Origin of the sequence: Sphingomonas astaxanthinifaciens DSM 22298 (assembly GCF_000711715.1) — a bacterium.
GTDB lineage: Bacteria > Pseudomonadota > Alphaproteobacteria > Sphingomonadales > Sphingomonadaceae > Sphingomicrobium > Sphingomicrobium astaxanthinifaciens_A.
This window is the reverse complement of sequence record NZ_JONN01000002.1, coordinates 1-56,450: the sequence shown is the minus strand read 5'-3', so window position 1 is coordinate 56,450 and position 56,450 is coordinate 1. Positions and strand designations below refer to the sequence as shown.

General features: G+C 68.2%; 52 protein-coding genes and 1 tRNA gene (1 of these 53 running past the window's edge). 31 read left to right on the top strand and 22 right to left on the bottom strand.

Going from position 1 to position 56,450, the window contains the following annotated elements:
* Positions 1-434: the 3' portion of a hypothetical protein gene (locus tag BS69_RS0111295; RefSeq protein ID WP_029942058.1), read on the top strand. 184 nt of this gene lie to the left of the window's left edge; 434 of the gene's 618 nt are visible here — the last part of the coding sequence; the start codon falls outside the window, past its left edge; the stop codon is at positions 432-434.
* Between the two features lie 31 nt (positions 435-465).
* Positions 466-1,098 carry a hypothetical protein gene (locus BS69_RS0111290; RefSeq protein ID WP_029942057.1) on the top strand — a complete coding sequence of 211 codons (633 nt, stop codon included), beginning with the start codon at positions 466-468 and terminating at the stop codon, positions 1,096-1,098.
* A 4-nt stretch (positions 1,099-1,102) separates the two neighbouring features.
* On the opposite strand, the gene glmU is transcribed toward BS69_RS0111290, so the two are convergent.
* From glmU to phaR, 4 genes are all read right to left on the bottom strand, one after another.
* The gene (gene glmU, locus BS69_RS0111285; protein ID WP_029942056.1) at positions 1,103-2,464 is read right to left on the bottom strand and encodes a bifunctional UDP-N-acetylglucosamine diphosphorylase/glucosamine-1-phosphate N-acetyltransferase GlmU; all 1,362 of its coding nucleotides are present in this window, start codon (positions 2,462-2,464) and stop codon (positions 1,103-1,105) included.
* A 90-nt stretch (positions 2,465-2,554) separates the two neighbouring features.
* Positions 2,555-3,223, bottom strand: coding sequence for a hypothetical protein (locus tag BS69_RS13785; RefSeq protein WP_051676772.1), 669 nt, complete (start codon positions 3,221-3,223; stop codon positions 2,555-2,557).
* Between the two features lie 319 nt (positions 3,224-3,542).
* Positions 3,543-3,950: a hypothetical protein gene (locus BS69_RS0111270; RefSeq protein ID WP_051676771.1), complete on the bottom strand. Its 408-nt coding sequence runs from the start codon at positions 3,948-3,950 to the stop codon at positions 3,543-3,545.
* 13 nt (positions 3,951-3,963) lie between these two features.
* Positions 3,964-4,497, bottom strand: a complete 534-nt coding sequence (phaR, locus tag BS69_RS0111265; RefSeq protein ID WP_029942053.1) for a polyhydroxyalkanoate synthesis repressor PhaR — start codon at positions 4,495-4,497, stop codon at positions 3,964-3,966.
* Between the two features lie 113 nt (positions 4,498-4,610).
* On the opposite strand from phaR, the gene BS69_RS0111260 reads away from it, so the two are divergent.
* On the top strand, positions 4,611-5,546 hold the full coding sequence (locus tag BS69_RS0111260; protein ID WP_051676770.1) for an alpha/beta fold hydrolase: 936 nt from the start codon (positions 4,611-4,613) through the stop codon (positions 5,544-5,546).
* Positions 5,547-5,558: 12 nt separating this feature from the next.
* Positions 5,559-5,635: transfer RNA gene (locus BS69_RS0111255), tRNA-Arg, on the top strand.
* 628 nt (positions 5,636-6,263) lie between these two features.
* Here BS69_RS0111255 and BS69_RS0111250 read toward each other — a convergent pair.
* A complete protein-coding gene (locus BS69_RS0111250) occupies positions 6,264-7,277 on the bottom strand; it encodes a glycosyltransferase family 2 protein (RefSeq protein WP_084184604.1) in 1,014 nt (337 codons plus the stop codon).
* 312 nt (positions 7,278-7,589) lie between these two features.
* On the opposite strand from BS69_RS0111250, the gene BS69_RS0111245 reads away from it, so the two are divergent.
* From BS69_RS0111245 to BS69_RS0111225, 5 genes are all read left to right on the top strand, one after another.
* On the top strand, positions 7,590-7,919 hold the full coding sequence (locus BS69_RS0111245) for an NIPSNAP family protein (protein WP_029942050.1): 330 nt from the start codon (positions 7,590-7,592) through the stop codon (positions 7,917-7,919).
* Positions 7,916-8,269: an antibiotic biosynthesis monooxygenase family protein gene (locus BS69_RS0111240; RefSeq protein ID WP_029942049.1), complete on the top strand. Its 354-nt coding sequence runs from the start codon at positions 7,916-7,918 to the stop codon at positions 8,267-8,269. The genes BS69_RS0111245 and BS69_RS0111240 overlap by 4 nt, the downstream gene beginning before the upstream one ends.
* 97 nt (positions 8,270-8,366) lie before the next feature.
* Positions 8,367-10,049, top strand: a complete 1,683-nt coding sequence (locus BS69_RS0111235; RefSeq protein ID WP_037504839.1) for an MFS transporter — start codon at positions 8,367-8,369, stop codon at positions 10,047-10,049.
* Positions 10,049-11,257, top strand: a complete 1,209-nt coding sequence (locus tag BS69_RS0111230) for an HlyD family secretion protein (RefSeq protein WP_084184602.1) — start codon at positions 10,049-10,051, stop codon at positions 11,255-11,257. The genes BS69_RS0111235 and BS69_RS0111230 overlap by 1 nt, the downstream gene beginning before the upstream one ends.
* Entirely contained in the window at positions 11,254-12,630 is a 1,377-nt protein-coding gene (locus BS69_RS0111225; RefSeq protein WP_029942046.1) for an efflux transporter outer membrane subunit, read from the top strand. The genes BS69_RS0111230 and BS69_RS0111225 overlap by 4 nt, the downstream gene beginning before the upstream one ends.
* Here the strand turns inward: BS69_RS0111225 and BS69_RS0111220 are convergent.
* Positions 12,627-13,790, bottom strand: coding sequence for an alpha-hydroxy-acid oxidizing protein (locus BS69_RS0111220; protein WP_029942045.1), 1,164 nt, complete (start codon positions 13,788-13,790; stop codon positions 12,627-12,629). The two genes, BS69_RS0111225 and BS69_RS0111220, sit on opposite strands and share 4 nt — an antisense overlap.
* Positions 13,791-13,803: 13 nt before the next feature.
* Positions 13,804-15,732 carry a flavin-containing monooxygenase gene (locus tag BS69_RS0111215; RefSeq protein ID WP_037504886.1) on the bottom strand — a complete coding sequence of 643 codons (1,929 nt, stop codon included), beginning with the start codon at positions 15,730-15,732 and terminating at the stop codon, positions 13,804-13,806.
* 170 nt (positions 15,733-15,902) lie between these two features.
* Between BS69_RS0111215 and BS69_RS0111210 the strand changes: the two genes are divergently transcribed.
* The 7 genes from BS69_RS0111210 to BS69_RS0111180 are packed head-to-tail and all read left to right on the top strand — an operon-like array spanning position 15,903 to position 25,059.
* Positions 15,903-18,215 (top strand): TonB-dependent receptor, encoded by a 2,313-nt coding sequence (locus tag BS69_RS0111210; protein WP_029942043.1) that lies wholly within the window; start codon positions 15,903-15,905, stop codon positions 18,213-18,215.
* Positions 18,216-18,267: 52 nt separating this feature from the next.
* Positions 18,268-19,170, top strand: coding sequence for an MBL fold metallo-hydrolase (locus tag BS69_RS0111205; RefSeq protein ID WP_029942042.1), 903 nt, complete (start codon positions 18,268-18,270; stop codon positions 19,168-19,170).
* Positions 19,170-20,420: a cytochrome P450 gene (locus tag BS69_RS0111200; RefSeq protein ID WP_029942041.1), complete on the top strand. Its 1,251-nt coding sequence runs from the start codon at positions 19,170-19,172 to the stop codon at positions 20,418-20,420. Before BS69_RS0111205 ends, BS69_RS0111200 begins: the two co-directional genes overlap by 1 nt.
* Positions 20,417-21,565: a CaiB/BaiF CoA transferase family protein gene (locus tag BS69_RS0111195; protein ID WP_037504836.1), complete on the top strand. Its 1,149-nt coding sequence runs from the start codon at positions 20,417-20,419 to the stop codon at positions 21,563-21,565. Before BS69_RS0111200 ends, BS69_RS0111195 begins: the two co-directional genes overlap by 4 nt.
* A gap of 55 nt (positions 21,566-21,620) precedes the next feature.
* Positions 21,621-22,793 carry an iron-containing alcohol dehydrogenase gene (locus tag BS69_RS0111190; RefSeq protein WP_029942039.1) on the top strand — a complete coding sequence of 391 codons (1,173 nt, stop codon included), beginning with the start codon at positions 21,621-21,623 and terminating at the stop codon, positions 22,791-22,793.
* Positions 22,794-22,797: 4 nt separating this feature from the next.
* Positions 22,798-23,436 (top strand): TetR/AcrR family transcriptional regulator, encoded by a 639-nt coding sequence (locus BS69_RS0111185; protein WP_029942038.1) that lies wholly within the window; start codon positions 22,798-22,800, stop codon positions 23,434-23,436.
* A 3-nt stretch (positions 23,437-23,439) separates the two neighbouring features.
* Complete coding sequence (locus BS69_RS0111180; RefSeq protein WP_029942037.1) at positions 23,440-25,059, top strand: AMP-binding protein; 1,620 nt, start codon at positions 23,440-23,442, stop codon at positions 25,057-25,059.
* A gap of 11 nt (positions 25,060-25,070) precedes the next feature.
* Here BS69_RS0111180 and BS69_RS0111175 read toward each other — a convergent pair whose 3' ends face one another.
* The 9 genes from BS69_RS0111175 to paaA all read right to left on the bottom strand — a co-directional run bounded on the left by BS69_RS0111175 (position 25,071) and on the right by paaA (position 34,088).
* The gene (locus BS69_RS0111175) at positions 25,071-26,126 is read right to left on the bottom strand and encodes an AI-2E family transporter (protein ID WP_029942036.1); all 1,056 of its coding nucleotides are present in this window, start codon (positions 26,124-26,126) and stop codon (positions 25,071-25,073) included.
* Positions 26,127-26,196: 70 nt separating this feature from the next.
* Positions 26,197-27,408, bottom strand: coding sequence for a dihydrolipoamide acetyltransferase family protein (locus BS69_RS0111170; protein ID WP_029942035.1), 1,212 nt, complete (start codon positions 27,406-27,408; stop codon positions 26,197-26,199).
* Entirely contained in the window at positions 27,405-27,575 is a 171-nt protein-coding gene (locus tag BS69_RS14320; protein WP_156957016.1) for a hypothetical protein, read from the bottom strand. The genes BS69_RS0111170 and BS69_RS14320 overlap by 4 nt, the downstream gene beginning before the upstream one ends.
* A 1-nt stretch (position 27,576) precedes the next feature.
* Positions 27,577-29,625 (bottom strand): alpha-ketoacid dehydrogenase subunit alpha/beta, encoded by a 2,049-nt coding sequence (locus BS69_RS0111160; protein ID WP_029942034.1) that lies wholly within the window; start codon positions 29,623-29,625, stop codon positions 27,577-27,579.
* Positions 29,618-30,826 carry an amino acid aminotransferase gene (locus BS69_RS0111155; RefSeq protein WP_051676769.1) on the bottom strand — a complete coding sequence of 403 codons (1,209 nt, stop codon included), beginning with the start codon at positions 30,824-30,826 and terminating at the stop codon, positions 29,618-29,620. The genes BS69_RS0111160 and BS69_RS0111155 overlap by 8 nt, the downstream gene beginning before the upstream one ends.
* Positions 30,827-30,874: 48 nt before the next feature.
* The gene (locus tag BS69_RS0111150; protein WP_029942032.1) at positions 30,875-31,951 is read right to left on the bottom strand and encodes a ferredoxin--NADP reductase; all 1,077 of its coding nucleotides are present in this window, start codon (positions 31,949-31,951) and stop codon (positions 30,875-30,877) included.
* Positions 31,948-32,769, bottom strand: coding sequence for a 1,2-phenylacetyl-CoA epoxidase subunit PaaC (gene paaC / locus BS69_RS0111145; protein ID WP_084184600.1), 822 nt, complete (start codon positions 32,767-32,769; stop codon positions 31,948-31,950). The genes BS69_RS0111150 and paaC overlap by 4 nt, the downstream gene beginning before the upstream one ends.
* Positions 32,769-33,050 (bottom strand): 1,2-phenylacetyl-CoA epoxidase subunit PaaB, encoded by a 282-nt coding sequence (paaB, locus tag BS69_RS0111140; RefSeq protein WP_029942370.1) that lies wholly within the window; start codon positions 33,048-33,050, stop codon positions 32,769-32,771. Before paaB ends, paaC begins: the two co-directional genes overlap by 1 nt.
* Positions 33,051-33,095: 45 nt before the next feature.
* Positions 33,096-34,088, bottom strand: coding sequence for a 1,2-phenylacetyl-CoA epoxidase subunit PaaA (gene paaA, locus BS69_RS0111135; protein WP_029942030.1), 993 nt, complete (start codon positions 34,086-34,088; stop codon positions 33,096-33,098).
* A gap of 63 nt (positions 34,089-34,151) precedes the next feature.
* Here paaA and BS69_RS0111130 point away from each other — a divergent pair, with 63 nt between their 5' ends.
* Positions 34,152-36,320, top strand: a complete 2,169-nt coding sequence (locus tag BS69_RS0111130) for a primosomal protein N' (RefSeq protein WP_029942029.1) — start codon at positions 34,152-34,154, stop codon at positions 36,318-36,320.
* Here BS69_RS0111130 and BS69_RS0111125 read toward each other — a convergent pair.
* On the bottom strand, positions 36,317-37,225 hold the full coding sequence (locus BS69_RS0111125) for a CPBP family intramembrane glutamic endopeptidase (RefSeq protein WP_084184598.1): 909 nt from the start codon (positions 37,223-37,225) through the stop codon (positions 36,317-36,319). The two genes, BS69_RS0111130 and BS69_RS0111125, sit on opposite strands and share 4 nt — an antisense overlap.
* Before the next feature lie 62 nt (positions 37,226-37,287).
* Positions 37,288-37,788 (bottom strand): CAP domain-containing protein, encoded by a 501-nt coding sequence (locus tag BS69_RS0111120; RefSeq protein WP_051676767.1) that lies wholly within the window; start codon positions 37,786-37,788, stop codon positions 37,288-37,290.
* Positions 37,789-37,906: 118 nt separating this feature from the next.
* Here BS69_RS0111120 and BS69_RS0111115 point away from each other — a divergent pair, with 118 nt between their 5' ends.
* Both BS69_RS0111115 and BS69_RS0111110 read left to right on the top strand, forming a co-directional pair.
* A complete protein-coding gene (locus tag BS69_RS0111115; RefSeq protein ID WP_029942026.1) occupies positions 37,907-39,484 on the top strand; it encodes a cryptochrome/photolyase family protein in 1,578 nt (525 codons plus the stop codon).
* 38 nt (positions 39,485-39,522) lie between these two features.
* Entirely contained in the window at positions 39,523-41,037 is a 1,515-nt protein-coding gene (locus tag BS69_RS0111110) for a tetratricopeptide repeat protein (protein ID WP_029942025.1), read from the top strand.
* Between the two features lie 3 nt (positions 41,038-41,040).
* Here the strand turns inward: BS69_RS0111110 and BS69_RS0111105 are convergent, their stop codons facing one another.
* Both BS69_RS0111105 and BS69_RS0111100 read right to left on the bottom strand, forming a co-directional pair.
* The gene (locus BS69_RS0111105) at positions 41,041-42,081 is read right to left on the bottom strand and encodes a bifunctional transcriptional activator/DNA repair enzyme AdaA (RefSeq protein ID WP_037504881.1); all 1,041 of its coding nucleotides are present in this window, start codon (positions 42,079-42,081) and stop codon (positions 41,041-41,043) included.
* Positions 42,081-42,545: a DUF1203 domain-containing protein gene (locus tag BS69_RS0111100; RefSeq protein WP_029942023.1), complete on the bottom strand. Its 465-nt coding sequence runs from the start codon at positions 42,543-42,545 to the stop codon at positions 42,081-42,083. The genes BS69_RS0111105 and BS69_RS0111100 overlap by 1 nt, the downstream gene beginning before the upstream one ends.
* Positions 42,546-42,643: 98 nt before the next feature.
* Between BS69_RS0111100 and BS69_RS0111095 the strand changes: the two genes are divergently transcribed.
* Complete coding sequence (locus BS69_RS0111095) at positions 42,644-43,105, top strand: GNAT family N-acetyltransferase (RefSeq protein ID WP_029942022.1); 462 nt, start codon at positions 42,644-42,646, stop codon at positions 43,103-43,105.
* Here BS69_RS0111095 and BS69_RS14315 read toward each other — a convergent pair.
* A complete protein-coding gene (locus BS69_RS14315) occupies positions 43,102-43,410 on the bottom strand; it encodes a UrcA family protein (protein WP_029942021.1) in 309 nt (102 codons plus the stop codon). The genes BS69_RS0111095 and BS69_RS14315 overlap by 4 nt on opposite strands.
* 128 nt (positions 43,411-43,538) lie before the next feature.
* Positions 43,539-45,080 carry a winged helix-turn-helix domain-containing protein gene (locus tag BS69_RS0111085; protein ID WP_029942020.1) on the bottom strand — a complete coding sequence of 514 codons (1,542 nt, stop codon included), beginning with the start codon at positions 45,078-45,080 and terminating at the stop codon, positions 43,539-43,541.
* A gap of 130 nt (positions 45,081-45,210) precedes the next feature.
* Here BS69_RS0111085 and BS69_RS0111080 point away from each other — a divergent pair, with 130 nt between their 5' ends.
* The 11 genes from BS69_RS0111080 (at position 45,211) to BS69_RS0111030 (ending at position 56,339) form a co-directional block, all read left to right on the top strand.
* Positions 45,211-45,765, top strand: a complete 555-nt coding sequence (locus tag BS69_RS0111080; protein ID WP_029942019.1) for a F0F1 ATP synthase subunit delta — start codon at positions 45,211-45,213, stop codon at positions 45,763-45,765.
* Positions 45,766-45,768: 3 nt separating this feature from the next.
* Positions 45,769-47,298, top strand: coding sequence for a F0F1 ATP synthase subunit alpha (gene atpA / locus BS69_RS0111075; protein ID WP_029942018.1), 1,530 nt, complete (start codon positions 45,769-45,771; stop codon positions 47,296-47,298).
* 101 nt (positions 47,299-47,399) lie between these two features.
* On the top strand, positions 47,400-48,287 hold the full coding sequence (locus BS69_RS0111070; RefSeq protein WP_029942017.1) for a F0F1 ATP synthase subunit gamma: 888 nt from the start codon (positions 47,400-47,402) through the stop codon (positions 48,285-48,287).
* Between the two features lie 28 nt (positions 48,288-48,315).
* A complete protein-coding gene (gene atpD, locus BS69_RS0111065; protein WP_029942016.1) occupies positions 48,316-49,791 on the top strand; it encodes a F0F1 ATP synthase subunit beta in 1,476 nt (491 codons plus the stop codon).
* A 126-nt stretch (positions 49,792-49,917) separates the two neighbouring features.
* Complete coding sequence (locus tag BS69_RS0111060; RefSeq protein ID WP_029942015.1) at positions 49,918-50,178, top strand: ATP synthase F1 subunit epsilon; 261 nt, start codon at positions 49,918-49,920, stop codon at positions 50,176-50,178.
* Positions 50,179-50,187: 9 nt separating this feature from the next.
* On the top strand, positions 50,188-51,705 hold the full coding sequence (locus BS69_RS14675) for an ArnT family glycosyltransferase (protein WP_029942014.1): 1,518 nt from the start codon (positions 50,188-50,190) through the stop codon (positions 51,703-51,705).
* An 88-nt stretch (positions 51,706-51,793) separates the two neighbouring features.
* On the top strand, positions 51,794-53,281 hold the full coding sequence (locus BS69_RS0111050) for a TadA family conjugal transfer-associated ATPase (RefSeq protein ID WP_029942013.1): 1,488 nt from the start codon (positions 51,794-51,796) through the stop codon (positions 53,279-53,281).
* A 68-nt stretch (positions 53,282-53,349) separates the two neighbouring features.
* Positions 53,350-53,994: an imm11 family protein gene (locus BS69_RS0111045; protein WP_169738086.1), complete on the top strand. Its 645-nt coding sequence runs from the start codon at positions 53,350-53,352 to the stop codon at positions 53,992-53,994.
* Positions 53,969-54,484 carry a hypothetical protein gene (locus tag BS69_RS0111040; RefSeq protein ID WP_029942011.1) on the top strand — a complete coding sequence of 172 codons (516 nt, stop codon included), beginning with the start codon at positions 53,969-53,971 and terminating at the stop codon, positions 54,482-54,484. The genes BS69_RS0111045 and BS69_RS0111040 overlap by 26 nt, the downstream gene beginning before the upstream one ends.
* A 91-nt stretch (positions 54,485-54,575) precedes the next feature.
* Entirely contained in the window at positions 54,576-55,391 is an 816-nt protein-coding gene (locus tag BS69_RS0111035) for a helix-turn-helix transcriptional regulator (RefSeq protein ID WP_037504834.1), read from the top strand.
* Positions 55,392-55,421: 30 nt separating this feature from the next.
* Positions 55,422-56,339 (top strand): CPBP family intramembrane glutamic endopeptidase, encoded by a 918-nt coding sequence (locus tag BS69_RS0111030; RefSeq protein WP_029942009.1) that lies wholly within the window; start codon positions 55,422-55,424, stop codon positions 56,337-56,339.
* Positions 56,340-56,450 lie beyond the last annotated feature (111 nt).

Sequence of the window (56,450 nt, the reverse complement as noted above, 5' to 3'; positions counted from 1 at the left end):
CCGCGGCGGGCAAGCCGCTCGACTGGCTAACCCCGGAACGGCAGCTGGCGCTCATTCAGCAACTGCCGCTCGCCGCCTTGCTTCAGGTCAATGCGGGAACGATTTCCGCGGACCCCCAGCCGATCACCCGGCAGGAGGCGGTCGGCGCCCGCCCGCGGCCCGGCGATGGCTGCGCGGTGGAGGTTCTGATCCCGCAGGTCATCCTCGAGCGTGGCGGCCTTGCCCAGCGCTCGCTGCGGATTTTCGGCGTCGTCCGACGCTATCCGGCCGCAGGCGAGGAGAAGCGCTTCAGCGGCTTCACCGCCGCGCCGATGCCGGGCTTCAAGATGAAGGAGCCGGGCGACCTGCCGGCCGCGACCAGCCTGGTCGAAACGTCCTTCAAGCAGGCGGTCGAAAAGCTGCTCGCCAGCAGCAGCAGGCCGCCGAAGAAATAATCCGGAAGATAATTACCAACAGGGGGGGAATATGCGACTTCGATTTCTGCTGCCGTTCGCCGTGCTCGCGACGGCCACGCCGGCCATGGCCCAGGACTCGGCCCAGCCGGCCTGCGAACTCCACATCTGGCCCGCCGAGCGTTTCCAGGCGATGACGACCGGCTGGCTCGGCGGGGGCCTGCTCGACGCCGCCGGCCATGCCAACGGCGACAAGGCGCGCCGGTCGCATCTCGCCTCGGCGCTCGATCCGCAGGGCCAGCTCGACGCGCTGACCAAGCTCGACCTCGTCAAGCTGCTCAATCTTCCGCCGTCGAAGATCGTCACCCATGCCGAGGCGCTCGACCGCAAGACGATCAACAAGATCAAGACCCGTCGGTCGGACTCGGCCGCCACCTGCTATTCCGAGCTGATGGTGACCGACGTCTTCTACCAGAAGGCCGCGATGTGGGGCCGCTCGCTGCGGACCAGCTTCATGCTCCGCACCTTCCAGCCGGGCACGGCCGAGCCGACGATCCGCAAGACCATGGGCGGCAACGGCCTCAAGATCTTCCCGGTCAAGGAAGGCGAGGACACGACCGCCGCGGATGCCGAGCTGATCGACGTGTTCCAGCGCAACTTCAGCGAGGCGGCCGGCAACTTCGCCAAGCAGACCGCCTCGCGGTAACCGACTAGCGCTCTCCGGCTCCGGCCTTTTTCGCGCGCTGCCGTTCGCGGAAGCGGGTGGCCCAGCCGGAGAGCTGCTTCTGGTCCGCGCGGGTGACGCCGAGCGCGTCGGCCTCGACGTCGCGGGTGACGACCGAGCCCGCGCCGACGATAGCGCCCGCGCCGACCGAGACCGGCGCGACCAGCGAGCTGTTCGAGCCGATGAAGGCCCCTTCCCCGATCCGGGTCGGATATTTGAAGAAGCCGTCGTAATTGCAGGTGATGGTGCCGGCGCCGATATTGGCCTTCGCACCCACCTCGGCGTCGCCGATGTAGCTGAGGTGATTGACCTTGGCGCCGGCCCCGAGCTTCGCCTTCTTCACCTCGACGAAGTTGCCGACCTTGGCGCACTCGCCCACCATCGCGCCGGGGCGGAGCCGGGCGTAGGGGCCGACTTCGGCGCCGCGGCCGAGCGTCGCGCCCTCGAGGTGCGAGAAGGCGCGGACGACGACCGCGTCGCCGACGCTGACCTTGGGACCGAAGAAGACATTGGGCTCGATCAGCACGTCACGGCCGAGCGCCGTGTCGAAGCTGAACCAGACGGTCTCGGGATCGAGCAGGGTCGCCCCCTCGGCCATGGCGCGGGCGCGGCGCCGTTGCTGCCAGTCGCGCTCGACCCCGGCGAGCTCGGCACGGCTGTTGATCCCTGCGGTCTGCCAGGCCTCGCATTCGACCGCGACCGCGTGGCGGCCATGGCGGTTGGCGACCATCACCACGTCGGGAAGATAATATTCGCCCGCGGCATTGTCGTTGCCGACTTCGCCCAGCCAGGCGAACAGGTCGCTCGCCTTGGCCGCGAGCATGCCGCTGTTGCACAGCCGGACCGCGCGCTCCTCGGGTGAGGCGTCCTTATATTCGACCATGCGCTCGATGTGATCGCCCTGCCCCAGGATGACCCGGCCGTAAGCGGCGGGATCGGCGGGCGAGGAAGCCAGCACCACGACGCCCGGCGCGTCGGCGCGATCGAGCCGCTCTACCATCGCGCGCAGGGTCTCGGCCTCGACGCACGGCGTGTCGCCATAGAGGACGAGGACATTGCCCGAAAAGCCGGCAAGCGCATCGGCGGCCTGCGCGACCGCGTGGCCGGTGCCCTTCTGCTCGGCCTGGACGGCGATGGCGAGGTCATCGCGGCCGGCGACCGCCGCCTCGAGCTGCTCGCGACCCTTGCCGACCACCAGCACGGTGCGCTCGGCACCGATCGCCGCGACCGTGTCGAGGAGATGCATCAGCATCGGGCGTCCGGCCAGCGGATGGAGGACCTTGTGCAGGTCGGACGCCATGCGGGTGCCCTGACCCGCGGCGAGGATGACGACGGCAAGCGAATTCATGGGCGGGGGCTCTGGCACTTTGCTCCGGAAAGCGAAAGGGCCTCCGCCCGGGTGAGCGAAGGCCCCGTCATATTGCTGCTGAGGCGAGGCCTAGCCGTTGCTGCCCTCGCCGCCGCCCGAAGGCTTGCGCGGCGCGGCGCGGCGGGCAGCGCCGGCACTGGTGCGGCTGGCCGAACGGCTGCGGGTCGCGGTCGAGCGCTTGGGCGTGGCAGCGGCCGCGCCATCGGCGGCCTTGGCGGCAGCGGGCTTGCGCGCGCGGCTGGGCGCAGAAGCCGAGCGGCCGGTCCCGGTCGCTTTCTCCTTGGCGCCCGCGGCGCGCTGGCTGGCGCTGCGCTTGGCGGTGCTGGCGGCACTCGAAGCGCGGCGGGCGGTGCCGCTGCTCTTTGCCGAGGACGAGGATGAGGAGGACGAGGAACCCGACGCGCCCCCGAGGACCTTCTGCGCGGCGTCGGCGACCGCTTCGGCGATCAGCGAGCCGAGCTTGCCGACGCTGGCGGCCATCGAACTGGCGGCGCTGCTGGCGCTGTCGGCGGCGTCGAGCCCGGCATCGCGGATCTTGCGGCGGACCGACGGGCTGGCGCTGATCGCGGCCGCGGCGGCGGCGAGCCCGGCGGCGAGCATTTCCTTGCTCATCGCGGCCTTGGCCAGCTTGTCGAAGGTGTCGTTGATCGAATTGTTGTCGGCAGCGCCATTGTCCTTGCTGGCGGAACTGCTGCTGCCGCTCTGGCTGCTCGACTTGGTCGTCTTGGCTCGGGCCACGATGTCTCTCCCCTGCTGAAAGGCGTTTTCGACAAGACGATGCAGCCGTGCAACGGTTCCTCAAGTCAAGAGGCAAGGCCATGGGCTGACACGTAAAAGGGACCGTCGCTTGGCTGCGACGGCCCCTTCGACATGGTCAGCGGCCGGAGAGCTCCAGCCCGGGAGACCATTAGCGCGGGTTGTTTAGGCCCGAGTCTCCCGAACGAACTTCACCGACCTCTCTGCTGAACCATGAGACATCGGATCACCTCCTTTCGCTGTGTTGTTGGCAGCGTCAGAATGCGCGAACGGCGACATCGTTCAAGTCTTGAAATGAAGCCTAGCTTCGGCAATCCTCGATGCTTCGCGCGGGCTCCGCCGCCGACCGCAGGACCAGCGGCAAGGTCCCCTGAACATCCACCCACAAGCGCCCGCGACTGAACGAAATTGCGTCGAGCAGCGGATCGCTCGCGAGCACCATGCTGCCGGTCAGGAGGCGGTCACTGCTGGTGGTCGCGATGCGAATCGGCGCGCCCGGCACCGCGCCGGTTCGTGAGAAACTCACCCGCCGAGTGCTTCGCGTGCAACGGATCACGAGCTGGGGCCCGCGCGAATCGGAAAAGACCGCTTCGCTGGTGTCGGGACCGCTGCGCCAGCTCCACTCGCCGGCATTGATCGGACGGGTGCGCCAGTCGGCGGGCACGCCGGGGAAAGCGGCGGCCTGGAGCGCCGCGAAAAGCAGGAACAAGGGCGAAATCCTCCTAGCGCGCGAGCTTGTCGACCTTGGCGCGAAGCGCGTCGAGTTCGGCCTTGAGCGCCGTCACGTCGTCGTTCTGCGCCGCCGACGCCGGCCGCTCCTGCGGCTTCACCACCCCGGCGAGGGCCTTGGCCCCCTGCTCCATGAATTCCATCTGGCGCTTGGCCATGTCGGCGAACAGGTTGCTTCCGAAGGCGTCCTTGAACGCCGCCTGGTTCTTGGAAAAGCTCTGCATCGCCGCGTCAAGATAGCCTGGCACCATGGTCTGCATCGAATTGCCGTAGAGCGCGATCAGCTGGCGAAGGAAGCTCGCGGGGAGCATGGTTGCGCCGCCCCGTGCCTCTTCCTCGACAATGATCTGGGTCAGCGCCTGGTGGGTGATGTCCTCGCCGGTCTTGGCGTCGACCACGACGAAGTCGCGACCCTCGCGGATCATCTGCGCCAGCCGGTCGAGCGTGACATAGGTCGAGCTCTCGGTGTCGTAGAGCCGGCGATTGGCATATTTCTTGATCGTGATCTTGTGGGGAGCGGCATTCATCGGGCAGTCCTCGACAGGTGGGTCAGGACCTAGCACCGCCGTCTGCCGCACCGCAACAAACGCGCGGGCCGCGACCCCTGCCCCTCTTCCTCGCCCTCCTGCGCGATGCCGCGTTGCGAAATCCTGAACTCGGCCAGCGGGCGCTGGCGGGGCTCAGGCGTTACCAGGAAAGCGCGCCGCCGCCGCCGCGCGCGCAGCGGCCGGTGCTCGCGTCGGTCGGGGGGGCCAGCCTGCGCGATTGCGGCGGCGAGGGAGCGACGCTCATCCTCGTGCCGTCGCTGATCAACCCGCCCGACATCCTCGACCTCGATCCCGATTGCTCGCTCGCCGAGGCGCTCGCCGCGAGGCACCGCGTGCTGCTGCTCGACTGGGGTCCGGCGGCCGCGCGGGCGCAGCTCGACCTCGTCGGACATGTCGAGGCATTGCTGCTGCCGCTGCTGGCGAACGCCGGGCCGGCGACCCTCGTCGGCTATTGCCTTGGGGGCACGCTCTCGCTCGCCGCCGCCGCGCGCGACGAGCTTGCCGCCGCGGTTGTCACGCTCGCCTCCCCGTGGCGGTTCGATGCCTATCCCGACGAGGCGACCGACGTGCTGGCGCGGCTGTGGCGGGAATCGCTGCCGGTCGCCCGCCAGCTCGGTTTCCTTCCGATGGAGCTGCTGCAAACGGCCTTCTGGCAGATCGACCCCGAGCGCATCGTCACCAAGTTCGCGCGCTTCGCCGACGCAGCGCAGGGGTCGACGGAAGCCCGCCGCTTCGTCGCGCTCGAAGACTGGGCCAATGGGGGCGAAGCCCTGCCACTGCCCGCCGCTCGCGCCTTGGTCGAGGACCTGTTCGTGGCGCGTAAGGCGGGCCTTGGCCCCCTTCCCGCCTGCCCGGCCCTCCATGTGACCGCGCGCGGCGACAGGATCGTACCGGCCGCGACGCGGGCACCGGGCGAGGGAATCGACCTCCCCGCCGGTCATGTCGGAATGGTCGTCGGCCGCGACGCCGCGCGGCTCCTTCACCGCCCCCTGCTGCAATGGCTTGAAGGGCCGGGCCGCCCCCGCTAGGGCGAGCGCAAGGCACCCGTAGCTCAGCTGGATAGAGCGCTGCCCTCCGAAGGCAGAGGCCACAGGTTCGAATCCTGTCGGGTGCGCCAGCTTTGCAGATCAGACGAATGCCGTCATCCTACTTCTCCCGGCGGGATGAAACTGAGAAGCGAAGTCTTGTGGCGGCCGTCAGGAATGACCGGTATCCGCGGCGATGCCGCGAAAGCGGTCGCTGGTTTGTCGGTTGGGCAAATGTGGGCTCCCGACCCATTCCAGACATCCGTAGACGACTGGACGCGGATGGGGTGCGATTAGCATTTAGTATTCATCGTTCGGTCGCAGTCATCAGCTTTGCTCCAATGGCGGAGGGACTCTCTCCTGATCCACACCTTTGGAACTCATGATCTCTGGCGTTAAAGTAAGCAAAAGAAGGTAGAGCGCCATGCCGGCAATGGCGCCGCTCCCGCGTGGACAGTTGATCGTTTGCAGCGGCGACTTTGACGCCTTCTCACGTCTCCGCCTGAAATGTTGGTATCAGTTCTAGCAGCGTGGCGTAATGTCCCAAGCTCCAAACTGCGTTGAGAGAAAAATGCTAGTGCGCCGCCCACTATTAAGTCAGAACTGCTTGGAAGCTAAGGATCCTTGTAGGCGAGAGATAAGGACTGTCAGACTCGCTGCGAAGGTAGCTCAGAGAAATCCTTCCAAGACGAGCCGCCCTTCTAACCAGTCACTGTCCGACTAGCGCCGAATGCGCAACAAGACGGTCTTGGCTACCTTCGCAGCATTGAACACAACTAAAGCTAAGCGAAAAACCCCGTAGCGATTCGTCGCTCCGTACCGCAAAAATTTATCTCTCGCCGAGAGCCCGCCCTTTGCAAGCATGTCCGCGATCTCTTGCGACGCGAAGATTTCCAAGTACTCGCGAATCTTTGCCTCCATCATTCTCTGGTCATCCGTCTTCACGGGCCAGACATAGGCGGAGAGCATGAACACCTGCTCAAAGGCCCGCAGAACCATTCGCGCTGTGAGCCGAGGATCAAAGTCGTTGTCCCGCAACATTCTGGCGGTGAAGATATCTGCCATGGGCGCATCGAAGATCTTTGTTGATATCTTTTGAGTAATGGCCTCAGGATTGCCCCTTCGATAGTAGAAGACCCCATCGCAGAAGGCGACTTTATTGCAGGACAGAAAGAAGAGCTTAGAAGCGTAAGCATCCGCCCACGCCCCTATGTTTGGGTACATGATCTTCTTGACCACCGAAGCTCGTAGCAGAGCATTCCCCGGGATTACGGTGTCGAGGGCGAAAGTCACCGCCTCTCGATTGGTCAGCACGACGCTACGGTCGCCATGAACGCCAACGAGGCTGGGTGATGACAGCCCCAGGAAGACGAGGTCGGGAATTACGGCGTCGGCTCCCGTTTCATCAGCCCGTGTTACCATTCTCTCAATCCAGTCAGGAGAATAAAGATCATCCTGCGACGAATATACGAGGTAGTCCCCACGGCTGTGCTTGATAATCTCGTTCAGCACCTTGGGAGCGTCCCCAAGGTTCTTTTGCAACGATAGGACCCTTACCCGATGGTCTTTCGCGGCAAAGGCGGAGAGCAGCTCAAGGCTATCATCTTCGGATTTGTCGTCCGCAAATATCACCTCAAAGTCCTTAAACGTCTGCGCTTCAAGGGACTGGATCGTTTCGGGTAGATTTAGTGCGCCGTTATAAACGGGGATCATCACAGTAGCACGCGGGGACATTCGAACTCCTCGATATTGTCGCGGCACACGAGCCACTGAGTAGATCAGGCCGAGCCATAGGGATCACTGCCTCGGAGCGGAATGGTACTTTTCCGCATAGAGCGCTTTTAAAGATAGTTCCCTAGCGAGGGAATGTCCGTCCTGAGGAGCAATGAAGCACGGAGTTCACGCCTCGCTAGATTTCTCGAAACGGCGGGGTCCTCGTTCGCGCCCCGATTGTAGATAAAAGTGGGCGATAATGTTTCGGTCATCGACGAAACATCGAAGCCCGCCAAGCGACTAACCGGTCCCCGCCAACCGGAGACTGTCGCCATGATCACGTGCTTCATCCGCTACGAGCTGGACCCCAATCAGCTCCCGCAATTCGACCAATATGCCCGCAACTGGGGCACGGCGATCCCGCGTTGCGTGGCCACCCTGATTGGCTATTTCGCGCCGCACGAAGGCTCGGCGACCACGGCCTATGGGGTCTATTCGATCGAGAGCCTGGCCGCTTACGAACAATATCGGGCCCGGCTGCGCGATGATCCGCTCGGACGGGAGAATTTCGCCTTCGCGCAGAGGGAGAAATTCATCCGCCGCGAAGACCGCCTGTTCCTGCGGCTCGCCTCCGCGCCCCATGCGGAAATCGTCCGCCCGTGATCGCGGTTCTCTTCGAGGCCTGGCCGGCGGCCGGCGAACAGGATCACTATCTCGACCTTGCCGCCGCGCTCAGGCCCCAGCTCGATTTCATCGACGGTTTCATCTCGATCGGGCGCTTCGAAAGCCTGGCCGAGCCGGGGAAATTATTGTCGCTGTCGTTCTGGCGTGACAAGCAGGCGATCGCTGCCTGGCGCAACAGTCCGGAGCATCGGGCGACGCAGGCCAGGGGCCGGGCCGGGGTGTCTCGCGACTACCGCCTCCGTATTGCCGAGGTGTCACGGGACTACCGCCTCACCGATCGCGCGCAGGCACCATCTGACAGCCCGGCCGTGCACGAACGGAGCAGATGACGATCGGGCGCGACCGAGACGTGCACCTAGGGCCGTGAACTTTCCACCGCCGCGCAACGATTTCGCACGGCGTGCATTGCGCAAGCCGAGACGATCCTTGGCGAGCCGTAACGACACCTCTTCCGCGCCCGGCGCCGACTACGAGTTCAAGCCTCATGAGCGCCCCTTCATGCCCGGCTCGCCCGCGACGCCGGAGCATCCGCTTCCGCGGCGGATCGGCTATTTCCTGATCGGGGTGCTGATCTCGATCAGCGCCGGTCTCGCCAACGGAATCCTCGTCGCCAACCTGCCGCAAATCCAGGGCGACCTCGGCCTGACCCCGGTCGAGGGCGGGTGGATCGCGGCGGCTTATTCCATGACCAACGTCTGCACGAGCTTCGTGCTGATCAAGTTTCGCCAGCAATTCGGGCTGCAGCGAATCACCCGCGTGTTCCTGATCGGGTTCGTGCTGCTGACGGGCCTGCAGATCTTCGTCCACGGCTTCTGGACCGAGGTCTCGGTTCGCGCCGCCGCCGGGGTCATCGCGGCCGGGTTCAGCCCGCTGGGCTTCTTCTACATCATGCAGGCGATGCCCCCGGCGGCGCGATTGGGGGGCATGATCATGGGCATCGGCCTTGGCCAGATCGCGCTTCCGCTGGCCCGCTTCCTGTCGCCGCTGCTGCTGGTGAACGGCGATCTCCAGACGCTTTACCTGTTCGAATTCGGGCTGGCGCTCATCTGCTTCGGCTGCGTCGCGCTCCTTCGCCTGCCGCCAAGCGAGCGCGCGCCGGTGTTCGAGAAGCTCGACGCGGTCACCATGACGCTATTCGCGCCGGGCATCGCGCTCTTGACCGCCGTCCTCGTCCAAGGGCGGATCGTGTGGTGGACGACGCCCTGGATCGGCTACGCGCTCGCGGCCTCGGTGGTTCTCATCGGCGCGGCGATGCTGATCGAGCACAATCGCGCCAATCCGATGCTCAACACCCGCTGGATCGCAAGCCGGGCGATCATCCGCTTCGCCGCCATTGCCGCGGTGATGCGCGTGCTGCTGAGCGAACAGGGCTATGGTTCGATCGGGCTGCTGACCTTGGTCGGCATGGGCCAGGACCAGCTGGTCCACTTCTACCTCATCGTCACCCTCGCAAGCCTCGCCGGGCTCGCGGTCGGACTTTACACGATGACCCCCACCGACCTCCTTCGCCCGATCGTGGTCTCGATCGCGCTGATCGGGATCGCCGCGTGGATGGACGCCGACGCCTCGAACCTCACCCGGCCCGACAACCTGCTCCTGAGCCAGGCGATGATCGCCTTTGCGACCATCCTCTTTACCGGACCGACGATGATGGCCGGCGTGCTTCGCGCCTTGTCCAAGGGGCCGAGCCACATGGTCAGCTTCTCGGCGGTGTTCGGCGTCTCGCAGACCATCGGCGGTCTCGGCGGAACCGCGCTGCTCGGCACCTTCCAGTTCATCCGCCAGAAATTCCACAGCCACGAGCTGGTCCAGTCGATCGTCGCCACCGATCCCCTCGTCGTGCAGCGGCTCCAGCAGCTGGGCGGCGCCTACGGCCGGGTGGTCGGCGATCCCGTCCTCCGCCAGGCGCAGGGCGCCGCGACCTTGAGCGCGCAGGTCAGCCGCGAGGCCGCGATCCTCGCCTTCAACGACGTCTTCCTGTTGATCGCCTTCCTCGCCGCGCTCGCCTTCCTGTGGCTCGGCGGGCGCTGGCTGGTGCTTCGTGTGCGTGGCGTAAACCCCCTGGCGGCGGACCTCGCCGCGCTACAGAAGATGCTTGCGAACCGCTGATGGCCAACGACACTACCGCCCCCACCCCCGTCGCCGACCCGGTCGGCTCGAGCGACCAGCGGCGCACCGCCGCGCCGCCGCAGTTCGAGCCCGAGACGCACGAGCGGCTGACCGACCCCATCGAGGCCGACACGCCCGCCCCCGAGAAACGGTCGCGCGGCTGGGCACCGCCGCGCTCGGGGCTGAAGGGCACGCTCGCCTTCGTCGCGATCCTGATCGCGGGCGCGCTGCTTGTCCTCTATGCCTGGGGGCTGCCGCCGTTCGTCACCAGCGTGCAGACCACCGACAATGCCTATGTCCGCGGCCAGACCACGGTGATCGCGCCGCAGGTCAACGGCTATGTGACGCAGGTCTTCGTGCAGGACTTCAGCCAAGTGAAGGCCGGCCAGCCGCTCGCCCGGATCGACGACCGCATCTACCGCCAGCGGGTCCAGCAAGCCGAGGCGGCGATCGCGGCGCAGCAGGCGAGCCTTGCCAATTCGCAGCAGAGCCGCCGGTCGAGCGAGGCGCAGGTCGCCGGCCAGACCGCCGCGGTCGCCAATGCCCGCGCCCAGCTCGCCAAGGCGCGTGCCGACATGGCGCGGGTCAACGAATTGGTCGCTGAGCGCTCGCTGTCCCTGCGCGAACGAGACCAGACGCTTGCCGCGCTCCGCCAGGCCGAGGCCGCGGTGCTCCAGGCCGAGGCGCAGCGGTCGGTGGCTGAGGAGCAGGTGCGGACGGTGACGGTCGGCCGCGGCGGACTCGAGGCCGGGGTCGCCAATGCCCAGGCCCAGCTTCGCCTCGCGCAAATCGACCTTGCCAACACCATCATCCGCGCGCCGCAGGATGGGCAGGTGAGCGAGCTCGGGGTCCGGCTCGGCCAATATGTCACCGCCGGCAGCCAGATGATGTTCCTGGTGCCAAAGACCGTCTGGGTCGTCGCCAACTTCAAGGAAGCGCAGACCGCGAAGATCGTCCCCGGCCTGAAGGCGCGAATCCGGGTCGATGCGCTTGGCGGCGAGGAACTGACCGGTACCGTCCAGCAGCTCGCCCCCGCGGCGGGAAGCGAGTTCAGCGTCATCCGACCCGACAATGCGACCGGCAATTTCGTCAAGGTCGCGCAGCGGATCGCGGTCCGGATCGCGATCGACCCCGGCCAGCGGCTCGCCCAGCGGCTCCGCCCCGGCATGTCGGTCGAGGCGCGGATCGACACGGCGGGGGTCAAGTGAGGCGGGCGCTCGGGCCCCTCGCGGCCGCGGGCCTTCTCGCCGCCTGCGTGCCCGCCACCCCGCCCCTTCCCGAGGGCGTGGCCGTGATCCCGAACAGCGGCTGGCGGACTCCGCTCACCGCCACCGTCCCGCTCGACAAGGCGTGGTGGAACGGCTTCGGCGATCCGGTCCTGACCGCGCTCGTCGAGACCGCGCTCGCCAATAACAGCGACATCGCCATCGCCGCCGCTCGGGTCCGCGAAGCGCGGGCGCAGGAGCAGATCGCCCGCGCCGCCTTTCTCCCATCGCTCGACGCCGGCGTGGGCGTGCAGGAGGCGCGCACCGTCAGTCCCTTCGGTACGCCATCGACCAACACCAGCGCCCAGCCGCTTCTCCAGGCATCCTACGAGCTCGACCTGTTCGGCCGGGTGCGGGAAACCGCCTCTGCCGCGCGCTCGGCCTATCTCGCCAGCGCCGCGGCACGCGATGCCGCGGCCCTCAGCGTCGCCGGCGCGACCGCCAGCGGCTACCTCACCCTGCGCGGCCTCGACTCCCGGCTCGCCATCGCCGAGCAGACCGTCGCCAGCCGGACCGAGGCACTTCGGATCAGCCGCAACCGGGCGCGGGTCGGCTATACGAGCGACCTCGAGCTGCGCCAGGCCGAAGCCGAATATCGCTCGACCACCCAGCTGCTGCCGCAGCTCCGCCTCGCCATCGCCCGGCAGGAGAATGCCCTCGCGCTCTTGACCGGCACTACCCCGCGCGACGTCATCCGTGGCCGCAGCCTTGCCGAATTGAGGCCCCTGCCCGTTCCCGCCTTGCTGCCGTCCGAGCTGCTCCGCCGCCGCCCCGACATCGCCAGCGCCGAATATCAGGTGGCGGCGAGCGACAGCTCGCTGGCCGCCGCGCGCGCGCAATTTTTGCCGCGCATCAACCTCGCCGCCAGCCTCGGCGCGGTCATTTCGGGCGCGCTCGGCGATCCCGTCAGCATCTGGTCGCTGGGCGCGAGCGTCCTCGCCCCGATATTCCAGGGCGGGCGGCTGTCGGGCAATCTCAACGCCAGCGCCGCGCGCCGTGACCAGGCGCTCTTCACCTATCGCAAGACCGCGCTCACCGCCTTCCGCGAGGTCGACGACGCTTTGGCCGCGGTCCGCCGGCTCGGCGAGCAGCGCCGCGAATTGTCGCTCCAGCGCGTGGCCCTCGCCGACGCCCTCAGGCACGCGACCAATCGCTACGAAGCGGGCTACACCTCCTATCTCGAGCAGCTCGACGCCCAGCGCGCCTTGCTCGCCACCGACCTCAATCTCGCCCAGCTGCGGACCGACGAGCTCAACGCGACCGTGGCGCTCTACCAGGCGATGGGCGGCGGCTGGAGCGGCCCGCCGGCCCCCTAGGCCGCGGTCCGGACCACGCCCGCCGCGCGGACGTGATCGAGCGTCGGATAGCCGTTGACCGCCATCAGGAGATCGGCCTCGGCGAGGATGCAGCGAAGGACGTGGGCGGCGCCCTCGGCCCCGTCGAGCGCAAGGCCATAGACATAGGGCCGGCCGATTCCGACCATCCGCGCGCCCATCGCCACCGCCTTGATCGCGTCGGTGCCCGAGCGGATCCCGCTGTCGAACAGAACCGGGGTCGAGCCGGCGGCCTCGACCACATCGGCAAGCATGTCGATCGCCGCGATGCCGCCATTGGCCTGGCGTCCGCCGTGGTTCGAGACGTAGATGGCGTCGGCGCCGAGGTCGATCGCGCGGCGCGCGTCATCCGGGTGGCAGATCCCCTTCAGGACCAGTGGCAGCTTGCTCAGCGACTTCAGCCAGGAAAGATGCTCGAAGGTCAGCACCTTGCCGAAGGTCTGGGCCCAGGCCGCGATCGCCGCCTGCGGATCGTCCTCGGGCGACCGGGCCAGCCGCGAGCGGAAGACGGGATCGCTGAAATAATTGTGGAGCACCGCGCCGCGCAGCTGGGGGAAGGTCGCGGTGTTGAGGTCTCGCGGTCGCCAGCCCGTCACCCAGGTGTCGAGCGTCACCACCAGCGCGCTCGCCCCCGCACGTTCGGCCCGGGCGACGAGGCTCTGGGCCAGTTCCTCGTCCTTGGGCGTATAGAGCTGGAAGAAGAAGGGCGTGTCGCCCGTCGCCGCCGCGACCTGTTCGATCGGATCATTGGCGAGCGTCGAGAGGCAGAAGGGCACGCCGGTCGCCGCCGACGCCTTGGCCGCGGCCAGGTCGCCATGCTGGTCGGCGGTGACGAAGCCGTTGACCCCGACCGGGGCCATGAAAAGCGGGCTTGGAAAGCGGCGGCCGAACAGTTCGACCGAGAGGTCGCGCGTCGTGGAGTCGAGCAGCATCCGCGGCACCATCCCCCAGTGGCGGAAGGCGACGGCGTTGCTGTCCTGCGTCCATTCGTCGCCGCAGCCGCCCTGGACGTAATTGCGCGCGTCGCGCGGCATGGCGGCCTCGGCCTGGCGCTGGAGCGAGGCGAAGTCGGTCGGGAGCTTGGGCACCACCCCGCCCAGCCCGGCCATGTAGATGCTCGTCTGGAAGTCACCGTAGTGCATGCCCGCTCCCGCCTCAGCCCGCCGACGCCTCCCGCGCCGCCGGCTCGCCTTTCGCGGTCGCCCGGTCGAGAAGGTAGTCGTCCGGGTCCGCCCTGCGGGTCATGCGCCAGAAATCGTCGTTCCGCCACGGGGTGATGGCGACGATCCGACCGCGCGAATTGCGATACCAATTGTCGGCCCCGCGGTGGGTCCAGACCATTTTCTCATGCGCGGCATCAACCTTCGCACGATAGGCATCATAGACCTCCGGGCGAACCTCGATCGTCTCCGCGCGCGAACCGGAAAGGAGCTTCAGTATCTCCAGAATATAATGCATTTGGTTCTCGATAGAGCGGATCATGCTGCCGCCGTGACCGGAACCGACATTGGGGCCGAGGAGGATGAAGAAATTGGGAAAGCCCGGCACCGCGGTGCCGAGATAGGCTGACGCATTGTCGATTTCCCAGACCTCGCGCAGCACCGCCCCATCGCGGCCGACGACATCGTAGGATCCAAGCACCTCGGCCGCCTTGAAGCCGGTCGCGAGCACCAAGACGTCGGCCTCGACCCGCTCGCCATTGCCGGCGACGAGGACACCTTCCTCGACCCGGCTCAGTCGGTCCGCGACCAAGCGGACGTTGTCGCGGCGGAGCGCGCGGTACCAGCCGTTGTCGAGCAGCATGCGCTTGGCGAACGGGGGGAAGTCCGGGAGCACCTTGTCGAGCAGGTCCTGCCGGTCGCCCAGCTGGTCGACGACATATTGCGTGAAGAAGCGGCGGTGCCCATCATTGACGGCGTTCAGCGACCGCTGCGGCTCGGGCCAGCTCGGGTCCTTGAACAGCGAGCTATGGATCCGGTCGTTGAAGGTCCAGGTCAGGCGCTGCTCATACCATTGGCGGTAGAGCGGCACCGCCTGCATGAGGTAGCGCACGTCGGCCGGAATCTCGCGGCGATATTGCGGGAAAGGCGCGGCCCACTGCTTCGAACGGGCGAAGATGCTGAGCTCGGCGACGCGCGGGGCGATCTCGGGAACGAGCTGCATCGCCGACGCGCCGTTGCCGACCACCGCGACCTTCTTGCCGGTGACGTCCAGATCCTCGGGCCATTCGGCGGTGTGGACGACGGGCCCGGCGAAGCTTTCGATCCCCGGAATGGCGGGCTTCTGCGGGACATTCAGCACCCCGACCGCGCTCAGCACGACGTCGGCGCGGGCGACGAAGCGGCTGCCGTCGGCCTTGGCCGCGCTCACCTCCCACTGGCGATCTTCCTCGATCCAGCGGACTTCCTCGACCCGGGTCCCGAAGCGGACATGGTCGCGCACGCCGAAGCGATCGGCGACCGCCGACAGGTAGCGGCGGATCTCGCTCTGGAGCGGGAAATAATGCGCCCAGTCCCATTCGGCGAAGGAGAAGGTGTAGGTGAGGTTGGGTGTGTCGACGCCGCAGCCGGGATAGCGGTTCTCGAACCACGTGCCGCCGACATCCTCGTTCTTCTCGAAGATTTCCCAGGCGACGCCCGCCTGCGTCAGGTTGACCGCCGCGCACAGGCCCGAGATCCCGCCCCCGACGATGATCGCTTTCAGCGGGCGGCCCGGGGCCAGGGCCGGATCGGGGCGACGAAGACCGAGGTTGAAGGCGATGATCTCGCCATATTCGGGCGGCACCGGCTCGCCCATCGCGACCGCCAGCATCGCCGCGAGGCGGGTGTCGGCCGGATCGGGATCGGCGACGGGGGCGCCGTCGAGCCAGGCGAAGATGGCGTCGCGCGCGGCGGCGCGGATTTCCTGCTGGATGGCGGGGTCGAGCCCGCCATCGTCATTGTCGTCGAGGCCCCCGGCGCGACTCGGCGCATAGGGATCGGCAAGCCAGCGCGAGTCGCCGGTCAGCTGGACCAGTACCATCAGCAACGAGGGGATGTTGGCCTGCGCGATTCCATTCGCGAGCCGGTCCCGATCAATGGCCATCTTCGCTTTGTCGCCCACCCGCAAATCCCGCATTTCAAATAGATACTCGTCAGTAGCTCAAGTGCCCGCCGACGTCCAGTCGAGGCGAGAAATTGACCGCTTGCCCTACTCAAAATTCTCGACTTATACTGGCGAGTAGGAGGCGCGGTCGTCGCGCGGAGGAGGGCCCCATGAAATCGCATCACCTGCTTCACTCGGCTGCCTGGCTGGCCGGTCTCACACTCGCTTTTCCCGCCGCCGCTCAGGCGCAAGCCGCCGCCGATTCGACCGCCGCTGCGGAGGCCACCGCGCAACCCGCCGATCCAACCCCCGCCCCTGCCCCCAGCGACAATGCCGGCGACATCGTCGTCACCGCGACCAAGCAGTCGCTCTCGCTTGCCAAGACCCCGGCGGCGATCAGCGCGATCCGCTCGGACGAGATCATGCCCGGCGGGATCCAGAATATTGGCGACCTCCAGACGGTCGTCCCCAATGTCTCGATCGGCGACCAGTTCGGCGTCAATCGCACCTTCGTGCGCGGCATCGGCCTCACCAGCATCGACCTCGGTGCCGATGGCGCGGTCGCCTTTCTCCAGGACGGCGCGATCATCTCGCGCCCCTCGGCCCAGCTCAGCGGCTTCTACGACCTCGACCAGATCGAGGTGCTGCGCGGGCCCCAGGGCACCCTCTACGGGCGCGGCGCGACCGGCGGCGCGATCAACCTCGTCGTCAAGAAGCCGACCACCACACCCGAGGGCTATGCCCGGCTGACCATCGGCAATTATCAGAGCCGCGTGCTCGAGGCCGCGGTCGGCGGGCCGATCGCCGACGACAAGCTCATGGTCCGGGTCGCGGGCAAATATGAGAAGCGCGACGGCTACGGGAAGAATCTCTTCACCGGGCGCGACATCGACGACCGCGACGCCTACGCCTTCCGCGGCGTCCTCGTCAGTCGCCTCACCCCCGACGTCAAGCTGACCCTCATCGGCGACCACAGCCGCGAAAAGGACGCCAATTACGCCTTCCACTATTTCGGGCCATCGATCGTCCCCGACGCGGCGCTTCCTCACAAGCTGATCGGCGGCCAGTCGATCATCGATTATTACGCCGCCCGCGGTGAGAAGCCCAATTTCCGCAACATCTATTCGGACGAGGAGCCGCTCAACCGCCGCAGGGGTACGGGCGTCACCGGGATCCTCGACTTCAACCTCGGCGACGTGGCGATCAAGTCGACTACCGCCTATCGCAAGTTCCGCCGCTTCAACCGCGACGACCTCGATGTCAGCGACGTGTGGATGTACGGCCGCAACGACTACACCGAGGACAGCAAGTCGTTCAGCCAGGAACTGACCGGCAATTACTCCGCCGGCAACGTCACACTGCTGGGCGGCCTCATGTATTTCCGCGAGAAGCTGTTCGGCGAGGTGCGGGTGCCGACCGTCAACCTTGGCGTCCTGTTCGGGCTTCCGGCCGACATCTTCGACGATGGATTCTACCTCCAGCGCGGCACGGTGAAGACCAAGGCCTATGGCGCCTTCCTGCAGGGCAGCTACCAGGTCACGCCCGAGCTCAAGATCACCGCCGGCGCGCGCTACAATTACGAGCGGCGCGCAGGCAGCGGCTTCTTCCGCTTCGATGCGATCGGTGTGAACGTGCCGACCGACAAGAAGAAGGGCTGGAGCGCGATCACGCCCAAGTTCCTGGTCGAATATGAGCCCGACGCCGACACCCTGCTCTACGGAACCATCACGCGCGGCTTCAAGTCGGGGGTCATCAACGTCGGCAGCGCCAATGCGGTCATCGATCCCGAATTCGTCTGGAATTACGAAGCGGGCTTCAAGCGCAAGCTGTTCGACCGCCGCGTGCTGCTAAGCGGCGCGGTCTTCTATTACGACTACAAGGATCTGCAGGTCGGCTTCGTCAACGCGCAGAGCATCGTCGAAACGGTCAACGCCGCCTCCGCCCGCAACTATGGCGCCGAGCTCGAGGTGCAGGGCAAGGTCACCGACCAGCTCAACCTCAACGCCTATGGCGCCTATCTCAACGCCCGCTTCACCGATTTCTGCAACGGCTATTACGGCGCCGCCGTGCCGCGGCCGGGGATCAGCTACAAAGCCTGTTCGAGCGATCCGGCGCTGGCGGACCTCAGCGGCAAGCGGCTGCCCAACGCGCCTTCCTTCAGCTTCGGCGGCGGGTTCGACTACACCGTGCCGCTCGGCCGTTCGAAGATCGTCGCCGACGCCGACATGTCCTACCAGAGCAAGGTCTATTTCACCGAGTTCAACAACTATGATGCCGAACAGAAGGGCTATGCGCTCTTCAATGCCGGGCTGACCTATTACACGCCCGGCGAGCGCTTCATGGTCCGCGGCTGGGTCAAGAACATCGGCGACAAATATGTGGTCGCCAACAACATCATCACCGCGGCGACCTTCGCCTACGTACGGGTCGGCTCGCTGATGCCGCCGCGGACCTACGGCCTGACGCTCGGAACCAAATTCTAGGCGCAGGGACAGCGCCGGACCGGCCTCGCGCCGGTCCGGTCGGAGGTGTGACATGGACCAGTTTCGTATCGGCCAGATCACCGTTTCCCGGGTCGAAGAATGGAGCGGCGGCTTCAGCAGCGCCGACTTCCTGTTCGCCGGTTACGAAGAGCCCGTGTGGCGCCGGCGCGAGCCCGAGTTCGTCCCCGACTTCTACCTCCCCGACGAGGGCAAGATCTTCGGCGTCCTGCAAAGCTGGGTGATCGATACCGGCGCCGAGCGTATCCTGTTCGACACCGGCGCGGGCAATGACAAGGAGCGGCCCGGAATCCCGATTTTCGGCAATCTGCAGACCGACTACCTCGCCCGCCTCGCGCGCGCCGGCTACCGGCCCGAGGACATCGACACGGTCGTCTGCTCGCATCTGCACATCGACCATGTCGGCTGGAACACGCAGCTGGTCGACGCGCGCTGGCAGCCGACCTTCCCCAACGCCCGCTACATCCTGCCGGTCGCCGACCGCGACTATTGGGACCCGGCCGGGACTGGCGCGCGGCCGACCGAGCAGGGCGCGTTCGTCAATGCCGGCGTGTTCGAGGACAGCGTCCAGCCGATCATCGACGCCGGCCGCGCCATCTGGGCGGAGGACGGCCATGAGGTGTTGCCGGGAATGACGCTCCACGCCCGCCCCGGCCACACTCCCGGGCAGATGGCGCTCGCGCTCGAGGACGGCGGCGAGAAGGCCCTTTTCGTCGGCGACATCCTCCACCATCCGATGCAGGTCCACCGGCCCGACTGGAACAGCCGCTTCTGCGAAGATCCGGAACAGGCCATCGCCTCGCGCCGCAAGACGCTCGAAGAGGTCGCCGACAGCGGCGCCCTGCTCGTCCCCGCGCATTTCGGCGGTGAGCATCTGGTTCGTGTCACGCGCGAGGACGGCGCCTTCCGCCCGGTCTATGTGAAGGACCTGCGCTGATGGCGACCGCGGCCGTGCCGAGCTTCGCGCTCGATCCTTCCGACTGCAGACTGCTCGCCGAGCCGCACCCCGTCTTCAACCACCTGCGCGAAGCCGATCCCGTCCACTGGTCCGACCATGGCTATTGGGTGGTCAGCCGCTACGAGGACGTGCGCGCGGTGGTGATGGACCGCGTCAATTTCGGCCAGGGCGACTTCGTCCGCAACATCCAGCTCCTCTACGGGCCCGATTTCGACGTCCTCAGCCACTCCTCCTACCAGTGGCTGTCGGAGGTGTTCGTGTTCCAGGACCCGCCGCGGCACACCCGGCTGCGCGGCCTAGTCACCCAGGCGCTGACCGCCCGGCGCGTGCAGGCCATGCGCCCGCGTATCCAGGAGATCACCGACGCCCTCATCGATCGCCACCTGGCGCGGGGCGAGATGGAGCTGATTCACGACTTCGCTTACCGGCTCCCGACCCTCGTCATGTGCGACATGCTCGGGATCAGCGAAGAAGAAGCGGACGACGCCCTTCTCGCCAAGCTCAACCAGGCGATCGCCGACAGCTTCCTCGTCCTCGAGATGCGCGCGCTCCCGCCCGGGGAGCTGGCGCTCGCCAACCGCCAGATCGACTATCTCGAGGAGTTCTTCGGCGGCATCTTCGAGCGCCGCCGCCGCCACCCGCAGGACGATCTCGCGACCGCCCTGCTGCACGCCCGCGAAGGCGGCGAGGGTCTCAGCGAGCGCGAGATGACGACCGTCGCCATCGGCCTGTTCGGCGCCGGCTTCGAGACCACTGCGCACATGATCGGCAACGGCGTGCTGACGCTGCACCGCCATCCGGGCGAGTGGCAGCGGCTTGTCGCCGACCCCGGTCTCGCCGCCAGCGCGACCGAAGAGATTCTTCGCTTCGAAAGCTCGCTCACCGCCACCTATCGGACCGCCTTCAACGACGTGACCATCGGCGGCCGGACGATCAAGGCGGGCGAGCGCGTGCTTGCGCTGACCGCCGCGGCCAATCGAGACCCGGGCGTCTACAGCAACCCCGACCGCTTCGACATCGGCCGCCGCGAGGCCGGGCAACTGAGCTTCGGCGGCGGGATTCACTTCTGCGTGGGAGCCCAGCTGGCCCGGCTCGAGGGCGAGATCGCGCTGGCGACCCTCGCGCGGCGCCTTCCCGGGATGCGCGTCGACACCGCCGCCCCGGCGTGGCGCGGGCTTCTCTTCCGCGGCCTCGAGCGCCTGCCCGTCCGCTGGCCGCTCCCCGCATGAGCAGCGCCGGTCGCGGCGGGCCGCTCGCAGGCATAAGGGTGATCGAGTTCGCCGGACTTGGCCCCACCCCCTTTGCGGGCATGATGCTGGCCGATTACGGCGCGGAGGTGCTGCGGATCGAGCGGGCCGGCGCGCCCCCCTATCTCGGCAGCGCCGCGGTCCAGTATCTCAATCGCAGCCGCGCCTCGATCGTCCTCGACCTCAAGGACGCGGACGGCCACGAATTCGCCAACCGGCTGCTGGGGTCGGCCGACGTCCTTCTCGAAGGCTATCGCCCCGGCGTCATGGAGCGGCTCGGGCTCGGTCCCGAAACGGTCTGCGCGGCGCATCCGCGGCTGGTCTATGCCCGCATGTCGGGCTGGGGCCAGAACGGACCGCTGGCGCGCGCGGCCGGGCACGACATCAACTATCTCGCGCTCAGCGGCGCACTCCATGCCATGGGACCGGGCGACGCCCCGCCGGTCCCGCCGCTCAACCTGGTGGGAGACTTCGGCGGCGGCGGGATGCTGGTCGTCGGCGGGATCCTCGCTGCGCTGGTCGAGCGGGCCGGCAGCGGCCGCGGCCAGCTGGTCGACGCGGCGATGCTCGACGGCGCCGCCCTGCTCTTCACCCAGATCGCGGGCTGGCAGGCGGGGGGCTTGTGGACGGAGCGGCGCGGCGACAACCTGCTCGACGGCGGCGCCTATTTCTATCGCTGCTACGACACCGCCGACGGCAAGTTCATGGCGGTCGGCGCGCTTGAGGAAAATTTCCACGACGCCTTCCTCGCCGGCCTGGGTTTCAATCCTTGCGACTTTCCCGACCGCCTCGACCGGCGTCACTGGGACGCGCGGGCCGACCGGATCGCCGCCCGTTTCCGCGCGCGCAGCCGGGCGGAATGGACCGACCATTTCGACCGCCTCGACGCCTGCGTCTCGCCGGTGCTCACCCTCGCCGAAGCCGCCGCCCATCCCGCCAATGTCGAACGGAAGGTCTTCGCCGGGCTCGAGCCCGAGCCCGCGCCGCGCTTCTCGCGCACGCCCGCGCGGCGCGGCGCGGCACCCGCGGCAGCGGGGAGCGGCGGCCTCGAGGCCCTGCGCGACTGGGCCGGGGACGATCGCTACTGGCAGACACTGATTGCGCGTGGAATCCTCCACGCGGATTGACCATCCTGGCCGGCGCCCGCCCCCGGCGCCGGCCGAATGTCGAAGGAGTAGAGTGATGCAGGCAGGTACCGAGATGACCTTCACCGCGACCGAGCGGGTCAGCATCGGCCGCCCGGCCGCCGAGGCGATCCGCGAGCAGGCCGAGCGGCAGGACGCCCGCCGGGTCTTCATCCTCGCCGGCTCGACCTTGCGCCACAAGACGGACGAGGTGGCCGCGATCGAGCGGGCCTTGGGCGATCGCCATGCCGCGACCTTCGACGGCATCCACCCGCACGCGCCCCGCACCGACGTGCTTGCCGCCGCCAATGCCGCGCGCGCCGCCGATGCCGACCTGGTGGTCACGGTCGGCGGCGGATCGGTCACCGACGCTGGCAAGATCGTCACCCTGCTGATCAAGCATGGCGTGGAGGACATTGCCGCGTTCGAGCCGCTGCGCGTCTACGTCACCCCCGAGGGACAGGTGGTCAATCCGGTGACCGTCGGCCCCGACATCCGCGTCATCTGCATCCCCACCACCCTGTCGGGCGGTGAGTTCAATGCCCTGTCCGGCTCGACCGACGAGGAGACCGCGCACAAGCAGGGCTACGAGCACCGGCTGATGGCACCGGTGATGGTCGTGCTCGATCCCGCGCTCAGCCGCCACACGCCCGAATGGCTGTGGCTTTCGACCGGGGTCCGCTCGGTCGACCATGCGGTCGAGACGCTGGGCTCGGACAAGTCGAATGACTTCGCCAATGGCCTTGCCGACAGCGCGCTGCGTTTGCTGGCCGAGGGACTGCCGCGGGTGAAGGCCGATCCCAACGATTTGGAAGGCCGGCTCAAGTGTCAGATCGGTGCCTGGCAATCGATGATCAGCATCATCGGCGGCGTGCCGATGGGACCGAGCCATGCGATCGGCCATATCCTCGGCGGCACCTGCGACGTGCCCCACGGCTATTGCTCCTGTGTCATGGCGCCCTACGTGCTGGCGTGGAATGCCGAGGACGACGACAGCCGCCAGGCACGGATCAGCGATTGCCTCGGAATGCCGGGCATGCCCGCGTCCGAAGCGCTCGACCGCTTCATCCGTTCGCTCGGCATGCCGCGGACGTTGTCGGAAGTCGGCGTGACGGAAGAGAGGTTCCAGCAGGTGGCCGAATATACGTTGCTCGACATCTGGGGTCGGACCGGTCCCCGCGCGGTGCACTCGGCCGACGACATCCTGCAGATCCTGCGCATGGCGGCCTGAGCTGATGGTGGCAGCGAGCAGTCTCAAGGCGGTGCCCAAGCATAGCGGGCGTCGCAACATCAAGCCCGAGGTCATCGCCTACAAGAAGGCGCGAATCCTCGAGGAAGCGAGCGCGATCTTCTTCGAGAAGGGCTATGAGGCGGCGACCCTCGACATGCTCGCCGACCGCCTGCACGTCACCAAGCCGTTCCTCTACACCTACTACAAGAACAAGGGCGAGATCCTGGCGGCGGTCTGCGCCATGGGCGTGACCGAATCGCTCGGCGCACTCGACCAGGTCGCCGACGCCCCCGGGACCCCGGTCGACCGGCTTCGCGCCGCACTCGAGCAGGTCGCGAGGATCATCATCGAGCGCAGCGACTATATCGTCGTCTACCAGCGCGAGATGATGAACCTCGAGCGCTCGGACGCGCAGCAGATCATGCGCCTGCGGCACGAGTTCGACATTCGCGTCGCCCGGCTGGTCGAGGAATGCCAGAGCGCCGGCCAGGTCACCTTGTCCGACGCGGCCACCATGTCGGTCTGGATGGGCGGCCTCCTCAGCTGGATTCCCAATTGCTATCGCGCCGGCAGCCGCCGCAGCCCGGAATCGATCGTCCAGCAAGCGGTGCAGGCCTGCCTGCGCCTGATCGGGATCAACTGACCCATGGGCCCCCGCGACTTCACCGACCCGCGCATTCCCAATCGCGACGAATGCGTCCTTCGCCACCTCCTCGACCGCCACGCGGCGCAGCAGCCCGACAAGACCCACGTCATCTTCGAGGACGGCGAGGAATGGTCGTTCGCCGAAGTGCGCCGCCGGGTCATCGCCAAGGCGGTGGGCCTGCAGAAGCTCGGCGTGACGCGCGGCGAGCGGGTCGCCGTCTGGCTGCCCAACGGCCGCGAAGGCCTGCTCGCCTTCTACGCGATCAACTATCTCGGCGCGGTCTTCGTGCCCTTCAACACCGCCTATCGCGGCAACCTCCTTGCCCATGTCCTGAAGAACAGCGACGCGCGCATCCTGCTGTGCCATCCCGACCTCGCCCCGCGCCTTGCCGAGGTCGAGCTGGCGGGCATTGCGCAGCTTGTCCTGACCGGACCCGCGGCGCCCGGAACCCCGCCCCTCCCCGTGGTCCAGTTCGCGGATCTCGACGGCACCGAAGAGGAACTGGCGCCGCTCGCCGCGCCGATCGAGCCGTGGGAACTGCAGTCGATCATCTACACCTCGGGCACCACCGGCCCGTCAAAGGGGGTGCTCTCCTCCTACCTCCACATGTTCTCGAACGCGGGACCGGAAAGCTGGCCGATGGTCGGCTCCGACGACCGCTACATGACGGTTGCGCCGCTGTTCCACATCGGCGGCATGGGCCCGCCCTTCGTCATGCTGGCGCGCGGCGCCTCGGTGGCGATCGTCGAGAATTTCTCCACCGAGCGCTTCTGGGAGACGGTGCGCGCGACCCGGTCGACCGTCGTCTTCCTGCTCGGCGTGATGGCGACCTTCCTGATGAAGCAGCCCCCCGGGCCGCACGACCGCGACCATGGGGTGAAGCTCGCCTTCATGGTGCCGTTCACCGAACAGGCGCCCGCCTTCACCGAGCGGTTCGGGATCGACATCTACACCATCTTCAACATGACCGAGATCGCCTCGCCCTGCGTGTCCGAGGCCAACCCCCGGAAGCGCGGCACCTGCGGCCGCGTCCGCCCGGGCGTGGAAGTGCGCCTGGTCGATGCCAATGATTGCGAAGTCCCCGTCGGCGAGATCGGCGAGATGCTGGTCCGAAGCGACCGTCCATGGGGCCTCAACAGCGGCTACAATAACAATCCCGAAGCGACCGCCGAGGCGTGGCGCAACGGCTGGTTCCACACCGGCGACGCCTTCCGCCGAGACGAAGAGGGCTATTTTTACTTCGTCGACCGGGTGAAGGACGCGATCCGGCGGCGCGGCGAGAACATCTCCTCCTTCGAGGTCGAGGTCGAGGTCTGCGCGCATCCGACCGTGCGCGAGGCCGCCGCGATCGGCGTTCCGAGCGAGTATAGCGAGGACGAGGTGATGGTGGTCATCGCGCCGGTTCCCGGCCAGACCATCGACGTCGTCGAGCTTTCGACCTTCCTCGCCGGGCGGATGCCCTACTTCATGGTGCCGCGCTACATCCGGGTGATCGACGAACTGCCCAAGACCCCCTCGGCCAAGGTCCAGAAGGCCAAGCTTCGGCGCGAGGGCATCACCGCCGACACCTGGGACCGCGAGAAGGCCGGGATGCGGCTTCGGCGCGACGCGATCGGCTAGTCGCCCTGCGCCTAGTGGAGGTGGACGTCCTCGCCCGGGATCTCGGTCTTGGTGTGAAGCGCCTCGCGCACGTAGAGCCGCTTGACGAGCACATAGACCACCACCGTCAGCGGCGCGGCAAAGACGATGCCGAGCGGGCCGAACAAGGTCCCCATCGCCAGCAGCGAGAACAGCATCACCGCGCCCGGAAGGTCGACCGCCCATTGCTGCAGCAGCGGCGAGAAGAGGTAGCCTTCGAGCTGCTGGACGATGAAATAGACCCCGGCCACCCACAACGCGAGCTCGGGGTTGGTGGCGGCCGCGATCAGCACGGCCGGGACCGCCGAGAGGATCGGCCCGACGAAGGGAATGAATTCGAGCAACGCGGCCAGAAGGCCAAAGGCAAGCGCGCTTTCCATGCCGATCAGCCACAGGCCGATGCCGGTCGCAAATCCCACCACCGCCATCGTCAGCAATTGCGCCCGGAGCCACAGCCGCAGGGCCTTGCCGGTGTCGGCCAGCGCATCGCCGATGAGGCCGCGGCGGTGCTCGGGGACCATCTTCATGATGCCCGCCCGGTAGAAGCGCGGCGAGGCGGCGATGAACACGCCGCCGACCACGATCAGCAGCGCGTCCGCCAGCCCGCTGCCGAGCGACATCACCCATTGCCCGGCATTGGCGGCGAGGCTTCCGCTCGCCCCTCCCTTGCCGAACTGTTCGAGCTGTCCGTCGAGACCGACCGTCGCCAGCCGCTCCTTGAGCGCCGCCCACGCCTGCGGCAGCGCGGCACGGATTTCCTCGGCCTGGTCGAACAATTGCTTGCCGAACAGGGCAAGGCCGACGCCGACGATGATGACCACGGTCAGGACCGACAGCAGCAAGGCGACGCCCTGGTGGATGCGAAGCCGCTCGAACTGCTGGGCGAGGCTCTGGAACAGGGTGGCGATGACGATCGCGCCGAACACCATCAGCAGCACGTCGCGCAATTGCCAGATCAGCCAGACGAGCGCGACGAGACCGATCACGATCAGCGTCTTGCGGACGAACAGGGCATCGGCCCCGGGCGGCGGCGCCGGATGCGCGCTCATCGTCTGTCTCGTCCTGTCATGCCGGCTTGGGTGACAGAGAGGCGCCGCTTGTTCAAGCGCCACGCCTTGGTCAGGCGGAAGGCGCGGGCCAGGTCTCGAGGATCTCGACGAAGCGCGACAGCCAGGCGTTGGTCTGGTGGCCGTCGATCACGCGATGGTCGATGGTGAGCGTGACATAGGCCATGGGCCGGATCGCGATGACGTCGCTGCCGTCCTGATCGAGCACAACCACGCGCTTCTGGAGCTTGCCGACCCCAAGGATCGCGGCCTGCCCTTGGTGCAGGATGATCGGCGCGGCAAGGAGCGAGCCCGAGACGCCGTGATTGGAGATGGTGAAGCTGCCGTTCGCGACATCGCCGCGCTCGAGCTTGCCAGCGCGGGCGCGGACGGTGAGGTCGTCGAGGCGGGCGCCAATCTCCTCGAGGCCGAGCGAGGCGCAGTCGCGCACCACCGGCACGACGAGGCCCTTGTCGCCAAGCGCGGTGCCGACCCCGATGTCGACCGTCGGCGCGATGACGATCCGGTCCTCGGCCCAGCGGCCGTTGACCGCGGGCGCGACCTTCATCGCCTCGGCCGCGGCCTTGAGCAGATAGGCGGTGTAGCTGAGCTTTGTGCCACGCGCGGCGAGCGCCTTCTTGTGCGCGGTGATGGCGGTGAAGTCGGCTTCGAACAGCGCGGTCACATGCGGGGCGTCGGTCACCGCCTTCACCATGTTCTCGGCGATTGCGCGGCGCATCCGGTCGTGCGGGATGTCGCCCCAATTGCCTTCCGCGACGCGTGGCTGGGCGGTGACCTTCGGGCCGCTCTCGACATGGGTAACGGTCGCGGATCCGACGGCGCGATCGACATCCTCGCGCGTGATCCGCCCATTGCGCCCCGTGCCGGTGATCCGGGCGGGGTCGATGTCATGCTGCATGAGCGCCCGGCGAACCGAGGGGGAGAGGCGGGTTTCCATCTCCCCACCGCTGGTCCCGAGCGAAGTCGAGGGACGGGTGGCCTCGCGCGATGGTGCCTCGACGTCGCTCGGCACGAGCAGAGCTGATTGAACTCCTTCCGCGTCGATCCGCCCGAGCAGCGCCCCCGGCATCGCTTCGGCGTCCGTGCCGAGCAGGATCTCGGCCAGCACCCCGGCCGCCGGCGACGGCACCTCCTGCGTCACCTTGTCGGTCTCGAGCTCGACTAAGGGATCGTTGAGCGCGACCCTGTCGCCCGGCTGCTTGAGCCAGGCGCGGACGACCGCCTTGGTGCCCTCCTGCTCGTCGGGAACGCGAACCTCGATCATCCCCTGTTCTTGCTCCCGATGCTGTTGATCGCCGCCATCATCGCACCGAAGGCGAGCAGACCCATCAGTTCCAGCATGCTCATGCCGAGCAGCGCACCGACCGCGCAGGCGACGAAGGTCAGGACGAGGGTCGCCGCGGCGGCGTGACGACGGAACAGGTCGATCACCTCAGAACCCCACCAGCCGGTCGATCTCGGCCCGGATCCGGGCGACGCTCGGGACCGCCGCCTCGAGCAGCGCCGGGTGATGCGGCGAGGGAATGTCGGGCATGGTCACCCGCGCGACCGGCGCGTCGAGGTCGAGGAAGGCCTCGTCCGCCACCACCGCGGCAATCTCCGCCCCGAAGCCCGCGGTACGCAGGTCCTCGTGGACGATCAGGCAACGCCGGGTGCGCGAGACACTCTCCAGCACCATCTCGCGGTCCCAAGGTGCAAGCGTGCGCAGGTCGATGACGTCGGCGCTCAAGCCCTCGGCCGCGGCCTCGCAACGCGGGACCATCGCACCCCAGGTGACAATGGTGATCTTGTCGCCGTTACGCGTTTTCTTCGCCCGTCCGAACGGCAGGACATAGCCCTCGCCCGGCCACGGCCGCCGCGCCCAGCTGTCGTCGAGCATCGCGCGATGCTCGAAGAACAGCACCGGATCGTGGCCGCGGAGCGCCATGCGCAGCAGGCCGACGGCGTCCTCGGCATTGCTCGGCACCGCGACCTTCCAGCCGGGATTGTGGACGAACTGCACCTCGTTGGTCTGGCTGTGCCAGGGATCGCCGCACTTGAAGAAGCCGCCCGGCACGCGCAGCACCATCGGCGCGGCGAAGCGGTTGGCGGTGCGCCAGCGCATCGTCCCGGTGTCGTTGATTTGCTCGGTCGCAGGCTCCGCATATTTGCGGAACTGGATCTCGGGCACGGGCAGCAGGCCGGCGAGCGCCATCCCCACCGCGCGGCCGACGATGCCCTCCTCGTTCAAGCTGGTGTCGAACACGCGGCCGACGCCATATTTGTCCTGGAGGCCAAGCGTCACCGCATGGACGCCGCCCTTGGGCCCGACGTCCTCGCCGAAGACGCACATCTTCGGATTGGCCTCGAGCTCCTGGTCGAGCACGCGGCGGATCGCGGTCACCATGTTGATCCGCTGGCCCTCGGGGCGCGGCTCCTCGTGCGTGCCTTCCAAGCTGAGGCCCGCACGCCCACCGACCTCGGCATGGGTGCCGGAGAAGAAGACGTCGTTGGCGACCTCGTCGACCGGCAGAACCGGCCGTGCCTCGGCCTCGGCGCGGGCCTGGCCGACGTCCCAGGCGACCGACTGCTCGAGCTCGCCCCAACGCTGCTCGCCGATCTGCCGGCCGGCGCAATATGCCTTCAATTTCGGCAGCGGATCGCGCGCCCATTCGGTCGCGATCTCGCTCTCGCTCTTGTAGGTCTGCGTGTCCTGGTAGCTGTGCCCCTCGAGCCGCGGGACGGTCAGCCGCAGCAGCGCGGGGCCCTGCCCGCTTCGGACATGCGCCACCGCCGCATCGATGAGCCGCGCGGCCTCGAGCGGATCGGTCCCGTCGCCGTTGAAGATCGTCAGCCCGGTGAAGCTCGCGAGGTTGGCGGCGATATTCTGCCCGGGCGTCTGGTAGGTCGAGGGCACCGAAATGCCGTAGCCATTGTCCTCGACGTAGAAGAGCAAGGGCAACTTCTGCGTGGTGGCGATGGTCAGCGCCGACCAAAAGCCCCCGGTCGCACAGCTCGCGTCGCCGCCGAGCACCAGCGCGATGTTGCCGCGCGCCTGCCCTTTCAGCACCTCGGCCTTGTAGCGAATCGCCTGCGCCCAGCCCGCGGCCGGCGTATATTGCGCGCCGACCCCGCCGCACATCGGCAGCGCATGCGCGCCGCCGGGATTGGGATAGTTGAACACCACCCCGATATCGCGTCCGCCCGAATAGCCGCCCGACCGGCCCATCCCGCTCCCGAGCGCGTCGGCCAGCGGAACGCCGAGCGCGAGCAGCAGCGGGCGCGAGCGATAATAACCGCAGGCCGCGTCGCCGTCGCGGAGCTTCAGGCCGAGCAGCACCTGCGCCATGTCGTGGCCGCGCGCGCTGAACTGGTAGAGCACCTGCTTGGCCGGGACGAGCTCCTCCTCCTCCAGCCGGTCCATCTCGCGGCTGGTGAGAACCAGGCGGGCGACCTCTTCCCAGTCGGTGTCGACGCTAAACTCGGGGTCCGCTTCAGCCATGGCTGGTGGGGGTGTCCAGCGCGCCGACCACCGCCTCGCAGAAGCGGTCGAGGTCACCGTCGGCGATGCCGACGAGGTTCGCGCGGCCGCTGTCGGCCATGTAGATGCTGTGCTCGCTGCGCAGCCGCTTCACCTGCTCGACCGACAGCGGCAGCATCGAGAACATGCCCTGCTGGTCGGCGATATAGGCGAGCCTGGGATCGGCGGCGGCGATCCGCTCGCGAACCATCCGGATCCGGCCATGCATCGCGTCGAGCTCGACGCGCCAGTCGGCGGCGAGGTCGGCATTGTCCAGCACCGTCCGCACCGCGGCTGCGCCATGGTCGGGCGGCATCGACCAGGCCTCGCGGCTGATCTGGAGGAGGTGGGTCATGGCGAATTTGGCGATGTCGGCGCTCGGTGCCTTGACGAACAGGCAGCCGACACGGTCGCGATAGACGGCAAAATTCTTGTCGCAGCTCTGCGTGATGAGGACCTCGTTGCAGGCCTCGAGCAGGACCTCGACCCCGAAGCGGTCCTGCTCGAGCCCGCGCCCGAATCCCTGATAGGCGAAGTCGATGAGCGGGATCAGCCGGCGCTCGGCGACCACCCGCGCGACCTCGCGCCATTGGTCCTCGCTGAGGTCCGCGCCGGTCGGATTGTGGCAGCAGGCGTGAAGCAGCGCGACGTCGCCCGGCCGCGCCGATTCCAGCGCCTCGATCATCGCCCCGAAATCGACCGCGCGGGCCACGGGATCGTAATGGCGATATTCGACGATCTCGAGCCGCGCGCCGCGCGCCATCGGCGGATGGTTGGGCCAGGTCGGCGTGCCCATGAAGACGCGGGCTTGCGGGTTGAAGGCGGCGATGAGCTTCAGCGCGAGGAACAAGGCACCGCAGCCGCCCGGGGTCTGCAGCCCGACGATCCGGTCATCCCCGGCATGCGCGCCGAGCACGATCGGCCGGAGCAGTTCGGCAAAACGCCGATCCCCCGCCCCGCCGAGATAGGATTTGCTGTCCTGCGCCTCATGCAGGCGGCGTTCGGATTCCTTGACCGCGCGCATCACGGGGGTCCGCCCGGCGCCATCGCGATAGACGCCGACGCCGACATCGATCTTGTCGGTCCGCGGGTCAGCATTGACCATCGCGATCAGCGCCAGCAGCGAATCGCTGACGAGGGGTGGCAAATCGGCAAGGCCGCGGCGCTCGAGGCTGGTCAGCATGGGGCGGCGATTAGCCTTTCTTGGTTCGGGACGAAAGCGCTGCCTGCGTCACGCATCATAGTCGAGCGCGACACCCTCGCCCTTGGGCACCGATTGGCAGGTGAGGACATAGCCCGCGGCGATCTCCTCGTCGGTCAGGCCATAGCGCGCGGCCATGCTGACCTCGCCCGCCGTCACCCGCGCACGGCAGGTGGCGCAGACCCCGGCCTTGCAGGCGAAGGGCGCGGGCAGGCCCGCGGCCCGCGCGGAATCGAGGATATTCGAGCCATCGAAGGCGATCCTGCGGGTCCGGCCGTCGATGGTGACGCTGATCTGCTGGCCCGAGGCGGCCTGCTGGAGCTCGGCCATCTCCGCCGCCAGCGCCGCCGAGGGGCGCCCCGCGGTGAAGCGCTCGATGTGGATCCGCTCGGGCGCGACCCCTGCTTCGAGCAGCGCAGCCTCGGCTGCGTCCATCATCGGCCCGGGGCCGCAGATGAAATAGGCGTCGACCTGGCCGGGCTCGGGCACGAAGGCCTCGAGCACCCGGTCGCAGGTTGCGCGGTCGAGCATCCCGTTCAGCAGCTCGACGTCGCCGTCCTCGTCGCTGAGCAAATGGAACAGCTCGAACCGGCCGAGATAGCGGTCCTTCAGCTCCGCCAGCGCATCGAGAAAGATGATGCTCGACGCGTCGCGATTGCCGTAGAAGAGCGTGAAGCGGCTGCCCGGCTCCTCGGCCAGCGCGGTCCGCGCCAGGCTCATGACGGGCGTGATTCCCGAGCCGCCCGCGAAGGCGACGTAGCGGCGACTGGCGGCCGCATCGAAATCGGTGGTGAAGCTCCCATGCGGCGGCATGACGTCAAGTAGGTCGCCCGCCTTCAGTTCGCGCGCCACCCAGTTGGAGAAGGCACCGCCCGCGATCTGCTTGACCGTCACCTTGAGCGCGCCCTCGTGCGGCGCGGTACAGAGCGAATAGTTGCGCCGCACCTCTTCGCCGCCGATGGTCGCCCGCAGCGTCAGATGCTGCCCGGCGCGATAGCGGAAGATGTCGGCGAGCTCGGGCGGAACGTGGAAGCGGATCGAGCGCGCCTCGTCGGTCTCCTCGACGATCTCCGCGACCTCGAGGGCATGGAAATGCTTTTCGCTCACCAAACGGCGTCCGGATAGGTGCGCGGCAGATATTGCATGATCGCGAGCAGGTGACCGAGATGCTCGCTGTGATGGCCGCGGCGACCGCCGAGGATGGCGCGGCTGTCGGGCGGGACCGGCAGGGTCGCTTCGGCCAGCACCGCACCGACGGCCTCCCGATAATCAGCCTCGAACCCGCGCGGATCGACCGCGATGCCGATCGCAATCGCGGCTTCCAGCTCCCCGTCCACTTCGAACAGTTCGGGCACGAAGCGCCAGCACCAGTCGAGCCCGTCCAGCGTGCGGGCGTGGCTCTCTTCGGTCCCGTCGCCGAGCCGGATCACCCAGTCGGCGGCCAGCTCGCGATGATAGGCGAGTTCCTTGACCCCCTTGGCGGCGATTCCGGCAATCGCCTTGTCGCGGCTCGCGACAAGCCGCTCGAACAGCATGTGCTGGAAGGTCGTGAACAGCAGGTGCCGGACCATGGTGCGCGCGAAATCGCCATTGGGCTGTTCGACCAGCAGGCAGTTGCGGAAGTCGAGCACGTCGCGCTTGAAGGCGAGCTCGTCGGCATCGCCCGCTTCGCCCAGGAACAGGGTCGCCTGGCCGACGAGGTCGAGCGCCATGTTGGCAAGGCTCAAATCGACCTCGACCGACGGCGCGTGCCCGGTCCATTCGCTGAGGCGCTGGCCGAGGATCAGCGCATCGTCGCCGAGCCGGAGGCAATAGCCCGCGCGAACGGGGTCATGGGCATCGGCGGGCGCGTCGAAGGCGCCTTCGGGCTTGAGGCGCGCAGCGACGGCCTCGTCCTCGGGACGGATGGGCGGAAGGCTCGGCATCAGATGTGCTTCACCTCGTCGGGAATGTCGTAGAAGGTCGGGTGGCGATAGACCTTGTCGGCCGCCGGCTCGAACAATTCGCCGGCCTGGGCGGGGTCGCTGGCGACGATGTCGCTCGACTTGACCACCCACAGGCTGACCCCTTCCTGGCGGCGGGTGTAGGTATCGCGGGCGTGGCGCAGCGCAAGCTCGGCATCGGGCGCGTGGACGCTCCCGAAATGGCGGTGCGCAAGCCCGCCCTTGGTGCGGACGAACACTTCCCAGAGCGGCCAGTCAGACATCAAATCCTCCGTCGCCAGCGGCCTTCGCCGTGGCGGCGGCAATCGTCAAGCGGCCTGACGCGCCCGCTTCTTCGCCTCATGCGCCTGCGCGGCCTCGCGGACCCAGGCATTCTTCTCCCAGGCCTCGCGGCGCGCGGTGATGCGCTCCTTCGCGACCGGGCCCTCGCCCTTCACGACCGAATAGAATTCCTCCCAGTCGATCGCGCCGAAGTCGTAGCCGCCCTTCTCCTCGTTCCACTTGAGGTCGGGATCGGGAATGCTGAGCCCGATAAACTCGGCCTGCGGCACGGTGATGTCGACGAACTTCTGGCGCAGTTCGTCATTGGTCTCGCGCTTGATCCGCCAGCGCAGCGACTGGGCGGTGTTGGGCGAATTCTCGTCCGGCGGCCCGAACATCATCAGGCTCGGCCACCACCAGCGGTTGAGCGCGTCCTGCGCCATCCTTTTCTGCGCCGCGGTCCCGTTGGCGAGATGCATCATGATCTCGTAGCCCTGGCGCTGGTGGAAGCTTTCTTCCTTGCACACCCGGACCATCGCGCGGGCATAGGGACCGTAGCTAGTCCGCTGGAGCGGCACCTGGTTCATGATCGCCGCGCCGTCGACCAGCCAGCCGATCGCGCCGATGTCGGCCCAGGTCAGCGTCGGATAGTTGAAGATGGTCGAATATTTGGCCTTCCCCGAATGGAGCGCCTCGATCATCTCTTCTCTGGAAGTCCCCAGCGTCTCGGCCGCGCAATAGAGATAGAGGCCGTGGCCCGCTTCGTCCTGCACCTTGGCGAGGAGGATGGCCTTGCGCCGGAGCGAAGGCGCGCGGGTGATCCAGTTGCCTTCGGGGAGCATGCCGACGATCTCGCTATGCGCGTGCTGGCTGATCTGCCGGGTCAGCGTCTTGCGATAGGCCTCCGGCATCCAGTCCTTGGGCTCGATGAACTCGTCCGCCGCGACCCGCGCCTCGAAGGCGGCGAGGAGCGCCGGGTCTTCCTGCGGGGCGATCGGCTGCACCTTGGCGCCGGGCTTGCTGAGGTCAGTCGTGTACATGGACCTTAGATAGCGATTGCAGGGCCTTGGTTCCAGCACGTCCTTTCGCCTAGAGGCGGGCCCGTGCCCCTCCCCCGCGCCCGTGTCGTCACCCTCAATGCCGCCTTGGGTCCGCTCGACTATCGCGTGCCCGATGGGCTCGCGGTCGAACCCGGCAGCGTGGTGGTCGCGCCATTGGGCCCGCGCCAGCTGATCGGGGTCGCCTGGGAAGCCGAGCGGCTGCCGAGCGAGGACGTGGGCGACAACCGCCTCCGCCCTCTCGCCGGCCTGATCGACGTCCCCCCGATCCGCGCGCCGCTCCGCCGATTGTGCGAATGGACCGCCGATTATTACCTCTCGCCGCTCGCCGCGGTGCTGCGGATGGTCCTTCCCTCCTCGAGCGCATTGGAAGGCGGTCGCCAGCTCGTCGAATATCGGCCCACCGGCGTCGTCCCCCCGCGGCTGACCCCGCAGCGGACCCAGGCGCTCGAGCGGATCGAGGGCCGGCAGGGGACGATCCGCGAGCTTGCCGACCATGCCGGGGTCAGCGACGCGGTGCTGCGCGGGCTGGTCAATGCGGGCGCGCTCGAGAAGGTGATGGTCGAGGCCGACCAGCCCCTTGCCCTTCCCGATCCCGGCTTCGGCCCGCCCGAGCTCAGCCCCGACCAGCGCGCGGCCGCCGACAGCCTCACCGGGGCGATCGGCGGCGGGTTCGATCCCGTGCTGCTCGACGGCATCACCGGCTCCGGGAAAACCGAAGTCTATTTCGAAGCCGTTGCCGAGGCCGTCCGCCAGGACCGACAGGTGCTCGTCCTGCTCCCCGAAATCGCGCTCACCGAGCCCTTCCTCAAGCGCTTCGCCGCGCGGTTCGGATGCGCGCCCGTCGCCTGGCACTCGGACCTCCGTTCCTCGCAGCGCCGCCGCGCCTGGCGGGGGATCGCAAGCGGCGAGGCGAAGGTCGTGGTCGGCGCCCGCTCGGCGCTGTTCCTGCCTTATGCCAATCTCGGCCTGATCGTCGTCGACGAGGCGCATGAGCCGAGCTTCAAGCAGGAGGAAGGGGTCCAGTATCACGCCCGCGACGTCGCGGTGATGCGGGCCAAGTTCGAGGATATCCCGGTCATCCTCTCCTCAGCCACCCCCGCGATCGAGACCCGGGCGATGGTCGAGAGCGGCCGCTACCGCGAGCTTCGCCTGCGTCAGCGCCACGCCGGGGCGGTCCTCCCCTCGCTCGACGCGCTCGACCTCACCGCCGACCCGCCCCCGCGCGGCCGCTGGCTGGCGCCGCGGCTGGTCGCCGAGCTCGAGGCCAATCTGAAGGCGGGCGAGCAGAGCCTGCTGTTCCTCAACCGCCGCGGCTTCGCGCCTCTGACCCTGTGCCGGACCTGCGGCCACCGCTTCCAGTGCCCCAATTGCACTGCCTGGATGGTCGAGCACCGGCTGATGCGGCGGCTCGCCTGCCACCATTGCGGCCATGTCATGCCCCCGCCCGAGGCCTGCCCCGAGTGCGGCGACAAGGACAGCCTGGTCGCCTGCGGCCCCGGCGTCGAGCGGATCGCCGACGAGGTCCAGGCCCTGTTTCCCGACGCCCGCGCGGCGGTGGTGACCAGCGACACCATCTGGTCGCCCGCCCGCGCCGCCGATTTCGTCCGGCAGATGGAAGCGCACGAGATCGACATCGTGATCGGGACCCAGCTCATCACCAAGGGCTATCACTTCCCCAACCTCACCCTCGTCGGCGTCGTCGATGCCGACCTCGGCCTGTCGGGCGGCGACCTGCGCGCGGCCGAGCGGACCTTCCAGCAGATCAGCCAGGTGGCGGGCCGCGCCGGGCGCGGCGACAAGCCCGGCCGGGTGTTCGTCCAGACCCACCAGCCGCAAGCCCCGGTCATCGCCGCGCTGACCAGCGGCGACACCGAGCGCTTCGTCGCCGCCGAGACCGCGGCGCGCCAGGAAGCGGGCATGCCCCCCTTCGGCCGGCTCGCCGCGATCGTCGTCAGCGCCGAGGACCGCGAGGAGGCCGAGAGCATCGCGAACCGCATTGGCCGCAAGGCGCCGGAGGTCGAGGGCATGGAAGTCTATGGCCCCGCCCCGGCCCCGCTGGCGATGCTGCGCGGGCGCCACCGCTTCCGGCTGCTGGTCCACGCCCGCCGCAGCCTCGACGTGCAGGACGTCATTCGCGACTGGCTTGGGCAGGTCGAATGGGGCTCGAAGGTCCGCGTCGCGGTCGACGTCGACCCTTATTCCTTCCTCTAGGCGGGGAGCGGCGCGGCGGCTTCCTCGCTCCGCACCCGCCGGGTCACCCACCAGGGGCCGACGACGTGGCCGCGGCGCCGGGCGAGCACCACCAGCCACGCCCCCGCGCCGGTGACCAGCACCACCGCGATCAGCGAGGCCTCGAGCCCGAACGAGCCGCCCGACAGGAGGGGATCGCCCGACAAGGTCGAGGAGAAGAAGCCCCGGCTCGGTAAGCCCGACACCGGCAGGCCGTAGAGCCCGCCTTGCGTCGCGTTCCATCCGCCGTGAAGACCCACCGCCAGCCACAGGTTGCGGGTCAGCATATAGGCGCCGCCGAGCAGCACGCCCGCCTCGAGGGCGATCGTGGCCGAACTGAACAGGGTCGCGCCGGGATTGCCGTAATGGGCCAGCCCGAACAGCGCCGAGGTGATGATGAGCGCCGCCCACGAGCCCGCGAATTCCTCGAGGAAGCGGAACAGGATCCCGCGCGCGACGATCTCCTCGGTCACCGCCGGGACCAGCCCGAAGACGAGGATCGCGAACAGCAGCTCCCTGGGGTCGTCGATCCCGTTGAGCCGATAGACGCCGAGCAAGGCTGCCACCGCGACCACCGCCGAGAAGAGCGCCGCCCCGCCGAGCGTGCCCAGCACAAGATCGCGCAGGCCCGCGGCGATGAAGGCGAGGTCGTCGCGCGGCCGCTCGCCGACCCGCGCGACCACCAGCTTGTAGGCGAGCAAGGCGACCAGCACCGTCACCGACGCCTTGGTAAAGGTGGAGAGCAGCGTCCCGTCCATCGGCAGCAGCCCGAGCAGCCAGGTCGAGACCAGTCCCGCCACCACCATCGCCGCGATCGAAATCACCATCGCGATGACGATCTTCCGCCACAACGGCCGTGCCGCCGCCGGTCCTTGCCCTTCGTCCATGGCTGTTCCCGCTCCCAAGTGACGGTCAGGCTAGGACGGCGGCCGGTGACGCGCAATCGCGCTCAGGGGATGCGCAGCCCGTCAACATTGCCCGAAGGCGAATAGCGGCAGACGAGATAGCTCCAGCTCCGGGTCGAGCGGATCGCGCAGCCGACCCGGACCGAGCGGGCGGAGATCATCTGCGTGTAATGCCCGACGTCGGCCCAGTTGCCGGTCCGGCTGACCGCCGGGAACACCCCCGGCCGGAACCAGCGCCGCTCGCCGACCCACGCCCCGACCATCGCGCTCACCGGATAGGCGTTGCGGGTCCCCATCCAGAGGTTTTCGCCCTGGTTGCCGCGCAGCGACTTGGGCGAATGGCCCCAGCGGTTGGTCCGCGCGAGTTCGGCGGCCCAGCGGTCGGCCGCGGCTGCGAGGCCCATGTCCCACGCCAGCGGCGGCACCCGCCAAGCTGCGCGCTCGCGGTTGTGCAGGGAAAGCACCTCCCCTTCCCACGACTGGGCGGAAGCGGCCGTGGCGGTGGCGAGCGGGAGCAGCAGCAGGGCGGGAACGAAGCGACGCATGGCTCGCTTGCATGTGGTTAGAGCATGGCCCCCCGCAGCCCGCAGTGAACGCGTTATCGACGAGGCGATGGGCTTTGTCCGGTCTGGCGATGGCGGCGGGCGCGATTAACTCGCCGCCATGACCACGCTCATTCCCGTCCTCGGCGACCAGCTCAGCCACGGCCTCGCCTCGCTCCGGAGCGCGGACAAGGCGGAGTCGGTCGTGCTGCTGATGGAGGTCGCCGAGGAGACGACCTACGTCCGCCACCACAAGGCGAAGATCGTCCTCATCCTCTCGGCCATGCGCCATTTCGCCGAGGAACTTAGGGCCGACGGCTGGACCGTCGATTACATCCGGCTCGACGATCCCGAGAACAGCGGCAGCTTCACCGGCGAGGTCGCCCGCGCGGTCGAGCGTCACCGCCCCTCGGCCATCCGGATCGTCGAAGCGGGCGAATATCGGGTCGCGCAGGCCATCGCCACCTGGTCCGACCGCTTCGGCATCCCCGTGGACGTGCTCGGCGACGATCGCTTCATCTGCCCCCTTCCCGACTTTTTCGCCTGGGCCGCCGCCCGGCGCGAACTCGTCATGGAGAGCTTCTACCGCCAGCAGCGCAGGCGCACCGGCCTCCTCATGGAAGAGGACGGCACCCCCGTCGGGGGCCAGTGGAATTTCGACAAAGAGAATCGCGCTCCGCCGCCCAAGGCCCGGCCGCTGCGTAGACCGCTGTCCTTCGCCCCCGACGCGATCACGAAGGACGTCATCGCGCTGGTCGAGCAGCGCTTCGGCCAACATTTCGGGACGCTCGACCGGTTCGAACTCCCGGTAACACGGGACCAGGCCCGGGCCCTTCTCGCCGACTTCGTCACCGAGCGCCTGCCGCGCTTCGGCACCTACCAGGACGCGATGCTCGAGGGCGAGGACTATCTCTATCATTCGCGGCTCTCGACCAGCCTCAACTGCGGCCTGCTCACCGCGCTCGAAGTCTGCGAAGCGACCGAGGCGGCCTTTCGCGCCGGCACCGTCCCGCTCAACGCCGCCGAGGGCTTCATTCGCCAGATGATCGGCTGGCGCGAATATGTCCGCGGCATGTACTGGCTCGAGATGCCCGGCCTCGACCGCGCCAATTTCTTCGGCAACCGCCGCCCGCTCCCCGACTTCTACTGGACCGGCGAGACCGCCATGGCCTGCTGCGCCGACGCCGTCCGCAACACCCGCGACAATGCCTATGCCCACCATATCCAGCGGCTGATGGTGCTCGGCAATTTCGCGATGCTGGCGGGGATCGACCCGCATGAGGTCGCCGACTGGTATCTCGTCGTCTATGCCGACGCCTATGAATGGGTCGAGCATCCCAATGTGCTCGGGATGAGCCAGTTCGCCGACGGCGGCCGGCTCGGGACCAAGCCCTATGCGGGCTCGGGCGCCTACATCAACCGGATGAGCAATTACTGCAAAGGCTGCCGCTACGACGTCAAGCAGCGCGTCGGCGAGGGCGCCTGCCCGTTCAACGCGCTCTACTGGGACTTCCTCGACCGCAACGAGCAGAAGCTGCGGGGCAATCGCCGGATGTGGCAGCCCTATGCGACCTGGGACCGCTTCGGCGAGGACACCAAGGCCGAGATCAGGGCGCAGGCGCAACAGTTCCTCGACCATCTCGAGCCCGCCGCCCCCGGCTGGGCCCGCGCCACTGGACAGGAGGAGAAGCGCGGATAGACTTGCCCCCGTGCCGAGTAATTGACTGGGGGAAAGTCATGCGTTTGAAGGTCTTGGGCGCGGTTCTTGCGGCGGCGCTCAGCAGCGCCAGCCCGGCCGCCGCCGAATGGCGGGTCTATGAAGCCCGGCACTTCCAGATCTATTCGGAAAGCGGCGAGGCGAAGGCGACCGAGCTCGCCGCCCGGCTCGAGCGCTATGACAAGCTGATGCGGATGGCGACCGGCATCCCCGACGACAATCCCGCCAAGGTCCGCATCTTCGAGGTCGCCAGCACCGACGACATCGAGAAGGCGCTCGGAGTCAGCAACACGGGCATCGCCGGCTTCTATACCAGCAACACCTTCGGCCCCTTCCTCCTGACCCCGCGCAAGACCGACGCGGGCGGGCGCTACTTCACCCCGCTCCTCGTCCTCCAGCACGAATATGCGCATCATTTCATGCTGCAATATTTCCCGGCGACCTATCCCGGCTGGTATGTCGAGGGCTTCGCCGAACTGGTCGGGTCGTCCACGATGGAGAAGGACGGGCGCATCATGTACGGCGCGCCCGCCAAGCAGCGCGGCAACGACCTCGTCACCTACTGGATCCCGCTCCAGGAATTGCTCGCCAAGGACACGGTCCGCGACTTCGACAATTACGGGCAGGGCTGGGCGATCACCCAGTATCTGACCATGGACCCGGTGCGCGCCAAGCAGCTCCGCACCTATCTCCAGCTCCTCAACGCGGGCAAGTCGAACAAGGATGCGGCGACCACCGCCTTCGGCGACCTCTCCAAGCTCAATGCCGAGGTGCGCATGCACGTCAGCCGCGGCAGCTGGATCGTCCGTCCGGTCGCGCCCACGATCGCGACCCCGGTGGTGACCGGCTCGCGTGCACTGTCGGCGGCCGAGGTCGCGCTGCTTCCCGAGCTGATGGCCTTCGACGACGATTCGCTCGACGTCATCAAGGACAAGAGCGACCGCGACCGCGAGGTGAAGCGCCGCCGCGCGCTCTACGACAAGGTGCAGGAGAAGGCCGCACGCTTCCCGCAGGATCCGTTCGCGCTGACCCTGCTCGCCGAGGCGGCGGCGGTGAACGGCGACAAGGCGGGTTCGGCGGCGGCGGCCAACCGCCTGCTGGCGATCGACCCCGGCAACGTCCGCGGCCTCGTCCGCCGCTCGCTCCTGCTCGCCGAGGAGTCGCAGGCCCTGTCGGGTGCGGCACGGAGCGCGAAGGCGGCCGAGGCGCGGGCACTCGCGGTCAAGGCCAATCGCGCCAATCCGGACGAGGCGCTTCCGCTCTACGCCTTCTACCAGAGCTTCCGGCTGGCGGGCGAGACGCCCAGCGCGGGGGCGGTCAGCGGCCTCGAGGCGGCGGTGGCGACGCTGCCTGACAATGACGAGATGCGCCTCGCGCTGGTCGAGGAATATGCCCGCGCCAAGCGCTGGAGCGCGGCGATCGCGGTCCTCGCCCCGCTGGCGAACTCGCCCCACGACAGCCCGCAGCGCAAGAGCGCGCGCGAGCGGATGGCGCAGCTTCAGGCCGCGGCGGGGAGCCCGACGACCGCGTCCTGACCCTCAGCGGGCGAGCGGCAACGACCCCTGCGCGCTGGCCGCCTCGGCCTCGAGCAGCGCGCGCTTGCGGTCCAGTCCGCCGGCATAGCCGCCAAGCGCGCCGTCGTTCCGCACCACCCGGTGGCACGGCACGATGATCGCCACCGGGTTGCGGCCATTGGCGCTGCCGACCGCGCGGGTCGCATTGGGGTCGCCGAGCGCGCGGGCGATGTCGAGGTAGGAGCGGGTCTCGCCGGGCGGGATCTTGCGCAGCTCGGCCCAGACCCGCTGCTGGAAGGCGGTGCCGGGAACATCGACCGGAAGCGCGGCGGCAAGCGCGGGATCCTCGATCGCCGCCAGCGCCGCCTTGATCAAAGGGGCGTCGCCATCCTCGACCAGCTCGGCCTGCGGATATTCATGGGCCAGCCGCTCGGGCGTCGAATCGAAGCCGACGTGGCACAGCCCGCGCTCGGTGGCGGCGATCAGCAGCGGACCGAAGCGGGTTTCGGCCGAGGCGTAGCGGATCATCATGCCCTTGCCTCCCCGGCGAATGTCGGCGGGCCTCAGCCCCAGCGCGCCCGCCTCGGCATAGAAGCGGCTGGGCCCCGAATAGCCCGCCTCGTAAATGGCCTCGGTGACGCTGCTTCCTTCGCCGAGGCTCGTCTTCGCCCGCTCGAGCCGGAGCGCACGCCCGAAGGCGGCGGGCGACAGGCCGAGGGTGCGGGTGAAGATGCGCTGGAGATGGGTCGGCGAGTAGCCGGTCTTGCGGCCGAGCAGTTCGAGCGGCAGCGGTCCGCCCGCTTCCTCGAGCATGGCGCGGACGGCCGTCACCGCCGCCTCGTCGGGCGCGACATGGTCGGGCAGGCAGCGCTTGCAGGCGCGAAGGCCCGCCTCGCGCGCCGCCGCCCCGTCGGTGAAGAAGCGGACATTCTCGCGCTTTGGGTGCCGCGCGGGGCAGGACGGGCGGCAGTAGATGCCGGTCGTCACCACGCCGACCACGAATTGCCCGTCGGCGGCGCGGTCGCGGGCCTCGAAGGCGGCCCAGGCCCTGTCCTCGTTCACCATCATGCCCGCTCCACCGCCGCGGCAAAGCAGCCGCGCACCGCATTATGGGCATGGATGTAGCGGACGGCCGGGTTGTCGAACAGGCGGCGGATCGCGCCATCGGCCGCGCCCGGCTCGACCAGCAGCGCGTCGACCATGAGGTCATCGGAATCGAACGCCCGCAGCGAGAGCTTCCGCCGGTCGAGCGCGGGCGGCACCCGGTCCTCGTAAACGGCGGCCTCCGCTGGCCCCGCGCTGACGAAGATGGCGTGACGGGCGGCATAGGGCCCGGCGGCGATGCTGACGTGATTGAGGAGCAGTACCGAAGCCCCCGGCTCGGCATCGTCGAGCGTGATCCGGCAGGGAAAGCCCGGCTTGTCGGTGACGGTCATCCGCACGACCCCGCGCGCGGCGAGGCCGGCGTCGTCGAGGGCCGAGAGCGGGGCGAAGGCGGCGGGGTCGAGCCCGGTGATGCGGTAGGTCATGGCCGACATATCCGCCTTCGCGCGCGTCGCCGCGTCCCGAAGCTTGCGGTCAAAGCTTCACCTCGCCGCGGGCCAAGAGCGCGACTAGAGGCGGTGGCATGGGGATCAGCATTCACCGGGGCGAACTCGGACGGCCGGACGTCGAACAATTGCTCGCGCATCATGTCGCGGCGATGCACGCCTTCTCGCCGCCCGAGGCCTGCCACGTCCTTCCCGCCAACGCTCTCGCCCACCCCTCGATCACCTTCTTCTCGGCTCGCCGCGACGGCACCCTGCTCGGGGTCGGGGCCTTGAAGGACATCGGCGAGGCCGAAGGCGAAGTGAAGTCGATGCGCACGGCTCCCGCGGCGCTCCGCCAGGGCGTCGGCCAGTCCCTGCTGGACGCCATCCTCGCCGAGGCGCGGGCGCGCGGCTACCGCCGGCTCCGGCTCGAGACCGGGCGAAGCGCGGAGTTCGCCGCCGCCAACGCGCTCTACGACCGCGCCGGCTTCACGGAGAGCGGGCCGTTCGGAGACTATCCGCCCGGCCCGTTCACCCGCTTCATGGTCTTCGAACTCTAGCGGGCGGCGACCCGCACCGTCCCGCCCGCCGCCAGCCCCGCCAGCTGCTGCTCGGCGCTGCGGAAGGCGGCCTTGCGACAGGCCTTCACCTCGTCCCAGTCCTGGGTCTCGCGCGCGGCATAGGAGCCGCACAGCATTTCCGCGGCGAGACTGATCCGGCGCATCAGGCGCTGGTGGCCGGCGGCCCCGTCGAGGTCGCGGGCGGTGACGGTGAGCACGACCGCGTTGCTGTCGTCGGCGGCGGGGGCTTCGGCAATGGCGACGGTCGAGGCGGCAAGCGCGGCAAGAGCGATGAGCTTCAACATGGAATGTCTCCCGGTTCGCTCGCAACCGGACCCAACCGGCGGCGATGGGAGAAATCTGCGCCTCACTGCTTCGTGCCGCGAGGATGAGCAGCCGATCTGCGTCCGATGAAAGGCTGATGAAAGCCCGATCAGGCGCGATAGTCGGGCCCGGTCCCGCCCAGCTTCCAGTAGCGCTCCAGTCCGAGCGACCTGGTCAGGTGGAGAAAGCGCGGGTCGGCCCGGAGCGGCGCGGTGGTCCGCTCGAAGAGGACCGACGTGCGCCGCCAGCGATTGTCGTACAGCCCCTGCTCGCTGGTGAAGCGCTGGGCGCCGATCCGGTAGCCTTCGTCGAGGTAGAGGGCGTTCGCGACCCCGAAAGCGGAATCGAGGTCGCCGATCGCGGCGAGGAAGAGGATGGCATTCTCGGCGAAACCCGTGCCGCGGCGCGCCGAATCGAGCGTGTCCCGCCGCGCCCGCTCGCGATAGTCGGTCGGCTGCGACAAGCCGAGGACCTGGGTCCGGGTCAGCGCGAAGTTCCACTTCGGCACGCCGATCGGCCGCCGGTTCACATCGTCGAGCATCGCCAGCGCGCGGTCGAAGCGGCCCGAATAGGTCAGCATCTTGATCGCGCTGAACCAGACCGGGATGTTGCGCGGAAAGCGTTCGAGCAACTGCTGCATCGCCCGGTCGGCCTCCTCGACCCGGCCGACATTGTTCATCACGTACAGGCGGGCGGCCGCCGGGACGGCCGGCAGGTCGGGCAGGAATCCCATCAGCACGTCGAAGGCGGCCAGCGCCTGGCCGAGGCGTCCGACCTGGGCATAGAAATAGCATTGCATCTCGGGAAACAGACGCTCGTCCGGATGCTTCTGCCGGGCCCGCGTCAGGCGCCGGTCGACCTCGAGAAGGTCGGGCCGCCGATTCCCCATCGACAGGCCGATGCTCGCCGCTTCCGCTTCCGGACTGTCGGGGTCGATCGCGCGGGCGCGGGCAATCGCCTGGCGGGCGTTGTTGACCGCCTCGAGCGACTGCGCGGGACTGCCGCGCTGCGCTTCCTGGGTATAGCTGAGCGCGAGTTCGCCCCACGGTTCGGCATGGTCCGGGGCAAGCGCGGCGGCTTCCTTGTAGGCCGCCAGCGCCGCGGCCGCGCCTTCCACCGTCCCGAGCGCCGACTGGCGACCGCCTTCCTCGAGCTTGGCCCGCGCCGCGGCTGGCATCGCGGGATGGCGCCACCGCCAGGCACTCAGGCCCGCGCCCCCGAGCAGCGCCACGCCCCCTGCCCCCGCGAGCCAGGTCCGGCGATCGATCCCCGCCCGGCGTTCGGGAAGCGGCGGACGCTCGCCAGCCCCGGTCTCGACCATCCGGTAGCCGACCCGGGTGATGGTCTCGACCCGGAACGGCCCGCCCACCGCCTCGGCTTCATGGCGAAGGCGGCTGATCACCCGGTGGATCGCATCCTCCCCGACGATCCGGCCCGACCAGCAGCGCGCAAGGAGGTCGTCGCGGCTGACGACATGGCCGCCGGCCTGGTGGAGCGCCACCAGCACCTGCATCACCCGGGGCTCGAGCACCCGGTTGCCCTCGTCCGACACCAGTTCGCAGGTCTCGGGCCGGACCTCGACCCGGCCGATCCGAAATCCCGGCTCGCGGGCCAGGACAATCGGCGAAAGAGCGGTGGTGGGCGCGTCCATCGACGCCGACCATAGCCTGTTCTTGCATCCCTTCCGACCCCCTGCTAGTGGCGCGCCAACTTAGGCGGGCGAGCGCTCGAAAGATCGCTGATCGCCCCGCTTTGCATATCTTTGACGGAGCTTTGGGCGCGTGGAGACTTCCGGCGGCATTCGGGCCAGCTTAGCGGGACGCTATGCGTCTGCGCTGTTCGATCTTGCCCGTGACGAACGCCAGATCGAGGCGGTGTCGCAGAGCCTGGCGACGCTCAAGACCGCGCTCGGCGAATCGGCGGACCTCAAGGCCCTCGTCAGCTCGCCGCTGGTCGGCCGGACCGCCGCGGCGCAGGCGCTTGGCGCGACCGCGGCCTCGCTCGGGCTCGACAAGCTCACCACCAACTTCCTCGCCGTGCTGGCGAAGAACGGCCGGCTTGGCCAGCTCGCCGGGATCATCCGCCTGTTCGAGCAGCTTGCCGCCGACCATCGCGGCGAGACCACCGCCGAGGTCGTCAGCGCCCGCCCGCTCGACGACGACCAGCTCGCGGCATTGAAGGCCCAGCTCGGCGCGCGCGTCGGGCGCGACATCCGCATCGACGCCCGCGTCGATCCCGCCATCCTCGGGGGCCTCGTCGTCCGGCTTGGAAGCCAGATGATCGACGCCTCGATCCGCACCAAACTCAACTCCCTCGCTACGGCGATGAAAGGCTAAACGATGGACATCCGCGCCGCTGAAATCTCCCGCGTCATCCGCGACCAGATCGCGAACTTCGATGCCGATGCGCAGGTCTCCGAGGTCGGTCAGGTGCTGTCGGTCGGCGACGGCATCGCCCGCATCCACGGCCTCGACAATGTCCAGGCCGGCGAGATGGTCGAGTTCGACAATGGGGTGAAGGGCATGGCCCTCAACCTCGAGAGCGACAATGTCGGCGTCGTCATCTTCGGCTCGGACTCGGAGATCCGCGAAGGCTCGACCGCCAAGCGCACCGGCACCATCGTCGACGTTCCCGTCGGCAAGGGCCTGCTCGGCCGCGTGGTCGACGCGCTCGGCAACCCGATCGACGGCAAGGGCCCGATCATCACCGACCAGCGCAGCCGCGTCGAGGTCAAGGCGCCCGGCATCATCCCGCGCAAGTCGGTCCACGAGCCGGTGCAGACCGGTTTGAAGGCGCTCGACGCGCTCGTCCCCGTCGGCCGCGGCCAGCGTGAGCTGATCATCGGCGACCGCCAGACCGGCAAGACCGCCGTCGCGCTCGACACCTTCATCAACCAGAAGGCCGCCAACGCCGGCGACGACGAATCGCAGAAGCTCTACTGCATCTACGTCGCCGTGGGTCAGAAGCGTTCGACCGTCGCGCAGATCGTCCGCGCGCTCGAGGAGAATGGCGCGATGGACTATTCCATCGTCGTCGCCGCCACCGCCTCGGAGCCCGCCCCGCTGCAGTTCCTCGCGCCCTACACCGGCGCCGCGATGGGCGAATATTTCCGCGACAACGGCATGCACGCCGTGATTGTCTATGACGACCTTTCCAAGCAGGCCGTCGCCTATCGCCAGATGTCGCTGCTGCTCCGCCGTCCGCCGGGCCGCGAAGCCTATCCGGGCGACGTCTTCTATCTCCACAGCCGGCTGCTCGAGCGCGCCGCCAAGCTCAACGACGCCAACGGCAACGGCTCGCTGACCGCGCTCCCGATCATCGAGACCCAGGCGGGCGACGTGTCGGCCTACATCCCGACCAACGTCATCTCGATCACCGACGGCCAGATCTTCCTCGAGACCGACCTGTTCTATCAGGGCATCCGTCCGGCCATCAACGTCGGCCTCTCGGTCAGCCGCGTCGGCTCAGCCGCGCAGACTAAGGCGATGAAGAAGGTCGCCGGCTCGATCAAGCTCGAGCTCGCCCAGTATCGCGAGATGGCGGCGTTCGCGCAGTTCGGTTCGGACCTCGACGCCTCGACCCAGAAGCTGCTGGCCCGCGGCGCGCGCCTGACCGAGCTGCTGAAGCAGCCGCAGTACAACCCGATGCCGGTCGAGGAGCAGGTCGTCTCGATCTTCGCCGGTACCCAGGGATTCATCGACAGCGTGCCGGTCAGCGACGTCACCCGCTACGAGGCGGCGATGCTGAGCTTCATGCGCTCGGACAAGCCGGAGATCCTGGCCAAGATCCGCGACACCAAGGCGCTCGACGACGAGACCGCCGCGGCGCTGAAGAGCGCGCTCGCCGATTTCGGCAAGCAGTTCGGTTAATGTTGTCACCCCGGGCTCGACCCGGGGTCCACCTTCCTTCGGGCGGGTGGGACAAAGGAAGATGAATCCCGGATCAAGTCCGGGATGACGGATAGGACGGAATGGCAAGCCTCAAGGCCCTCAAGATCCGCATCGGCTCGGTGAAGTCGACGCAGAAGATCACCAAGGCGATGAAGATGGTCGCCGCGGCCAAGCTGCGTCGTGCGCAGTCCAATGCCGAGCAGGGCCGCCCCTATTCGCAGCGCCTGTCGGAGGTGGTCGCCAGCCTCGCCAGCCGGATCACCGTCGGCCCGCAGAGCCCGAAGCTGATCGCCGGGACCGGCAGCGACCAGCGCCACCTGATCGTGGTCGCCTCGTCCGACCGCGGCCTTGCCGGCGCCTTCAACACCAACATCGTCCGCGCGGTGCGCCGCACCGCCGACGCGCTCATCGCCGAGGGCAAGGACGTCAAGTTCCTGATCGTCGGCCGCAAGAGCCGCCCGGTCCTCACCCGCTTCTTCGGCGCGGAGCGGATCGCCGGCCAGATCGACACCAGCGAGATGAAGAACCCGGCCTATGCCGACGCGCAGGCCGTCGCCGCCGAGGTGATGCGCCGGTTCGAGGCGGGGCAGTTCGACGTCGCCCACCTCGCTTACTCGAACTTCCGCTCGGTCCTGACCCAGGAGCCGGTGGTCGAGCAGATCATCCCGGTGAAGCCCAGGGCCGCCAACGACGCCGGTGCGGCGACCTCGTCGGCCGTGGTCGAATATGAGCCGGACGAGGAGACCATCCTCGCCGACCTGCTGCCCAAGAACGTCGCGATCCAGATCTATCGCGCGATGCTCGAGAACCAGGCCGGTTTCTACGGCAGCCAGATGACCGCGATGGACAACGCCACCCGCAACGCCGGCGACATGATCAAGAAGCTCGGCATCATCTACAACCGCCAGCGCCAGGCGGCGATCACGACCGAGCTGGTCGAGATCATCTCCGGCGCCGAAGCGCTCTAACGAACACGACAAGGCAAGGAAGACAGCCATGGCCACCGCCGCCGACACCATCGCCCCCACGGGCGCCACCAGCAACCTCACCGGCCGCGTCGCGCAGGTGATCGGCGCCGTCGTCGACGTCGCCTTCGAGGGCGAACTGCCGCCGATCCTCGCCGCGCTCGAGACCGACAACAACGGCAATCGCCTCGTCCTCGAGGTCGCCCAGCACCTCGGCGAGAGCGTTGTCCGCACCATCGCGATGGACGCCACCGACGGCCTCACCCGCGGCCAGCTGGTCAAGACCACCGGTGCGATGATCGAGGTTCCGGTCGGCCCGAAGACCCTCGGCCGCATCATGAACGTCATCGGTGAGCCGATCGACGAGCGCGGCCCCATCGGCAGCGACATGAAGGCCCCGATCCACGCCTCGGCGCCGGAATTCGTCGACCAGTCGACCGAAGCCGCGATCCTGGTCACCGGCATCAAGGTCATCGACCTCCTCGCCCCCTACGCCAAGGGCGGCAAGATCGGCCTGTTCGGCGGCGCGGGCGTGGGCAAGACCGTGCTCATCCAGGAGCTGATCAACAACATCGCCAAGGGCCACGGCGGCGTGTCGGTCTTCGCCGGCGTCGGCGAGCGCACCCGCGAGGGCAACGACCTCTATCACGAGTTCCTCGACGCGGGCGTCATCGCCAAGGACGCCGAGGGCAATGCGACCCCCGAAGGCTCCAAGGTCGCGCTCGTGTTCGGCCAGATGAACGAGCCGCCGGGCGCCCGTGCCCGCGTCGCGCTGTCGGGCCTGACCATGGCCGAATATTTCCGCGACCAGGAGGGCCAGGACGTGCTCTTCTTCGTCGACAACATCTTCCGCTTCACCCAAGCGGGTTCGGAAGTGTCGGCGCTGCTCGGCCGTATTCCTAGCGCCGTGGGCTACCAGCCGACCCTGTCGACCGACATGGGTCAGCTGCAGGAGCGCATCACCTCGACCACCAAGGGCTCGATCACCTCGGTGCAGGCGATCTACGTGCCCGCGGACGATCTTACCGATCCGGCCCCGGCCACCAGCTTCGCCCACCTCGACGCCACCACCACGCTGTCGCGCGCCATCTCGGAGCTGGGCATCTACCCGGCGGTCGACCCGCTCGACTCGGTCAGCCGCGTGCTTGACCCGCGCGTCGTCGGCCAGGAGCATTACGAGACTGCCCGCGCGGTCCAGGCGATCCTGCAGAAGTACAAGAGCCTGCAGGACATCATCGCCATCCTCGGCATGGATGAGCTCTCGGAAGAGGACAAGCTGACCGTCGCCCGCGCGCGCAAGATCCAGCGCTTCCTTTCGCAGCCGTTCCACGTCGCCGAAGTGTTCACCGGCATCCCCGGCAAGTTCGTGCAGATCGAGGACACCGTCCGCTCGTTCAAGGCGGTGGTCGACGGCGAGTACGACCACCTTCCGGAATCGGCCTTTTACATGGTCGGCGGCATCGAAGAGGCCGTCGCCAAAGCCGAGAAGATGGCCGCCGAGGCCTGAGCCACTCCTCCCCTCCCGACTGCGGGAGGGGATCGAGGGGTGGGTCCGTCCGGGCCGCCCGCCCCTCGGTGACGTCCAAGGCCCACCCCCAGCCCCTCCCGCCCGCGGGAGGGGAGAGGAAATGAGATGCCCGACCTTCGCTTCACCCTTGTCACGCCCGAGCGCCAGCTGATGAGCGAGGACGTCTACATGGTGGTCGTCCCCGGCAGCGAGGGCGAGTTCGGCGTGCTGGCGGGCCATGCGCCCTTCATGACCACGCTGCGCGACGGCAATCTCTCGGTCATCCGCAAGGAAGGCGCCGCACCCGAGACCATCCGCGTGTCGGGCGGTTTCGCCGAGGTCGGCGATAACGGCCTCACCATCCTCGCCGAAAGCGCCGAGGCTTAAGTCCTCTCCGTGCCGGCCTCGCGTCAGGCCGACTGGCGCTGGCCGGCCCTGACCCTGCTGCTGTTCGCGGGGCTGATCGCGCTCAATCCCATCGGCTATCGCGGCGGCGGCGCCGACGACTGGCAGTATCTCCAGGCCGCGCGCTGCTGGGCCGAGCACGGCCCCTGCCTGCCGCGCGACCATTGGTGGGGCCGCTGGCCGCTGGTCGCGCCGATGGGCGCGCTCATCGCCATGTTCGGCGAGAACCGCATCACGGTCGGCCTCGTTCCCCTTCTCGCCGCGCTCGGCAACCTGCTGCTCGTCGCCCGGCTCGGCAACCGGCTGTTCGGTGCGCCCGCCGGCTGGCTGGCGGCGATGCTCTTCGCCTCGACCCCGGTGGTCCTCGCCCAGGCGCTCGATCCCACCATCGACAATATCGAGTTGTTCTTCATCCTGGCAGGCGCAGCCTTGCTGAGCGAGGCGGAGTGCCGCGCTGCATTGTGGCGCTTCGGCGGTGCCGGGCTCGCCTTCGGGCTGGCCTTCCAGGCCCGCGAGACGAGCATCGCCGCTTTGCCCGCCGTCGGTCTCTTCCTGCTCCTGCGCGCGCGCCCCTTCTGGCCCGCCGCGCTCGCCTTCGCCGCTGGCTTCCTCGCCCCGCTCGCGGTCGAGCTCCTCGTCTATGGCCTCCTCACCGGCGATCCCCTGTTCCGCCGCCACCTCAGCCTCGCCCACACCTCGCTTCCCTCCAGCGAGATCGCCGGCACCTCGCCGCGCGACGCCCTGCCCTTCTTCCGCTGGCAGCTGATCGCGGGCTGGCGGCACGAGACGGGCATCCACCTCCACCCGCTGATCGACGGGCCGCTCGAGGTGCTCCTCAACCCCAAGGGGGGCTGGACCTGGCTTGCCGCGGCCCTGGCTTTCGCCGCCTTCCGCACCCGCCTGCCGCAGGCGCAGCGGAGCCGCGCGGCCGCAATGCTCGCCATCGCCGCCGCCCACGCCCTGCTCCTCATCTTCGTCTTCAGCATCGATCCCAAGCCGAGGATGATGCTGGTCCCGCAGGTCGCCGCCGCGCTGGTGCTCGGCGGGACGATCGCGCTCCTCCCCCGCCTGTTCCAGGCCTTGCTCCTCCTCGCCCGGATCGTCGCGCTCGCCACCGCCTATCTGTTCGAATCGCGCGTGACCGCGGGCGAGGTGGCGGCGCGGGCGTGGCTCGCCGAGCATCCGGGCCAGGTCGAGACCGCCGAGGCCACTCGCCGCCGCCTCGCCCTGGTGGCGCAAGTCGAGGCGCTGCCGCTCGCCGACGGCAGCCGGCCCTATCTCCTCGTCCGCACCAACCGGCCCTGCGCTTCGGCCCGCCTGCGCGACCTCATGCCGGGCGCACTAACCCCAGTCCGCGAGCAGCCGCTCGGCACCATCAGCCCCGTCTCCGGTAAATATCGCGCGCTCTGCCTTTACCAATATTCGAGCCCGCAAGCGGCCCGCGCGCTCGCGGCCGTCTATGAGAGTCGTTCGCCCTTCAGCGACGAGGAGCGCAAGAGCCCCCGTTAAGCTTTCCGCAGCCGGATTAGCTTTTTGGCAAAGTTTGCGTGGCATCAACCAATCGCGAAAGTCGCTTAGAGACGGGATTGGCAAGGGCATGAACGCATTCGGGAAGCGCGGCGGGGGACGTCCCAGCTTCGGTGTCGCCCGCCCGATGAAGGGTGGCACGAGCGGCGGGGGCGACCAGTTCCCGGCGCTGGAGGAAGCGCCCTCCGCCCCCGTAGAGGCCGAGGAGCCCGGCGCGCCCGCCATGGGTGCGATGGACCGCCTCAACCACCGCATGAACGGCAGCGCCGAGGCGGGGTCGTCCAAGCAGGAAGGCTTCGAGGCCAGCGTTCACCGGATCAAGGAGCAGGTGCTCCCGCGCCTGCTCGAGCGCGTCGATCCCGAGGCCGCCGCGACGCTCGGCAAGGACGAGCTCGCCGAGGAATTCCGCCCGATCATCTCGGAGGTGCTGACCGAGCTCAAGATCAACCTCAACCGGCGCGAACAGTTCGCGCTCGAAAAGGTGCTGGTCGACGAGCTGCTCGGTTTGGGACCGCTCGAGGAGCTGCTCGCCGATCCGGCGGTCAGCGACATCATGGTCAACGGCCCCGACCAGACCTTCATCGAAAAGAAGGGCAAGCTCCAGCTCGCCCAGATCCAGTTCCGCGACGAGGAGCATCTGTTCCAGATCGCCCAGCGGATCGTGAACAAGGTCGGCCGCCGCGTCGACCAGACCACCCCGCTCGCCGACGCCCGCCTCCAGGACGGCAGCCGCGTCAACGTCATCATCCCGCCCCTGAGCCTCAAGGGCACCGCCATCTCCATCCGTAAGTTCTCGGAAAAGCCGATCACGCTCGACATGATGCGTGGCTTCGGCTCGATGAGCGAGAAGATGGCGACCGTGCTCAAGATCGCGGGCGCGGCGCGGATGAACATCATCATCTCGGGCGGTACCGGCTCGGGCAAGACGACGATGCTCAACGCCTTGTCGAAGATGATCGACCCGGGCGAGCGCGTTATCACCATCGAGGACGCGGCCGAACTTCGCCTGCAGCAGCCGCACTGGCTGCCGCTCGAAACCCGTCCGCCCAACCTCGAGGGGCAAGGCGCGATCACCATCCGCGACCTCGTCATCAACGCGCTGCGTATGCGTCCCGACCGGATCATCCTCGGCGAAATCCGTGGCCAGGAGTGTTTCGACCTTCTGGCCGCGATGAACACGGGTCACGACGGCTCGATGGCCACGCTCCACTCCAACTCCCCGCGCGAATGCCTCGCGCGTATGGAGAACATGGTGATGATGGGCGACATCAAGATCCCGAAGGAGGCGATCAGCCGCCAGATCGCGGACTCGGTCGACCTCATCGTCCAGGTGAAGCGCCTCCGCGACGGCTCGCGCCGCACCACCAACATCACCGAGGTGATCGGGATGGAGGGCGAGGTCATCGTCACCCAGGAACTGTTCAAGTTCGAGTATCTGGACGAGACCGCCGACGGCAAGATCATCGGCGAATATCGCTCGATGGGCCTCCGCCCCTACACCCTCGACAAGGCCAAGCAGTTCGGCTTCGACCAGCCCTATCTCGAGGCCTGCCTGTAAAACAGGACTTCCAACGGCGGCTGCGATGCCTGCATAATGGGCTCCGCCGCGTCGATGAGTGATGGTCGATGGTCTGTTTCCTGAGCTGTTCCAATCCGTACGGTGAGAGTGTCGGGACACCGATCGTCGACGATCCACGCGCTGCCCCGCTTCTCGAAATGGCCTTTGCCGATCCGGAAGAGGTATCGTGGAAGGCCAAGCTCAAGAACGTCGTGCAGATGAAGCAAGGCTACCGCGTCGACCCGGGCTCGGCACCCAAGGCCATCGAGTGGGGTTCGACCAAATTCCCGCTTCCTGACATCATCTCGAACCAGCAGGTGCTCGCGGTCTGCGACCGCTTCCGCTTGCTCGTCGAGCACTTCGAGCCGAACGTTCACCAATTCATTCCGGTCGACGTCAAGATTGCCGGTCACGCAGGGCCCGTCGCCACCTACTATTGGTTCGTGGTCTGCCGAAGGATCGACAGCGTGGACCCGGACAGCACGACGTTCAAATGGGAACTGGACTACACCGGGCAAGACGGCTTCTGGAGCGACTATGAGCTCGACGGCGCGAGGCTCATCTTCAGCGATGCCAAGGCCGCGGGGCATCACGTCTGGATGGATCCCCACGTGCTCACCTTGAATTCGCCCCTCTGCTCCGAAGAATTCGGTAGGGCCGCGCTCGCCGGCAACTTTTCCGGCTTGAATGTCACTCCTCGCGAAACGGTATGAGACGGGAGCGCTGACCCTGACGGGCAAATCGATGCGTTTCGACCTCGGAGCACGCGCTTTGTTCGAGCCGTCGCTGCAGCTGCGGGCGACAATCACGCGCCCTTATTCCGACAGCTTCGCCAGCGTGGCCCGGCTTCACCTCTTCCGCGATCCCCAGATCGTCGCGGGACGCCTGACGATGGACTGGCCGGCGGAGGACCTGGCGGTGTGGGAGGCGGCGAACAGCCAGCCGCCGTCACGGCCCCTCGATTTCGTCTCCGACCGCTCACGCCAATTGGCGGCCATCCCGCTTTCGCTGGAGCGCTTCGGCGCGCTGCTGCTCGTCCGCACCGAGGCCAATCTCCGCCCAATCGCGACCCTGCTCGGTCAGGAGTATGGGTGCGACGCGGACTTGGGGGAGAGCATCCTGTCCAGCCTCCTCGAGGCTCTGCCGTCCATGCCCGAGTTCGCCGAAGAGCCGGGCGTCACCACCGTCGAGGTCCGTCGATAGGAGCGGCCCGCGAGCCACGTCCGCATAACTCCCGTGCCCATTGGTCGTCCGGCTCCTTGCCACCGCCCGTACACCCCCCATCCTCAAGCCTATGCCCCGCACCGCGGCCGACAGCGCTGATCCCCATTCCCTCGCCCCGGTCGAGCTGATCGCGGGCGAGGTCCGGGTCGGCGCCTTCTCGCCGCATCGCCACGAGACCTACACCATCGCCGCGACCACCAGCGGGGTGCAGTCGTTCAACTATCGCGGCGACCGCCGGCGCTCGCTCCCCGGGCAGCTCCTGGTCCTCCATCCCGACGAGCTCCACGATGGCTATTGCAGCGATTCCGCCGGCTTCTCCTACCGCGCGATCTACTTGCCGCCCGCCCAGGTCCAGAGCGTGATCGGCGGCGTGCCCCTGCCCTTCCTCGCCAATGGGGTCTCGAGCGACCCTGATCTGGTCGGCTCGGCGCTCCGCCTCATGGCAGCCTGCGCGGCCACGCCCGACGCTTTCGCCTACCAAGACGCGCTCCACGGCCTCGTCTCCGCGCTGCAGCGCTGCGCCGGCGCCGCCCCGGCCAGGCGGACCGCCAATCGCGCCGCTGTCACCAAGGTCCGCGAATATCTCGACACCGTGCCCGGGCCCGGCACCAGCCTCGACCAGCTCGAAGCGCTCGCCGGCACCGACCGCTGGTCCCTCACCCGCGACTTCCGCGCGCTCCTCGGCACGAGCCCCTATCGCTACCTCGTATATCGCCGGCTGGGGCGCGCAAAGGCGCTGCTTCGCCAGGGCCAGAGCCTCGCCGCCGCCGCCCACGACGCGGGCTTTTCCGACCAGAGCCACTTCTGCCGCGTCTTCAAGGCCGCCTTCGGCCTCACCCCTCGCGCCTGGCACCGCGCCGAGCGCCGCCGCACGATCATTCTATAATCTGCCCCCGCGCCGGGCCACAAAGCGGCCATGGCTGAGACCCTCTTTTCGTCCGAACCCCATCGCGGCTGGCTCCCCCCGGCCTGGGCGGCGCCGCTCGTCTGCATCCTGCTGGTCGCCCTCTCGAGCACCCCCTTCGATTACGCCCTCGAGGCGCTGGGGCTGGTGGGGCGCGACCGGGAGCCCTCGTCCCCGCTCGCCTTCTGCCTCTTCCTGGTTATCCCCTTCGCGGCGATGGGCGCCGCCGTCTGGGCCTGGTCGCGCTTCGTCGAGCGCCGCCCGCTCGCGACCATGGGGCTGACCGGCGAGCACCGCCTGCGCCGTTACCTCGCCGGAATGGGGATCGGGATCGCGATGATGACGCTCGCGACCACCGCGATCTGGCTTGCCGGCGGCTACCAGGCCAAGGAGATCCTGCCCGCCTTCTTCGAGCCGGGGGCCCTCCCCTGGATGCTCCTCCTCCTCGCCGGCTTCGCGTTCCAGTCGGGGGTGGAGGAATATATTTTCCGCGGCTGGCTGCTCTCGACCGCGACCCGCCAAGCGAAACTCGCGGCGGGCTTCATCGCCAGCTCGCTCGCCTTCACCTTCCTCCATTTCTCGCCCCACCAGCCCTTCCGCGAAATGGCGATGACCTTCACCTTCGGCCTGTTCGCCTGCGCCTGGGCGTGGCGCGCGAACAGCATCTGGGGCGTGATGGGCTGGCATGCGGGCTGGAACTGGATCACCGGCGTCGGCTTCGGCGTGCCGATCACCGGCTTCGACCTCCACCTCCCCGCCCTCCTCGTCCACCTCGTCCCCAAGGGCTCGCCGATGCTGACCGGCGGCCCGGCGGGACCGGAGAGCAGCATCCTCACGACCGGCATGCTGGCGGCGGGGACGTTGCTGTTGCTGGCTTGGCCGAGGCGGTTTGATGAAGAGCGCGGGGCGAGGATCGCTTCCCGCAACTGAGGTCCGCTTTCGACCCATTTACGACATTCCAGTCGAGCGTCTGAGATCGGCCCATTGCGGCCCCTCAAGGCGCTTTAACGGTTCGCTGACGCCAGCGACGTATGCCAAACG

Excerpts from the sequence above, each read along its gene's own strand:
- BS69_RS0111290 (WP_029942057.1), top strand. The coding sequence starts at position 466 with ATGCGACTTCGATTTCTGCTGCCGTTCGCCGTGCTCGCGACGGCCACG.
- glmU (WP_029942056.1), bottom strand. The coding sequence starts at position 2,464 with ATGAATTCGCTTGCCGTCGTCATCCTCGCCGCGGGTCAGGGCACCCGC.
- phaR (WP_029942053.1), bottom strand. The coding sequence starts at position 4,497 with ATGAATGCCGCTCCCCACAAGATCACGATCAAGAAATATGCCAATCGC.
- BS69_RS0111250 (WP_084184604.1), bottom strand. The coding sequence starts at position 7,277 with ATGTCCCCGCGTGCTACTGTGATGATCCCCGTTTATAACGGCGCACTA.
- BS69_RS0111245 (WP_029942050.1), top strand. The coding sequence starts at position 7,590 with ATGATCACGTGCTTCATCCGCTACGAGCTGGACCCCAATCAGCTCCCG.
- BS69_RS0111230 (WP_084184602.1), top strand. The coding sequence starts at position 10,049 with ATGGCCAACGACACTACCGCCCCCACCCCCGTCGCCGACCCGGTCGGC.
- BS69_RS0111220 (WP_029942045.1), bottom strand. The coding sequence starts at position 13,790 with ATGCACTACGGTGACTTCCAGACGAGCATCTACATGGCCGGGCTGGGC.
- BS69_RS0111215 (WP_037504886.1), bottom strand. The coding sequence starts at position 15,732 with ATGGCCATTGATCGGGACCGGCTCGCGAATGGAATCGCGCAGGCCAAC.
- BS69_RS0111210 (WP_029942043.1), top strand. The coding sequence starts at position 15,903 with ATGAAATCGCATCACCTGCTTCACTCGGCTGCCTGGCTGGCCGGTCTC.
- BS69_RS0111205 (WP_029942042.1), top strand. The coding sequence starts at position 18,268 with ATGGACCAGTTTCGTATCGGCCAGATCACCGTTTCCCGGGTCGAAGAA.
- BS69_RS0111200 (WP_029942041.1), top strand. The coding sequence starts at position 19,170 with ATGGCGACCGCGGCCGTGCCGAGCTTCGCGCTCGATCCTTCCGACTGC.
- BS69_RS0111195 (WP_037504836.1), top strand. The coding sequence starts at position 20,417 with ATGAGCAGCGCCGGTCGCGGCGGGCCGCTCGCAGGCATAAGGGTGATC.
- BS69_RS0111190 (WP_029942039.1), top strand. The coding sequence starts at position 21,621 with ATGCAGGCAGGTACCGAGATGACCTTCACCGCGACCGAGCGGGTCAGC.
- BS69_RS0111185 (WP_029942038.1), top strand. The coding sequence starts at position 22,798 with ATGGTGGCAGCGAGCAGTCTCAAGGCGGTGCCCAAGCATAGCGGGCGT.
- BS69_RS0111180 (WP_029942037.1), top strand. The coding sequence starts at position 23,440 with ATGGGCCCCCGCGACTTCACCGACCCGCGCATTCCCAATCGCGACGAA.
- BS69_RS0111175 (WP_029942036.1), bottom strand. The coding sequence starts at position 26,126 with ATGAGCGCGCATCCGGCGCCGCCGCCCGGGGCCGATGCCCTGTTCGTC.
- BS69_RS0111170 (WP_029942035.1), bottom strand. The coding sequence starts at position 27,408 with ATGATCGAGGTTCGCGTTCCCGACGAGCAGGAGGGCACCAAGGCGGTC.
- BS69_RS0111160 (WP_029942034.1), bottom strand. The coding sequence starts at position 29,625 with ATGGCTGAAGCGGACCCCGAGTTTAGCGTCGACACCGACTGGGAAGAG.
- BS69_RS0111155 (WP_051676769.1), bottom strand. The coding sequence starts at position 30,826 with ATGCTGACCAGCCTCGAGCGCCGCGGCCTTGCCGATTTGCCACCCCTC.
- paaC (WP_084184600.1), bottom strand. The coding sequence starts at position 32,769 with ATGCCGAGCCTTCCGCCCATCCGTCCCGAGGACGAGGCCGTCGCTGCG.
- paaB (WP_029942370.1), bottom strand. The coding sequence starts at position 33,050 with ATGTCTGACTGGCCGCTCTGGGAAGTGTTCGTCCGCACCAAGGGCGGG.
- paaA (WP_029942030.1), bottom strand. The coding sequence starts at position 34,088 with ATGTACACGACTGACCTCAGCAAGCCCGGCGCCAAGGTGCAGCCGATC.
- BS69_RS0111125 (WP_084184598.1), bottom strand. The coding sequence starts at position 37,225 with ATGGACGAAGGGCAAGGACCGGCGGCGGCACGGCCGTTGTGGCGGAAG.
- BS69_RS0111120 (WP_051676767.1), bottom strand. The coding sequence starts at position 37,788 with ATGCGTCGCTTCGTTCCCGCCCTGCTGCTGCTCCCGCTCGCCACCGCC.
- BS69_RS0111115 (WP_029942026.1), top strand. The coding sequence starts at position 37,907 with ATGACCACGCTCATTCCCGTCCTCGGCGACCAGCTCAGCCACGGCCTC.
- BS69_RS0111110 (WP_029942025.1), top strand. The coding sequence starts at position 39,523 with ATGCGTTTGAAGGTCTTGGGCGCGGTTCTTGCGGCGGCGCTCAGCAGC.
- BS69_RS0111105 (WP_037504881.1), bottom strand. The coding sequence starts at position 42,081 with ATGGTGAACGAGGACAGGGCCTGGGCCGCCTTCGAGGCCCGCGACCGC.
- BS69_RS0111100 (WP_029942023.1), bottom strand. The coding sequence starts at position 42,545 with ATGACCTACCGCATCACCGGGCTCGACCCCGCCGCCTTCGCCCCGCTC.
- BS69_RS0111095 (WP_029942022.1), top strand. The coding sequence starts at position 42,644 with ATGGGGATCAGCATTCACCGGGGCGAACTCGGACGGCCGGACGTCGAA.
- BS69_RS14315 (WP_029942021.1), bottom strand. The coding sequence starts at position 43,410 with ATGTTGAAGCTCATCGCTCTTGCCGCGCTTGCCGCCTCGACCGTCGCC.
- BS69_RS0111085 (WP_029942020.1), bottom strand. The coding sequence starts at position 45,080 with ATGGACGCGCCCACCACCGCTCTTTCGCCGATTGTCCTGGCCCGCGAG.
- atpA (WP_029942018.1), top strand. The coding sequence starts at position 45,769 with ATGGACATCCGCGCCGCTGAAATCTCCCGCGTCATCCGCGACCAGATC.
- BS69_RS0111070 (WP_029942017.1), top strand. The coding sequence starts at position 47,400 with ATGGCAAGCCTCAAGGCCCTCAAGATCCGCATCGGCTCGGTGAAGTCG.
- atpD (WP_029942016.1), top strand. The coding sequence starts at position 48,316 with ATGGCCACCGCCGCCGACACCATCGCCCCCACGGGCGCCACCAGCAAC.
- BS69_RS0111060 (WP_029942015.1), top strand. The coding sequence starts at position 49,918 with ATGCCCGACCTTCGCTTCACCCTTGTCACGCCCGAGCGCCAGCTGATG.
- BS69_RS0111050 (WP_029942013.1), top strand. The coding sequence starts at position 51,794 with ATGAACGCATTCGGGAAGCGCGGCGGGGGACGTCCCAGCTTCGGTGTC.
- BS69_RS0111045 (WP_169738086.1), top strand. The coding sequence starts at position 53,350 with ATGGTCTGTTTCCTGAGCTGTTCCAATCCGTACGGTGAGAGTGTCGGG.
- BS69_RS0111040 (WP_029942011.1), top strand. The coding sequence starts at position 53,969 with ATGTCACTCCTCGCGAAACGGTATGAGACGGGAGCGCTGACCCTGACG.
- BS69_RS0111035 (WP_037504834.1), top strand. The coding sequence starts at position 54,576 with ATGCCCCGCACCGCGGCCGACAGCGCTGATCCCCATTCCCTCGCCCCG.
- BS69_RS0111030 (WP_029942009.1), top strand. The coding sequence starts at position 55,422 with ATGGCTGAGACCCTCTTTTCGTCCGAACCCCATCGCGGCTGGCTCCCC.